Genomic DNA, 57,671 nt, shown 5'->3' with positions numbered 1-57,671 from the left:
AATTAAGCAATTATTATGCCAATTTGCAAATAACCAGTTATTTCTTCTTAAAAACTATTTCTAGGTGGGATATTCTGGTACTTTCTATATTTGTTTTAGATTCTTATTTATCCAAAAGTTGATCGCTCAATAAAAAAAATGCAAATAAAATCCAAATAAAATGCAAATTTGTGCCAAATCTGCGCCATATTGTGCCAAGATGTATACATCAACAAGCAATCATCCATTATTCTTTAAATTTCGTGTCATATATGTGCCATTCTTATAATCTAAAATATGTTTGGTAAACTCTGGGATAACTTCGGTTAAATCACCCACCACTCCGAAATCTGCTACATCGAAAATGGGCGCCTCAGGATCTTTATTTATTGCAATAATAATATCCGAAGATGACATTCCTGCTAAATGTTGAATAGCACCTGAAATACCACAGGCTATATAAACCTTTGGACCAACTGTTTTTCCAGTTTGACCAACTTGATGTAGCGGTGAAATCCATTCTGCATCAACAACAGCTCTTGAGGCACCAACAGTTCCGCTTAGAGCTTCTGCTAAAGATTCAATCATTTCAAAATTTTCTTTTTTTCCTAAACCTCTGCCTCCCGAGACGATAAACTGCGCTTCTTCCAAATTTACGTGATTGGCATCAAAATTTTTAATAAAATTAATCGAACGTGTTCTTATCTTTGCATCATCAATAATTACAGTTTCACTTATCAAATTCCCAGTGCGCATGTCATCCTTTATAGGTTTCTTGAAGACATTCGGTCTAACGGTCCCAATTTGAGGGCGATGCTCCGGACACACGATAGTAGCCATAATATTCCCACCAAAAGCTGGTCGTGTCCATTCAACATTACCTGTTTCTTTGTCAATTCCTAAATCAGTACAATCTGCTGTTAATCCCGTTTTTACCCGGCATGCAACTCTAGGTCCTAAATCTCGACCATTATTAGTTGCACCAATCAAGATAGTCGCCGGCTTATATTTTTCGATTAATGTTGCCATTACATGCGTGTAAACTTCCGTATTATACACCCCATATTGAGGACCTTCAACAATAATAACTTCATCCGCACCATAATTGAATATGCTGTTTGCTACTTTTTGGCTGCCTTCTCCAATAATGACTCCAACGAGCTTCTCCTTATTTTCGTCCGCAAGAAGTCTACCTTGCCCTAATAACTCTAATCCTACATTCCTTGGTACTCCATTATGGAGTTCAATGAACACCCAAACGTGATGATAGTCCGACTTTTCCATCGACGTTACGGTTTTTATCGTTTCTCTTGTGATTGCTTCAACAGGGCAAACATCAAGACAAGCTCCACACAAAGTGCATTTTTCTGTAATGGTCATGTTTTCACCCACCATTTCAATTGCACCAAAGGGACATTGAATTTCACAAACTCCACACTTCACACAACTTTTATCATCAATTTTTATTGACATCAATTTCCTCCTGTTAGAGATAAACTACATACTAAAAACACTATTTTCTAAAATTCTTTCAAACAGTTCAAGTGCCGCTTCTTTATCGTTATCAAGTTGAATCATGGTTCCTGAACTTCTTTTTTTAGGTGAAAAGATCTTTTTAACCTGGGTGGCGGATCCACCAAGTCCAAGGCGACCATTATCGATGTCGAGATCCTCAGCAGTAATGGTTTCAATCTCAACTTTTCTTGCCGCCATTTTACTCTTAATACTGGGATAGCGAGGGATATTAATAGATTTAACCACTGCTAGCAATGCCGGAAGTTCAACTTCAATCACTTCATATCCGTCATCTTGCTCTTTTTCAACCTGAATATTATCTTGTTTCACTAAAATTTTAGAAACAAAAGTAACCTGTGGGACATCTAAAAATTCAGCGATTTCCGGTCCTACTTGAGCTGTGTCACCATCAATTGCCTGTTTGCCACAAAAAATCAAATCAAATTTCCCTATTCTTCTAATTGCCGCTGCTAATGTATAACTGGTAGCCAATGTATCCGCTCCGCTAAAAGCCCGATCACTAACCAGATAAGCTTTATCAGCTCCCAAAGACAAACATTCCCTTAAAGCCTCCACTGCTTGAGGGGGACCCATGGTTAATACAGTTACCGTTCCACCATGAATTTCTTTTAACTGAACTGCTGCTTCAAGAGCATTTTTATCAAATGGATTAATTATGCTTGGTACTCCATGACGAATAAGTGTATTTGTCACTGGATCTATTTTTACTTCACTAGTGTCCGGAACTTGTTTTATACATACTATACTTTCCATTTTTAACCTCCCTAACGTAGCATCTGTCCAGCAATAACAAGCCGTTGAATTTGATTAGTTCCCTCAAATATTTGAAATATCTTAGCATCTCTCATAAGCTTTTCAACCGGATATTCGCGGCTATATCCATATCCAGCTAGAATTTGCACTGCATCGGTTGACACTTTCATTGCAGCATCGCCTGCAAAACATTTTGCAATAGCAGCTGCCTTTGAGACAGGTTTCTTAGCGTCAACCAAAGAAGCTGCATAGCGGGTATACTGACGTGCTGTTTCGGTAGATATCTCCATATCAGCTAACATAAATTGAATCGCTTGAAGCGTTGCAATGGGTTTACCAAATGTCGTTCGCTCTTTTGCGTATTTTACGCAATGATCAATGGCTGCCTGACAAATACCGACTGAACATGCTGCAACATTTGGTCTTGAATAATCAAGTGTTACCATTGCGATTTTGAAACCATCACCTTCATTACCTAATAAATGTGTTTCAGGAATTCTCACATCTTCGAAAATAACATCTGTAGTATTTGATAGACGTATTCCCATTTTATCTTCTTCTTTACCAACTGATACACCCTCTCTATCTCGTTCAACAAGAAATGCCGATAACCCTTTAACCCCTTTACTTGAATCCGTCGTCGCGATAACTGTATAAACATTCGAAACGCCACCATTAGTAATAAAACATTTTCTTCCATTTAAAATGTATTCATTTCCAACTTTTTTTGCTGTTGTTTTTACTGAACCAGCGTCTGAACCTGCATTTGGCTCAGTAAGACAAAATGCTGCAAATGCGCCATGTATGGTTAAATCAGCAAAAAGTTTTTTTTGATTATCGGTTCCTGCAATCAGAACTGGTTTTGCCGCTAAACCTACTGCAGAAACACTTGTTGCAAAACCAGCATCATGTTTTCCCAACTCTTCATTAACTACAGTTGCTGTGACCGCATTGACACCTGAACCTCCAAATTTTTCCGGATATTCTAATGTGTGTAATCCCATTTCAAAAGCTTTTTTGTAAATCTTTATTGGAAATTCACCTTTATGATCATACTCTAAAGCAATCGGATCAATTTCTTTTTCACCGAAATCTTTTACCATTTCCATCAATTCCATTTGTACTTCTGTTAACAAAAAATCCATAGTTTTACTCCTTTTAATATTTAGTGGTGTTCATTCTTTCTACAACCTTAGTTTAGTATTCATTCATTTATTCATTTAAAAAATATTCTTTTCATACTTAAATTTGGATCTCTTTGTAATATTGTGCCATTTTTGCGCCTGAATAATTATATTGTGCCTAAATTGTGCCGTATTTAATTTTTCCAGCTACAAATCCGTTGTTTTTTTAGTTTCAATAAAAAAAAAGAATAGATTGCTTTAAAAAGCTCTCTATTCTTTATAAACACATGTGCCACATTGTGCCATTTATCACAAATGTACTTCAGTAAAAATTATTACAACAAATCATATTCTTCAAGGCGACGGTATAATGTCCGTCTTGAAATCTCTAGATATTCTGCTGTTTTAACCTTATTATTTCGATTGATTTTTAGTGCTTCAATAATTCTTTCTTTCTCACTTAATTCACCCTGAAAATCATTCATTTCCCAAAAATCGAGAGATAAGTAATTTGTAATAATGTCTGCATTTATATTTTTTTCCACTGTTGTACTTAATATTCCCTCCATTAGATTTTGAAGTTCCCGAACATTTCCCGGCCATTGATATTTTAATAACCGTGCTTCTGCATCTGGAGTCAGCTTAGCTTGTTGTCTGTTAATTCTTTTACAAATCCGCTCAATAAAGTAGTATGCAAGAAGAAGAATATCTTCAGTTCTTTTTCTCAATGGTGGTATATTAATACGTATAACGCCTAAACGATAGAATAAGTCTTCACGAAATAAATTGTTCTTAATTTTTTCAGCTAAATTATTATTCGTTGCGGCAATGATTCGAACATCTACTTTGGTTAAAGTATTGCTGCCAATTCGCATAAAGCTCTTTTGTTCAATTACACGAAGCAAGGTCGCTTGTATATCCAAAGGCATATCACCGATTTCATCTAAAAAAAGGGTTCCATTTTTAGCTAATTCAAATTTTCCGATATTGCCACCTTTTCTAGCACCAGTAAATGCACCTTCTTCATAACCAAAAAGCTCACTCCCGATGAGTTCTCTTGAAAAAGATGCACAATTGATAGCAATAAAGGGGCCATTGACACGATCACTACTATTGTGGATGGCTTGAGCAATAACGTCTTTTCCAACTCCACTTTCCCCTAACAGTAACACATTCCCATTAGAAGCTGCTGCAATTCTAGAACGCTCCAAAATTTTCTGATAAATATCACTTTTCCCGATAATGTTGTCAAAGGTATACTGGGCGTTGTTTCCGGTATATTGGTTTATCAATTTATTTATTCGTTGTATAGAATTGATAGCAATGGCGATTCCATTCATATGAAATTTTTCTTCTTTGAATTTTGTAGTACTGATATTAATGCTGAGTTCCTTTTTCCTAACAACAATACTAATCCGTTTATCATTGACTATTATTTTATTATTAATAATTTTCCAAAATTCCTTATTTTTAGGTTCAATTCCGATCAATTCTTCTAATCGTAGATAATAATAATCTTCATTTTTGACATCAAACATTTTAAATATACTGCGACTGATTGTTAAAATTCTATTTTCACCATTAGACTGATCTAAACTAATGACGCCATATCCATCCACCATCTCTCCATATTGATTAATTAGTTTAAACCAAAGGACTTGCAAGTCAATGCTACGGGCAATGCTAACTACTGCTTCTCTTAGATAACTACTCTTAGCTTCGACAGGAACAACCAACATTAATCCACCATATATAAGATCATTTTCAAGCTTAAGCGGATAAAAATAACAAGCTGTTTTAATCAATAATTTGGAAAAGTTCTCTTCACCAGTGAGTTCTATCACTGACTTGCTTTTAATTCCCAATGAAAATGCATTCGTTCCAATAGTGCTTTCATTCCAGATTGTTCGTGGTTCAATACCAATTTCATTTGCCCATTCCTTAAATTCCGAATTACCATATAATTTTAATATGCATCCATCTGCATCAAAAAGAACACATCCGATTTGTTCTCTTGTACTTTCTCTTTCCAATTCACTTAGAATACTGTTTGAATAAATATAGGTTCGTTTAGATTGTCGTTTAATTTGGATGAATTCATTTTCTGTAACTTTTTGAGGTTTGGCAACTAATGGATTTATTCCTTTGTTTATGCTTTTTTCCCAAGAATCATATTTCAGCTGATCCATTTCTTCGCGTTTTTCATGGTATTTATGATTCGCTATCCATTTATTTAGAATTTTGTCTTCCATATACAGTTCTCCTTATCTTTGAAAAGAACATTTATTATTTTCAAGAATCTATTTTTCATTATAATTTATATTTCATTAACTAACCAATATTTTCTATTATTTTTTTATTTTTCTTAATTGCAATTTATAACTATATTTGAAATGTTGAATTAAAATTTATTATTAAACACAATTAAACCTTGATAGACTTAATGAATGAACAATATTTAAAATAGTTCAACTGAAATCATCAGTTAGAGCCAAAACACATTATCCTGGTAGTTTTTACAATGGGAAGTAGGAACAAAAATATTGATGAAATAAATCCTGCAACCAATATTCTTCTCCACAACATACCATCTCGGTTTTTCATATTAAACATAACATCTTTGTTCTTAATTCGACAAAGGTAACGTATCCCCTGTCCACCTACCATCAAAGATGATCTAATTCTGATATCAAAGATAAAGGCAACTTCTAACTCTCGGCCATCATCTCATAATATTTTCATTGAAATGATCTTTCCAGCTCCTTCAAATTTTGCAATCATCGACACAAACTTCTTCAAAGCCCCAAATGAAAAAAAGCCTCCAGCCGATTTGATCGAACAAAGACTTCATAAAACAAAACTTGTTCAAGTTTTAAATTTTCATATTAATAAGAATCTGATACCCTTATCTGTTGGTTAGACCCGACTGATCAAAGCAATGTTATTGTCAAAATTCGACGCCATTCTTAAAAATTCTCCGGTGTCTAAATCGGTGTTAAAATACCCATAAGGGAAGTTTTAAAACGGTATTGACATAATCAGCTTTTTCAAATGAACCTCCCCTTTGTGGTATTGTTTTCATTGTAAGATTAACGAACTGTTTTGTCAAATTATGAAATATATTCTGCAACTAATGCTCCTTCCCTTCAAAAAACCATTTTGGCTTTTCATAATAGACATAAACGTCCTTGTTTTTAATTCGACAAAGATACCGGGTTACCTGTCCGCCTACATTCAAAGACGATCTAGCCGGATATCAAAGATAAAGTCAATGTTAAACTCTCGACCATCTTCCCACAATAGCTTCATCGGAATGATCTTTCCATCTTTTTCAAATTTTGCAATCACCGGCACAAACTTCTTCACCGCCATAAAAGCATCTCCTTCTAAAAATATGAAATGGGATAGATGACATGATCTTTTTTAGCATCCAAACAACCCATCGGATCGTCAATCGTTACAGCTCGCCGCACCACCAGATTGCCAAATCGTTTTTCAAGCCATCAACGGTATCAAGCAGTCTTGCCGAGTAAGTATGTAACAATAACACATGTCCCGTTTTAACAGTTGCTGAAATATTGGATGAATTTCTCAATACAAACAAACGAATGTCTCAGCGTTGTTCCATCTCACACCTTAATTTCAAATATAAAAAAACCACCTATAAAATATAGATGGCAATAAAATCAATAAAATGGCGTGCCCTGAGGGATTCGAACCCCCGACCTTCCGGTTCGTAGCCGAACGCTCTATCCAGCTGAGCCAAGGGCACGCATATCGTGACCTAGGATACTTCCGTTGGCCACGAAAGTTATTATAGCACATTCAAATCGAGAATAAAAGTCTTTTTTTGATAATTTTAGATATTTTTTCACAAATCGTGGTGGTGCTTGTTTTCGTAGTGTTCCCGTTCTTCTAAAATCTCCGCTGCGGTTTTTCGACGGGGCATAAACCGCTTGGCAAATTTCCCTTTACTGCGGTTTTTAATATAAAAATAACCAAGGATTGAAAAAGTCACCGCCCCAATAAAATTGACAAAAAGGTCATTCATGGTGTCGTACAAACCAATATCGATGTAGCCCCCGTAATGCCAGGATACCCCATTGACTACCATGCTATCGATGGGCATCACTACTGCCACATTTTTGCCCTCGGGATTGAAAATTACTGAGCTGATCACCGTCTGAATGGAATCCTTCTGCATATCGGTTTGAAAAAACATATCCATTCCAAACTCAAAAAACTCCCATACCACTCCCACTGTCATCGAAAAACAAAAGGCTACCAGGGCTACAAAAATCGGTGACAGCGAAAAGGTCACTTTTTCATTACGGTTAAGGATGTCAATCATTGAGAAACCGATGGCCGCACAGAGAAACCCGTTGATAGTATGGAGCATGTCATCCCAGCGATCAAAAATCAGATAATACTCATTAATTTCCCCGAGGATTTCAGCACCAAAGATAAACAAGAGTATGATGATTTCCAAAGTTCCAGGGAGGACAATATTCATCCGTTTGTTGAGAAAGTTTGGAATCATAAAGAGAATCAGGGTCAGCACACAAAGAAACACGTTATTATAATTCCGGTTGAAAATCTCGGCAACTAATACCATCACCACTAAAATCCGTAGCGAAACATAAACAAAAGCCTTGATTCTATTTTCCCTGGCCTCTTCCCAAAAATCCCTGAGATGCTCAAGCAGCCACATTTTTCTATCTATTTTTGTTTTTGTCATCGGCATTCTCTTTCATTTTTGTAGTGATCTTATCATTATAACATCATTCCTCAGCAGTTTACAATTATTATAACTTCACTTATAATGACTATATTCAGTAAATTAAACCAAGGAGCTTTCAGATATGAAATTTTACCTTTGCATTGATGACACCGACAACCTCGATTCCATCGGTACCGGAACCATCGCCGAGCAGATCCGGGAAAAAATCATCCGCCAGGGTTACGGACCTTGTTCACTCGTGACCCGACACCAGCTTTATATTCATGAGGATATCCCCTATACCTCACATAACAGCTCGATGTGTTTTCACGGCGAAGCCCCGGATGAGGCCCTGACCACCATCATCGATCTGGCCGCCGAGCACCTTGATACCGTTGCCGCAGTAGGCTCGGACCCCGGTCTATGCGTGCTGGCCTATGATGAAAGCTGTCATTACGATGAGCTGATGGAATTTGGCATCCAGGCCAAACAGACAGTTTTGACCAAAGCGGACGCCCTGACCTGCGCCCACAATCACCAGCTCCACCTGTCTGAACATGGCGGTACCGGGCAGGGTATAATCGGCGCCCTGGCCGGCGTCGGCCTGCGATTATTCGGCTGTGATGGCGAAATCAAAGGGGCCCTGAAAAATGCCGCAATCAACCAGACCTACGCAGTTGCCGAACTGAAAAAGCTGCCCGAAGTCGAGCAGGTGCTGGACCTCACCAGCAAGGAGACGCTGGCTGACACGACCCTGATCAGCCTGGCCAATCGCTCCAAAACGGTGCTGTACCGCAATCAGTATGTGCTTTTCGTCCGCAAAGACGACAACAATCAGTATGCCACCCTACCCAAAGCTGAAATTCGCCGACTGGGCGAACATTTCTATGTCTGATCAGCACCAGCTTCCGATGGAAGCCTGGAATCAAGGTCAGTCCATCGCCTTGAGCTGCCCTGAATTTAAGCCCGACGTGGAAGAAGAATGGCTGGCCGAAGAAACCGTCTCCTGCTATAATTGCCGCTACCGGCGCTTTGTCGGAGCGGGAATTTGTTGTATGAAATCTTTATTCCCTGATTTATGATTCAATTCCCCGGGCGTTGACAAGTCGCTTCATTTATCATATCGTTACTCATGGATTTATCGATCATCAACTAAATCAAAATATTAATTCCGAGCCTTTGTTCCTAACGACACTCTATGGATCAAGGCCGATAGGGTTTAAATGGAAACGTTTAGGCCTCCACGTTGGGAAGGAGTTAATTAACCACCAGTTGCGACAGCCATTGCTGTCCAAATGCGGATTAATTAATAAAGACCAGCCGGTCTTTATTTTTTATGGATAATATTCTAAAATTACGGAGGAAAACATGAAACCCAAAAACTTTTCAAAAACAATCCTGTCTTTATTGTTAATCAGTCTGCTGGCCTTTGGCTGCTGCGGCAGTGTGATAGCAGCCGGCGGTGACGGTTCCGGCGGCGGCAGTGGCGATGGTTCCGGTGGTGGTGGCGGGTCTGCTACTGAAACCACGACTGATACCAGCACAGTACCAGGCAGCGGTGATAACACCGGCGGCGGCAGTACTGAACCGCTGACCATTGTGACCGCCAGCCCGGCTGATAAGGCCACTGATATCGCCGTTGATACGCAAATCAAACTGGAATTCAGCAAAAATGTGGCCTATGCCACAGTCCGGGACGCCAACCTCAAAGCCGTTAGCCTCTGGGCCGGGGATCAGCCAATCGCAGCCGAAATCACCATGGCCGATGATCAATTGAACCCGGAGCTGCGTAATTTCATCAACATCATACCCGGCGCACCCCTCCAGGAAGGTACGGTTTACACCATCAAGGTTGATAGCACCCTCAGCTCCAAAAGCGGAGATGTCCTGACCGCACCGCTCGCCCTAACCTTTACCACCGTCGGTGCCGCTGAAGTTGCCAGTACTACTGCTAGCGGTAACTCTTATGGGAGTACCATCGGACTCATCATCGTTCTGATGGTCATTGCGATTGTCGTTGGGGCGGTCGTCATCAGACGCAAAAAAGCTTAAATGTCACCATCTAAAAAGACGATTGTCACCCTCATTCTGATCGCGCTTCCGATCCTCTTTTTCTTTGGAACCATCTGTATCGGACGTTATTACGTTTCTTTAACGGACATCTTTCTGACGCTCTGGCAGGGGCTCACCGGCAACAACAGCGGTGTCAGTGCCGAAACCACCACCGTGATTCTGCAGATCCGTCTGCCCCGAGCCTTTCAGGGGGCGATGGTGGGGGCGGCCCTGGGAGCTAGCGGCGCCGCCTTTCAGAGTCTCTTTCGCAATCCCCTGGTTTCCAGCGGCATTCTGGGGGTTTCAGCCGGAGCCGGCTTCGGTGCCGCCCTGGCCATTGTGTTATTCAACACGGTTTTTCTGACCCCCTTGTTCGCCTTTGGCTTTGGGATCCTGGCGGTAATTCTCAGCTATTTTGCCGGAAAAATCGACAACACCTCTACCACCATCACCCTAGTGTTGGGTGGTACTATTATTCAGTCGATTTTTTCAGCCCTGATCTCACTACTTAAATATCTGGCCGATACTGCCACCCAGCTACCGGTGATCACCTTCTGGCTAATGGGCAGTCTGGCATCAACCAAAACCGCTGATGTCTATCTGGCCTTGATCCCGATGGCGTTGGGCATGAGCGGGATGCTGATCCTGCGTTACCGGCTCAACGTCCTATCCATGGGTGATCGTGAGGCCCGGACCTTGGGGATCAATGTCATTGCCAATAAAGCCGCCGTCATTGCCTTTGCCACCCTGGCTACTGCCGGGGCCGTCTGCGTCAGTGGCATCGTCGGCTGGATCGGATTGATCATCCCCCATGTGGGCCGGATGCTGGTGGGCAATGACAACAAGTGGCTGGTGCCAGCCAGTATGTCCCTAGGGGCCTGTTTTGTGATTTTCTGCGACACCCTGTGCCGTAGCCTGACCGGCGGCGAAATCCCGCTGGGGATTGTGACCGCTTTGATTGGCGGCCCATTTTTTATTTACCTGCTTAAAAAAACCAAAGGAAGGAGCTGGTGATGACCGTGTTACGTTTAAACAACCTGAGTTTTGGTTACAACCCCCGACAGCTGATTTTTGAGGACATCAGTTTTGCCGTCCATCCCGGCGAGGTCTTTTGCATCATCGGCCCCAACGGCTGCGGCAAAACCACCCTGATCGACAGTATCCTGGGCATCAACCAGCCCCAACAGGGAACGATTGAAGTCGGCGGCACCGATCTGGCTCAGTTGAAACCGCGGGAATTCGCTCAACAGATTGCCTATGTGCCCCAGAGTCATACCAAAACCTTTCCTTATACGGTGCTGGATATTGTCGTGATGGGCCGGACTACTGCCACCCGGGGCTTTGGTTCGCCGGACGCCAGCCAGCGGCAACGAGCCCGGGAAAGCCTTGAACAGGTGGGTTTGCAGGGTTTTGAGGAACGGCTTTACACTGAACTCAGCGGCGGCGAACTGCAACTGGTGCTGATTGCCCGGGCTTTAACCCAGGACGCCCACATCATGGTACTAGATGAACCCACCGCCCATCTGGATTTTCGCCATGAGCTGATGGTGATGGAAATTATCACCTGGCTGGTCAAAGAAAAGGAACTCACCATTGTCATGGCCACCCATTTTCTCAACCAGGCCTTTTATCTTGAAAATGCGGCGGTACCTACCCGGGTCGCTTTAATGGACCAGGGCAAAATTGCCGCCATCGGCACCCCCTCCGAGGTGATTACCAAAAGTAATCTCAAAGACGTCTTTAAAATCAGCTCCACCACCGGCACCACCGACGAAGAAGGGATTCAGCGGAAATTTATCGTACCATTAAAAAACATTCGCTGATTGGCTTATCTATTTATCAAGAAAGGATCTCTTTATGCGCAAAAAAACAAGTTTTCTCACCAGCTGTTTGCTGATGATCGGACTAATACTGATCATCAGCAGCGGCTGCCAGACTCAAAGCCAAACTGCGGCGGTACCAACCAAAATAATCGTGGATTGTCTAGACCGGGAGGTGGTAATCCCAGCTGATCCCCAACGGGTGGCCTGTCTTTACGCCTCCACCGCTCATATCATGGCGATGCTGGGCCAGGAAGACAAGATCGTCGGAATCCCCAACGGCATTAAGCGGGATGTGCTGATGGCCTACAAGCGACCGGATATCGCCTCAGTATCGGTGCCGTTTAATGACGGTGCCATCAATATTGAAGAATTGCTGGCCACCAACACCGATCTGGTGCTGCTGCGCCAAAGCACCGCCGATAATACTGGAGAAATCGAAAAACTCGATAAGGCCGGGATTCCCTGGGTGGTCATCGACTATGCCAGCCTGGCTGGTCTCCAAAAAGCGATCACCGTCACTGGCCAGGTTTTTAACCAGGAACAACGGGCCGCCGACTATAATGCGGCGGCGGAACAAACCCTGGCACTGATTTCCCAGCGGGTCACCAGCCTACCGGATTCTGCCCGGCCCCGGGTTTACCATGCTGTCAATGAGGCGGCCCGGACTGACCTGGCTGGTGATCTCTGCAGCCAGATCACCGATGCTGCCGGGATCATCAATGTCTCCACCCAGGGCGGTAGTTTGATCACCGATGCTGAGAAAACCATGACCACCCTGGAACAGATCTACAGCTGGAATCCCGATGCCATTATTGCCAATGACATCAATGCCAGCAAATATATGCTCACCGATCCCAAATGGTCGGGATTAAAAGCTGTCACCGAACAACAGGTCATCACCCTGCCAGTGGGCGTCACTCGCTGGGGCCACCCCGGTTCGATGGAATCCCATATGGCGGCCTTATTTATCGCCACCACCTTTTATCCCAAGCTATTTGCCGATGTGGATCTGACCCAGACCGTCAAAGACTATTATCAGCAATGGTTTGATCTCACGCTTAGCGATGCTGATGTGGCAGCAATCCTATCCGGCGAAGGGATGCGGCTGGCTAAATAGCTCTACCTATTGCCTATAAAAAAGGATTCCCTGCTGGATAATGCAGGGAATCCTTTTTTAATCACGGCAGGCAGCCACAAAAGCCTGTAGAATTTTTAAAGTACTGTCATCCTGTTGCCATAAAAACTCGGGATGCCATTGCACCGCCAGGCCGAAACTAAGCCCCCGGATTTCCACTGCTTCCACCAGGCCGTCCGCGCTTGCGGCAGCGGCAATCAGTTGGGGCGCTAATCGGGCAATGGCCTGATGATGCATACTGTTAACCCGGATCGTTTCCGTCCCGATGATTTCATATAACCGGGAATTCGTTGCGATGCTGACCTCATGAACGGGAAATTCATAGTTATTTTGTTGAAAATGTTGAATCGGCAGTTCCCGTTTTACCTGCTTATTAATATCCTGATAAAGTGTTCCGCCCAAGGCAACGTTAATTAACTGGAGTCCCCGACAGACCCCGAAAATTGGTTTATCCCGGTCCATCACAGCCCGTAGCAGCCGCAATTCCAGCTGATCTCTTGGCGGGTAAATCTCGTTGCTGTATTTTAGCAAGGCTTCGCCATAATACTGGGGATCGACATCCTGACCACCGCTGAAGACAAACCCATCCAGTCGCTCAGCAATGGCTTCAATATCCTCATTACGATTTAAAATTGAAAGAATCACCGGGATTCCACCCGCCTCAGTAATCCCCTCGGGATAGCCTGGGTACATCCAGATACTCTTCTTGATACTGTCATATAATGGTAAAATCCCAATTAAGGGCTTTTTTTCAGAATTCATCGGTTTCCTCGTTTCCATGGATCATTTCAAAAATGGCATCTCGTCCGCTTTCGCTTTGAAATACCATTGATACTATTTTAAACGAAAAGCATCATAATCACAAGGAAAGTTTGATTCTTGGACATAATTGTGACTAAAGTGTGATTGCTATTGTGCCTAAAGTGTTATAAAATATACTCATACATGAAATAGGAGCGACGGCATGCCAAAAAAAAGATTCTTAACTATCATAATTATTTCCCTGATTGTTTTACTATTCGCCGGTTGCGACAAAGATGATGGCACCACTGCCTATCTTACCTTGATGACGGTCCCCACATCAGCGACCATTCCCAGCGGACTCCATCTCGATTCAATATTAAGCATCACCAATCCCATTCCGGATGATCCCAACGGTGCCACCACTACCGTCCAGTTTGGCGTCTTTGGTTTTACGAATACCGCCGGGGAACCGGTTTACTATGTTTATGGAAAAAAAGAATCCATCGATGGTGACCAATCTCACCTGATTGGTGAAGGTTTTTATCAGGTCGATTATCGAGTCGATGAACAGAGCGTTTATTTAGCCTTAAAAAACAGCAGTTCTCCTCTGACCAAGGTGGATAAGGGCAATGGAATTCCTACTGTTTATGACGGCGAACTCCCCTTTGGATTTTATACCCCGGTGGAAGGCCTGGATGGTTTTTACACCTTTGTTGATGCCGATGGGGCGACTCAATACCGGGTTTATGCGACCTTCCTAAATAAGAACGGAAATTTCTTTCCGGCCTCAGAAGACGGAAAAATGATCGCTGGTGCCCTTCCTATCAATAAATCGGTGGAAGAAACCCTGCAAACCCAAGGCCAAAGCGGTGTTTCCAAAATGATCACCACTCCCATTACCTGTACCAACATACCAACCTCTTACGTTGTATAATATAAACCACAAAAACCGGCAGATCGCCGGTTTTTGTGGTTTTTGTTCTTTTTAATCATAAACCGGATGGTATTCCGGGTTTTGGTGGGCTTTAAAGAAGAGGGCCAGCTGGGCTTCGGTGGTTCGGCCCAGGGATAATGGCGGTAACTGATCCATAGCAAAGAAGCCGCTCTCGGTGGTTTCGGCATTGCCTTTAAAATCCCCTTCCAGCAGTTCGCAAAGCATCAGAATCTTATAAATGGTATAGGGACAGGTGTCCTGGACCCATTTGCTGCGGTCCAGCAGCCCTACCAGTCGGGTTGGTTTAACCAGCACTCCGGCTTCTTCAAAGGCTTCTTTAATAACATTTTCCTGGGGTGTCCGATTGACATCGGCCCAGCCGCCCGGTAGAGACCAGCGCCCATCAACTTTTTCTCGAACCAGGAGAATCTTGTTTTCGACGATGACACCACCCCGGACGTCGACCTTAGGGGTCAGATACCCTTCTTCCCGGACATAATAGTCTTTGATCACCTCATGGGAAACCTCGGTATGTTTTTCGATAATTTCGCGGGACAACTTTTCTATTTCACGATAGCGGACCAGATCATAATCATTTTTGCAGTAGGTCAATCCTGACTGAGAGATTGATTGTAATTCTCTTGCCCATACAAGCCATTGTTTTTCCATTTTTCTTCTCGAAGCCGCGCTTCTCTCCTTTCAAAATTAACAATTCAAAACTGCCGTGAGCTTTGCAGCCAATTGCAGAATCCGACATCAGAGCAACTTCTGTTCGATGCCTATAAATCACTTAATTGTCGAAAATTAACAATTTGTGTCTTCACTTTTGTAAATCTTATGTTATAATATAAACAAGAATTAATCTAATCTGTTTATTTCTTTATTTTTGGGGAATATAACAAAAGAGATTAACATTGACTTAGGAGGTCTATTATGTGTAAAGAACCAAAATTTTTCGTCTGTAAACATTGTGGGAATTTTGTGGGTATGATTCACGAATCTGGTGTACAAATGATCTGCTGCGGCGATCCAATGACTGAAGTTGTTCCTAATACGACTGATGCCGCCCAGGAAAAACACGTTCCCGTCATCACCGTTAGCGGTAATAGCGTCACCGTCGATATTGGAAGCGTTCCTCATCCAATGACACCAGAACACCATATCGCCTGGGTCTATCTGGAAACAACCGAAGGCGGCCAACGTAAATGTCTGGCAGAAACAGGTGCCCCCAAAGCCGAATTTGAATTAACCCCTGGGGATAAGGTCATTGCTGCCTATGAATATTGTAACCTTCATGGTTTATGGAAAGCAAGTCTATAATTAATCACGCTCTTAAAAATTAATCCAATAACACGAAAAGCTGCCATAATGGCAGCTTTTTTTATTAAAAAAACTCATCAATAAATTCAGCGTAGGTGCCATTGTAAAGGTTCATGTCAATGAAGGTTTCATCGCCGTCATAACCGTCCATCATGCCCCGGTGACTGTATTGCCAGAAGGTAAAGGTTTCACCGTTCGGCAGGGTTTCTGGCCAGGCGTTATCCAAATCGACAATCCAGATTTGATAGTCTTTGTAGTCGGTTCCGATATACATTTTAAAAATCCGTTGGGTCGTATAGATAATCGGCTTGACTCCATAGTGGTTTTCCAGTTCTTTTAAGAATTCATCGAGGATAACCTTGACTTGTTCCTTGGGTAAGGCGTTGTCTTCATATATCCCATACAATTCCAGATCAACCACCGGCGGCAGATTCTGATCTGAAACCGGCACGTTGTCAATAAAGTTCTTGGCCTGCTCTTTACCAGTGGTATCATAATTTAAAAAATGATAAGCCCCAACCTTAAGGGCAGTTTTCTGACTTTCTTCCCAGTTAGTCTTAAATTTTGTATCCACATAATCATTGCCTTCGGTGGCCTTGATAAAGGCAAAGTCAATGTTCTGATCAGCCAGCAACTCCCAATCAATCTCGCCCTGGTAAGCCGATAGATCAACCCCTTTGACCAGATGATCCTCACCTTTGGTTTGATTAAATGTATGGGTGACCCCATATATGATTAACACAATAATAAACAAAACGCCAATTCCCACCCCCAGTGAGATGGCTTTTTTTATGGACATTCGATATTCCCCCCTATTCTTTAATGTAAACATTATAACAAAATATTTACTGGCGGGGAACCCTCTTAAGGAGTTATAATATAGCCACTATCAGAATTAAAAACTCAAACAGATACACGCAAGGAGATACCATGAAGATAAATACCACCTTATCACCGGTTCTTTCCGAAAAACTGGTTGCTTTGAAAGAAAATATCAAACGTTTTCCCAAGGTCAGCATTGCCTTCTCTGGCGGTGTCGACAGTACCCTGCTGCTGCAGGTAGCGATTGACGTGCTGGGGCCCAATGTTTTGCCCATCACCGTCAACGGGGCGATGCTGCCCGGCTCCGAATTTGCTGAGGCCCAGGCGCTGGCCAAAGCGATGGGGGCGGTGCCGCTGGTGATTGATGCTGATGTTTTTTCGTTGGAGAATTTTGTCAAGAACCCGGCCGATCGCTGTTATCACTGCAAGAAATTTATTTTTACCCAGATCAAAGATACGGCCCGGGCCAATGGCTACGAGGTAATTCTGGACGGTTCCAACCTTGATGATATGAAAGACTACCGGCCGGGCATTAAAGCCCTGGGTGAGCTGGGTGTTTTCAGTCCGTTAAAAGAGTCCGGCCTGACCAAGCAGGATATCCGCGAACTCTCGGCTTATTACGGTTTACCCACCGCCACCAAGCCAGCCATGGCCTGCCTGGCCACCCGGATTCCCACCAACACCCCGATCACCCCGGCAGCCCTAACGGCCATTGAAGCCGGAGAGGATTTTCTCAAATCCCTGGGATTAAGCCAATACCGACTACGACTGCTGGGGGATACCGCTAAAATCGAATGCGACCCCGGCGATTTTACCACCATCATCGAAAACCGCCTGATCCTGATTGACACCCTGAAAAACCTCGGCATCAAAACCATCACCCTGGACCTGGCCGGCTACAACTGCGGCAATATGAACGGTTGAATCATTTCAGGTTAAAACAACCGTAGTACCGACAATTGTTACATCATGTTGTACGCATCGGGGCGAACACGGCGATAGCCTGTCCGATCCTTCGCGAAGGCAACGAGCCAATCATAAGCTTGCTTATAGTTGGCGACTGCCCGCGACCAATGCGAAAGAAGCGGAGCGAAATTCGCATGGCGCAGCGAACAACAGATTAACAATTGGTCGGTACGGTAGCAGGTTGCTAACCCTAAGTTGACAACCCAATCCGGCTAGCACCTAAAACTCTTCGTTTAATTCATCCAGCTCCCGGTACATCTGGTAGAGGTCGTAGTAGACCCCCTCTTCCCGGAGCAATTCCTCGTGGGAGCCTTTTTCGACAATCCCATCTTCGGTGAGGACTAAGATCGAGTCGGCATTTTTGATGGTGGTCAGGCGATGGGCGATGGTAAAAGTGGTTCGGCCTCGGGTCAGCTCTTTCAAGGATTCCTGAACAATCCGTTCGCTTTCATTATCCAGGGCCGAGGTGGCCTCGTCGAGAATCAGGATCGGCGGGTTTTTTNAAAACACCCGGGCAATGCTGATCCGCTGTTTCTGACCGCCGGAAAGTTTGATTCCCCGTTCGCCAATATAGGTATCGTAACCCAGAGGGAGCTTCTCAATAAACGCATGGGCTCCAGCGTGTTTCGCTGCCTGCACCACACTGGCCCGGTCAGCATCTGACCGGCCGTAGCTGATATTCTCATAAACCGTGCCCGAAAAAAGATAAACATCCTGCTGAACCACCCCCACCTGGGTTCGCAACGTGTGCAGGGTCAGACCCTGAATATCCTGACCGTCAATCAGAATTCGGCCGGAGGTGACATTGTAGAACCGCGGAATCAGATGACACATGGTTGTTTTACCACTGCCGGAAGGCCCGACGATAGCAATGTTCTGGCCAGCTTTGACCTCGACGTCAATATGAGAAAGCACCGCGTCACCGCCATCGTTATATTGAAAGCTGACATCCTCAAAGCGGATATCACCGACCACGTTGGTCAGTTCGACCTCATTGGCCTGATTTTCGTATTCGGTGGGTTCATCGAGAATTTCAATAAAGCGCTCAAACCCGGTCATGCCCCGCTGAAACTGTTCGGCAAATTCGACAATCCGGCGGATTGAAGCCAGTAAGGTGGTGACATACATCAGGTAGGCAATATAATCCCCGGGGTTAATGGCACCGTTGATCATAAAGATCCCCCCACAGACCACCACCAGCAGGTACATCAGTCCGTCGAAGAGCCGGGTGGTCGTCTGAAACCCGGCAAAATAACGATAGGTTTTCTTTTTGATTTCCAGAAATTGACTGTTCCCCACTTCAAACTTCATTTCTTCGATATTTTCATTGGCAAAAGATTTTACCACCCGGATCCCCAGCAGATTGTCTTCCACCTGGGCATTGATATCGCCAGTCTTGACCCGGGAGCGCTTCATTTCCCGGCGCATCCGCTTGCGAAAATAGGTAGTGGTCAACAGCATCACTGGCAGGGCGGTAAAAATAATCAGCGTCAGCCAGATATTAACCGAGCCCAGAATCGCAAATGAAATCCCGATTTTTAAGCCGGCAATGAAAAATTCCTCGGGACAATGATGGGCAAACTCGGTGACATCAAAAAGGTCTGAGGTGATCCGCGACATCAGCTGACCGATCTTGGTGTCACTGTAAAATGAAAAGGACAGCTTCTGGAGGTGTGAAAAGAGATCCCGACGCATATCGGTTTCGATCCGGGCGCCCATAACATGGCCGACATCGGCCATAAAATAGTTGGCCACGGCGTCGATCAGCCGCAGCACCAGATAAACCAGCCCCAGCTTTAAGATGGTTTCCACCGTCAGACTGGCCAGATCATTGATGGCGGTGTTGGTAATAAACCGCACGATCAGCGGCAGAACCAGATCACAGACGGTCGTCAGGGTCGCGCAAAACAGATCCAATAACAGAATCCATTTGTATTTTTGATAATAGGGTATGAAACGTTTGATGAGTTGCGTATTCGAGATTCCCAAAAATATTCCTTCTTTCTAATTTTCACTCTTAAAAACTTAGGGCAATTAGAAAACGGCTAGCCGTTTTCCAATTGCCCATTCATGGTCGTTGATAAAACATATATGAAATACTCTATTGACTGACTTTCGTCTGATCCTTCATGATTTCACTGAGGGATGTGGCCAGACCGGCCAACCCTTGAATTTCTGAGGGAATAATAATCTTAGTGGCTTTGCCGTCGGCGACCTTTTCAAAGGTGGACAAGCTCTTCAGGGCAATGACCGACTTGATCGGATCGGCTTCATTGAGCATTTTAACCCCTTGGGCGACCGCTTCCTGTACTTTGATAATCGCTTCCGCTTCCCCTTCGGCTCGTCTGATCTGAGCTTCACGATCGGCTTCGGCGCTGAGAATGGCGGCAGCTTTTAGACCTTCGGCCTGTAAAATAGCCGCTGATTTTTCCCCTTCGGCCACCAGTACGGCACTAGCTTTTTCCCCTTCGGCCTGGAGGATTTTTTCCCGACGTTCCCGCTCAGCCTTCATCTGCCGTTCCATGGCATTTTGAATCGCTTCCGGCGGCATGATATTTTTAAGCTCCACCCGGTTGATTTTAATCCCCCAGGGATCGGTGGCTTCATCGAGAATCACCCGCATTTTGGTATTGATAACGTCCCGGGAAGTCAGAGTCTGATCCAGCTCCATATCCCCAATGATATTACGCAGAGTGGTGGCGGTGAGGTTTTCAATTGCTTTCATGGGATTATCAACCCCATACATATAGAATTTAGGGTCGGTGACCTGTAAGTAAATAACCGTATCGATCTGCATCGTGACATTGTCCTTGGTAATCACCGGTTGGGGTGGAAAATCCGCCACCCGTTCTTTTAAACTAACCCGCTTGGAAATCCGATCAATAATCGGGATCGCGATGTGAAAACCGGTTTCCCAGGTAGAATGGTAAGCACCCAGTCGTTCCACCACATAGGCGTTGGCCTGGGGCACAATCTTGGCATTGACAATAATCACAACAATGAAGATGATAAATATTACGCCTAAAACAATTAGTCCATACATAATTTTTTTCTCCTTTTATTCAGCAATGGATTCTTTTTCCACCAATTTAACCATGGCCTTGACTCCTTCGATGCCCACCACAATCACTTCAGTATCAACGGGAATGACAACATCGCCATCCACATTTCGGGCCGACCAGGATTTGCCGTCTATTTTGACCGCCCCCTGACCTTTGAGGTTATTGATTTCTTCTTCAACAATACCCCGGTTTTGCAAAATGCGATCGGCATTGGTGGCCATTGTTTTGGGATCCAGGTGTTTCTTTAAAAACGGTTTTGTCCCCAATAGTAACCCAATTGAGACCACGAAAAATAGTGTCATCTGGACCCAAAATGCGGCACCTAGATATGCAGCGACTAAGGCTGCCAGGGCTCCGACGCAAAACCAGATCGAAACCAACGCACCAGCTGTCACCAATTCCGCTACCAGAAACACAATAAACAGGACCAACCAGACAAAAACAATATTCATCCTCTCACCTCCCTCATTCACTTGATTTCATTATAACATAGTTTGTTTCGTTTTTTTATGGCAACTGCACAAATCAGTTTTTTTTATTTTTTTCTTGCACATTCATTTTTAGTGTGTATAATTAAGAATAAGTGAATAAAAAAGCGAGCATAGGTGCCTTAGTAATAAGGAGAATAGGGAATCAGGTGAGAGTCCTGAACGAACCCATCACTGTAAGGGCGGAGCAAACCACAAAAACCACTGTTTTTTAATGGGAAGGTGTGGCGCAGCGCTAAAACCCCGAGTCAGGAGACCTGCCTATGAATCGATCCTGAATGAACGAAGGTAAAGTTCATGGCTGTTATTGTAACAATAACAGCTGTGGACTTTTTTATTTGCCAAAATTTGTGGAAAACAAAATAACTACAATCATTCAGGAGGAAACGATGACAATTCTGGAAAAAGCACGCGCTGGTGAAATCACCGCAGAAATGATTTATGTGGCACAAAAAGAAGGGATTGATCCCGAGCTGATTCGACAGGGGGTGGCTGCTGGTGAAATCGTCATCTTGATGAGTACCCGGCCCAACATCAACCCGGTAGCGGTGGGCAAAGGTCTGTTTACCAAGGTATCAGCCAGCGTCGGGATGTATGAAGTGGATGACACCATCGCCGGTGAAATGGCTAAAATTGACCAGGCCGTTAAGGCCAAGGCCGATACCCTGATGGACTTAAGTGTCCGGGGCCCAATCGACGCGATGCGCGAAACCGTTTTATCGACAGTGGACCGGCCGGTGGGTACCCTGCCGCTTTATCAGACTCTGGCCATGGCTCAGGAAAAATACGGCACTGCTTTAGATATGACCGCCGACGACATGTTTGCGATGATGGAAAAGCATGCCGCTGAAGGGGTCAGCTTTTTGGCACTGCACTGCGGCACCACCATGGACGTGATCAACCGCGCCAAAGAAGAAGGCCGGATTGATCCCCTGGTCAGTTATGGGGGTTCCCATCTGATCGGCTGGATGGTTCACAACCACTGTGAAAATCCTTTCTTTACCCAATATGACCGGGTCCTGGAAATCTGTAAAAAATATGATGTCGTACTGAGCTTTGCCGACGGCATGCGCCCTGGCTGCATCGCTGATTCGCTGGACGGCGCTCAGGTTCATGAATTGGTGATCCTCGGCGGCCTGGTTAAAAAGGCCCGGGCGGCCGGAGTTCAGGTGATGGTCAAAGGACCGGGTCACGTGCCCTTGGATCAGATCCAGACCACCGTTTCATTACAGAAACAATTATGCGGCGGCGCGCCCTACTTTGTCTTCGGCTGTCTACCCACCGATTCCGGGGCTGGTATGGATCATGTCACCGGCGCCATCGGCGGAGCGATTGCCTCCTATTACGGCGCTGACTTCCTCTGCTACGTAACCCCAGCAGAACATATTGGCATGCCGAGTGCCGATGATGTCTATCTGGGGGTGATGGCCAGTCGTATTGCTGCCCATGCCGGCGATGTCGGTAAAGGCCATCCGGCTGCCATTGCCTGGGATCTGGAAATGTCCCATGCCCGGCGGGAACTGAACTGGGGCCGACAGATGGAACTGGCCATCGATACCGAAACCGCCACGAAGGTCTGGAAGGATCGTAGCACCAACTTTGAATCCGAATGCAGCATGTGCGGTGACTTCTGTGCCATGAAAATTGTTGGCAAGTATTTACGAGACGAAAACCAGGAAGCGAGGAACTAGTCATGACCCAAATGTTAAAAGCCCGTCAGGGTAAAATTACCCAAGAAATGGAAATGGTGGCGATCAGCGAAGGCTTCACACCCGAATTTATCCGCGCCGGAGTAGCCGCCGGCCGGATCGTCATTCCGAAAAATAAATTGCGCAACCGGACTAAAATCTGTGGTATTGGCGGTGGCCTGGATGTCAAAGTCAATGGCCTGATGGGCACCTCTGGTGACCGGGATGATATGGAAATGGAAGTCAAAAAACTGAAAATCATCGAAGATGCCGGTGCTCACGGCTTTATGGATTTAAGCATGGGTGAAGATATTGATACGATGCGGACCCTGAGTTTAACCAATTCTAATATCGCGGCTGGCTGCGTGCCGGTTTACCAGGCGGCCAAAGAAGCCACCGAAAAACGCGGCCTGATGGTCAATATGACTTCTGATGACCTGTTTGACGTGGTCGAAAAACAATGCCAGGCCGGTATGGATTTTATGGCCGTGCACTCGGCGTTGAATATGGATGTGCTCAATATTTTAAAGAAAAGCGGCCGGGTGGCCGACGTGGTCAGTCGCGGCGGCTCGCTGCTGACCGGCTGGATGTTCCATAATGACAAAGAAAACCCGCTTTACGCTGAATTTGACCGGCTGCTGGAGATTCTTAAAGCCACCGATACGGTGTTAAGTATCGGCGATGCCATCCGCCCCGGGGCCAATGCCGATTCTCTTGATCAGGCCCACCTGCGCGGCTTAATGGTCGCTGGTGAGCTGACCAAACGAGCCCTGGCCGCTGGCGTTCAGGTGATGGTGGAAGGTCCCGGCCATGTGCCGCTAAACCATATTCCGTCAGCGATGCTGCTGCAAAAACGGCTTTGTTTTGACGTGCCCTACTATATTCTGGGCTTCCTGGCCACCGATGTGGCTCCCGGTTATGATAATATTTCCGGTGCCATCGGCGGTGCCTTTGCCGGCATGCACGGGGCTGACTTCCTTTGTTATCTGACCCCCGCCGAACATCTCGGTCTGCCCAATGAAGAAGATGTCCGCATCGGTGTCGAAACCACCCGGATCGCCGCCAATGCCGCCAATGTTTTAAAACGTGGCGGCGCGGCCTGGAACCGTGATCTGGCAATGTCCCGGGCCCGGGTTTCCCGGAACCAGGAGGAACAGGTCAAAAACGCCATCAATCAGGCCAATCTGATCGCCGCTTTGGCGACCCAAAAGCCCTCCCATGGCTGTGCCGTCTGTGCCGACAGCAAATGTCCGGCCGATGTGGCCGCGGAGTTTTTCGGACTGGCTTAAATGATAAATCATCCGGGGTGCGGGCGACTTACCCACCCGCACCCCGGATAATGATAACGGATCAATCTTCCGTTTCATTTAATATCAATAGAAGGGATAAATACCATGATCGAAACCAAATATACCTTAAAACACGTCATCGATACTACCGAACCGGCTGATCCTCAGTGGCGTCAGGCGGCCCGGGATCATATTGAAAAATTGGCGATTCCGCCTTGGAGCCTTGGTCAGCTGCTGGTTGTCGCTGAACAACTGGCCGGGATTCAGCGCACCATCCGCCCCAATGTCGATAAAAAAATGGTCATCACCATGGCCGGGGATCACGGCGTGGTGGCCGAAGGCGTTTCCGCATTCCCCCAGGAAGTGACCCCGCAGATGGTGGAAAACTTTGTCAAAGGCGGAGCTGGCATTAATATTCTGGCCAAGGCCGCCGGCGCCGAAGTGATCGTCGTCGATATGGGCGTCGCGGTGGATATGCCCGAACTGGTTTCACAAGGTGCCATCATCGACTGCAAGATCGCCCATGGCACCAAAAACTTTTACCGCGAACCGGCAATGACCCGGGAACAGGCCATTGCCGCTCTCGAAGCCGGCATCAATGTGGCTTCCAAGGTCATTGAAGAACAGGGGATCAACCTGCTGGCCACCGGCGATATGGGGATCGGCAACACCACCCCCAGCGCCGCTATTTTAGCCGTCATGGCGGAGTATCCGGTTTCATCGGTAACCGGCCGCGGCACCGGCATTGATAACGCCGCTCTGATCAACAAGATCAAAGTGATCCGCGAATCGATTAACCGCCATCAACCGGATAAAAGTGATCCCCTTGATGTGTTATCAAAAGTGGGCGGCTATGAGATTGCCGGGATTGCCGGCGTGATCCTGGGGGCCGCCTATCATCAGGTCCCGGTGCTGGTGGACGGCTTTATTTCCACTGCCGGCGCGCTGATTGCCAAGGCCCTCTGCCCCCAATCCCTGGATTACATGATTCCCTCCCATCAGAGTGAAGAACCCGGTCATCAACTGATGTGGCAGGCCCTCGGATTACGGCCGCTGCTTAACCTCAATTTCCGCTTGGGGGAAGGCACCGGCGCGGCGGTGGCAATGCACCTGGTCGAATCCTCAGCCCGGGTCATCTGTGACGTCTTAACCTTTGCCGATGCAGGAGTAACCAATGGTCATGAAGGGGTATGATCCCCGTACCAACGGCGGCCAGTATCTGGAAGACCTGGCTACTGCATACTGGGTTTCCGACGCCCTGTTCACGGCCCTGGAAATGGATCTTTTTCAGACCATCGACGATTTCGGAATCCGGGGCGCCAGTCTCGCTGAACTCGCCCCCAAACTAAACGCCAATGAAAGTGCGCTGGAACGTTACCTGGCGCTGCTTAACAGCCTGGGCTTGCTGGGACAACACCAAAATATTTACTATAACCAATTGATTACCAAAGAATATTTACTGAAAGCGAGTCCCCTTTACCAGGGCGACTCGCTGCTGTGGCGAAAAAATCTTAGCGATGACTGGAGTACCCTGAAAGCGTCGCTGACTGCCGGCGGGCGGGTCAACTTTCTGCCGGATGATATCAGCGAAACTGAGCTTGACCACCGCCGGGCCAAATATATAAGGGCCATGGACAATGTCGCCAAACTTAAAGCCCGGGACTGCATCACCTTTTTTACCGCACTCAGCGGCGCTATTCTCGATGTGGGCACCGGCTCCGGGGCTATGGCCCTGGCTTTTTTAGAAGCCTTTCCGGACACCGATGCGACCCTCTTAGATATTGAGCAGATGCTGCCCCAGACCCAAAAGCTTGTCGCTGCCACCGCTTTTGCCGATCGAGTTTGCTACCATCCCGCCAATATTCTGGAGCCGGAATGGGGACTTACTAAAAAATATCAGCTGATCATCCTTTCAAATATTGTCCACGCCTACGCCGAAGCCGAAAATGAACTAGTTTTAAAAATCGCCGCCAGCCATTTAAGCGACGACGGCATCATCCTGATCCATGATTTTTTTAATGAACATGACCCGGTCAAAGCCCATCTGAGCGATATCAATATGTTTTTAAACACCTATAACGGCAAGGTTTTTTCCGGAGCCTGGGTAATTGCCGAACTGGAAAAACATGATTTGGTCACCTCGCCGCTGATGACCCTGGCCACCGACACCGCCCTGATCTTTGCCGCCCGATCCCAGTCGGTCCTGGAGCGCCTCTGTTTAAAATAAGATACCGATTAACTGCTAATCAAATCAAGGAGAAACCATGAAAATACTTTTCATTCAAGCCCTCTCAATGGAGGGTATCGACATCGAGCGGGTTTATCCCATTGGGATCGTCGTCCTGGCATCCCAGGTCGAGCGCCAAACCAATCATCAGCTGCAGCTTTTTGACATGAACATGGCCCTCGATCCCTATGGGGATCTACGGCAGCAGCTGGATGCGCATCAACCGGACGTGGTCTGCCTGTCGTTACGAAATATCGATCCCCTGGGCAATAAAACCTCATCGCTGATTCCCGGCTTTGCCGTTACCCTGGCTTTTATCAAACGCTACGCGCCAAACACCAAAATCTTAGCCGGCGGAACCGGTTTTTCGCTATTCCCCGAACGGCTGATGAACGAATACCCGGAAATTGATTACGGCGTAACCGGCGAGGCTGAAAAAATCATTGTGCCGCTGCTGGAAAATCTGGACAACCCGCCCCATCTGCCAGGGCTCTGTTTTCGGGAGCCGGGCAAAGTCACAATCGTTCCGCCAGTCGGCGATTATGATATGCGGGGTTATGTGATGCCCAACCGCGATCTGCTCGATCCCCGCCCCTACCTGACGGTCAATAAATATGTAGAAAGTATCGGCGTGGAAACCAAACGGGGCTGCTGTTTTAGCTGCGGCTACTGTTCCTATCCGCTGCTGCAGGGGACAAAAATGCGCTGCCGCACCCCGGAAGCGGTGGTCGACGAAATTCAGTTTCTCTACGACAGCTACGGTGTCACCCGGATCCATTTTACCGATTCAGTGGTCAATATTCCCGTCGATCATCTCGATGCGATCTGTACCGAAATTATCCGGCGCGGTCTGAAAATAAACTGGAGCGGCTTTTTCCGGGAAAACCTGTTAACCGAGGAGAATGTCGCTCTCTATACCCGCTCCGGCTGCGAATGTTTTTCGCTGTCCCCCGACGGCCTCAGCCAGACCGCCCTGGATGCCATGGATAAACATATGCGGGTCCAGGATATCCTCGACACCGCCCAGGTTCTGGCCAACAGCGGCGTCGTTACCGTTTATCACTTCCTCGTCAATACCCCCGGGGATACCGCCGCAACCCAGCAAGAAGCCAAAGACCTGATCGACGCGATCTACGCGATCCATCACGCTTCCAAAACCCTGGGCACCATCGTTCTCAATAATATCCGGATTTTACCAGGCACCAAGGTCGAACAACAGGCGCTGGAACATGGCGTGATCACCCCAGAAACCGATCTGCTCTACCCGACCTATTACAACCCGGCGCCCTTTGACCGGTTCCGTTATGAGCTGGAAATCTATCATACCAAAAAAAATATCTTTATGTGGCAGGAGGTCACCTCATGAACGTCATCCTATTAGAACATCCCCGCTCCTACGGCGACGACCGCTGCAACGATATTGCCAATGCCCCCCTTTCAGCCTGTCTGAACACCGGCTATATCGGTGGCATGCTGGCGGCCAACAACATCGATGTGACGATTGTCGACGGTTATCTGGAACAGCTGGATTATCCGGCCATTGAAGAACAGATTGCAGTGCTGGAGCCGACGATTTTAGGAATTCACCTGGTTTATCACTGGGAGGACAATAAAACCCTTTATCAGTTTATCGAACACGTCAAACAAACCTACGGGATTGCCTATGTCTGCGTCTATGGTTTTTACCCCACCTTTGCCTATGAAGAAATTTTAAACCGCTGCCCGGCCATTGATGGCGCCCTATTGGGTGAGGCTGAACTGACTTTTTTAAAGCTGGCTGAAAATTTCCCCACCGTCCCCCAGGCGGGAATCGCCGCGCGCACCGATACCGGCATCGTCGCCACCCGCGGCGAGGTGGTTATCGATGTCGATAGCTTGCCCTTTCCCCTGCGCAGTGCCGGCTCCTATTCTTTTGGTGAGGTCAATATTTCCGGCAGTCGGGGTTGCTACGGCGGCTGTACCTTCTGCTATATCAATCCCTACTATGGCGACACCAAACGGAAATGGCGGGGCCGCAGTCCGGAGAACATCATCGACGAAATTGATGCGGTAATGCAGCAAACCGATATCCGCTACTTCTATTTTATGGATCCCAACTTCTACGGCCCCGGACGCGCCGGCAAAGAGCGGGTCCTGAAACTGGCCAGTCTGTTAAAAGAACGCCAGATCCACTTTGGTATCGAGGCCCGGGCCAACGATATCGAAGCCGAAACCATCAAAGCCCTGACTGACGCCGGTCTTAAACACATCCTGATCGGTCTGGAAAGCGGCCGGGATGAAGCCCTGAAACGTCTGAATAAGCTGACCACGGTTGAAGATAATGAGAACGCTCTGCGCATCCTGCGGCAATACGGGATCGAACCCAGCGTCGGCTTTATTATGTTCGAACCCGATTCGACTCTGGAAGATCTGAAAGTCAATTACGACTTTTTAATGCGCAACAAGCTGCTGGATAAACTGGAGATCAGCGTCAATGTGCTCTATCATCACATGATTATTCTTCAGGGCAGCTCTTCCTACAAAGCTTTGCAGGAGCAGGGGCGGCTGAATATTTCGGCGCACTCCACCTATGAGGCGGACACCGATTATCTCAACCCCCGGGTGGCCATGCTGGCGGGGATGATGCGGGACATGACCAATCATATCTTTTCGTATATGAAGGATACCTGGGCGCTGAGCTTTAAAAAGGACCCGGTGATTCTGGAAAAATACCGCCTGATCAACCAACTGCTGGTTCAATCCTTTGAAGATTATCTTTATTTACTGAAAAACCGGGAACTCAGTCTCGATCAGCGCGACAACTATGTGGCGGTCTTTAATCGTACTGTTGATGAAATAATGGCCTAAATAGAAAAAGCTCCTGAAGACAACGCTTCAGGAGCTTTTTATTATTTTTTGTTTTAGTCAACCATAATCATTACAGAAGTAGCTTTAATTACTGCGGTAGCATCGCCACCGACTGCTAAACCCAGGTCTTTGACGGAACCCATTGATATAGAAGATGTAATAATGTTGCCATTACCAATATCAACCTTGACGATTGCATTGACCGCACCTTCTTCAATACTGACGATCTTGCCTTTTAGCTGGTTTCTTGCACTTAATTTCATTTCTACCTCCTTAAGGTTTATTACAATTAAAGCCTACTCCTTCAACCTTTATAAATCCTTAATTTTCCGGACAAACTATTTCATTTTTAACAACATTTATCTCGATAACATGACGTTCATCCGCCTGGGTGATCGTAATGGTCAGATTCTCAAACTCAAAGGACTCGCCCACATCGGGAACCCGATCCAAAAATTCAACAATCCAGCCGCCCACGGTAATCACATCAAAATCATCGTCCATGTCGAAAAGATCAAACATTTTTCCCAGGTTTGCTTTTCCTAAGATGCGATATTTATTTTCAGAAATCTTTACAATTTCGTCAATGACCTCATCGTGTTCGTCCCAGATTTCGCCCACCAGTTCTTCAATGACATCTTCCAGGGTAACAATTCCGGCCGTTCCGCCGTATTCGTCGGAAACCACGGCAATATGGCATTTTTTCTGCTGGAGCAGGGTTAACAGCTTGGATATCTTCATGTTCGGGGTAATAAATACCACGGGATTGATGATTTCCTCCAGACTGCTATTGCCATTGTTCACATAGTGAGTAAAGTCCTTATAGCTGATAAAACCGATGATCTGATCAATGGTGCCCTGATATACCGGCAATCGGGAAAAGCCGGTATCAAAAAATATTTTAGCAATGTCTTCTTTGGGATTATCCACATCAATGGCTACCACATCGACCCGGTGAGTCAGGATATCATCGACATCCAGGTCATTGAACTCGATGGCACTCCGAATCAGTTCCCCATCCTGAAGATCGATACCACCATCATTTTCGGCTTCTTCGACAATCGTCAACAGCTCTTCTTCAGTCATACTTCTTTCACTACTGACCTTAAACAGTTTCGACAGCATTTTCTTCCATTGCTGAAAGAAAAAATTGACCGGTGTTAAAATAAAAATCAGCAGCCGGATAAACGGAGCAGCAAACATGGCAAAGCTTTCCGGTGAATCCTTGGCCAGACTCTTAGGCGAAATTTCGCCAAAAATAAGCACCAATACCGTCATCACGGCTGTGGAAATGGTCACCCCGGCATTGCCGAAATATTGAACAAAAACCACGGTGGCTATTGAAGCCGAAGCAATGTTGACAATATTATTGCCGATCAGAATCGTCGATAATAACACATCGTATCGCTCAGAAAGGGCCAATACCTGGGCCGCTCGCTTATTTCCGTCTTTAGCCAGATTTTTAATGCGAATACGATTAAGGGAGGTGAATGCCGTTTCCGTCGCCGAAAAATAAGCTGACATCAGCAACATCACGACCAGAACTGCCATAAAACCTATAATACTACTGTCCATTGACTAAGATTCCTCCCAGTAAATAGATCCATCAGTCATCCAAGTGACTGACTTGATAAGATGAGTTGTTTTTTTCGTTTTTGTCTCAGATAATGGTACGTCGTCCAATTTTATTCCTCTTTCAAATATTATTTGTCACTATAATATCATATTTTTAGTTACAATTCCATAATATCTGACAAATTTTACCTGATTGGCTGATCTTTAATTTTTTTTAATTTTTCATAATGATTGAGGATAATCATAAATAGCAGATTGTCATTACCACTGCACTTGAGCTGAAAACCCAGGCATTCCTCCATTTTCTTTTTTCTGAAAATAACCGTATTCTTGTGAACAAACAGATCACTGGCCACCTGTTCAAAGTGAAAATGATAATCGAATATTTTGCGCATGGTTATCATCGCTTCATCCGTTCCCTTGCCAAAATAAGCCTGAATTTTGCGAATATAGGGTTCTACCGCCAAAGCGTAGGTTTCCTTGTCCAGTTGATTGAAAAGCCGCCAGAAATAATGGTGATGGGAAAAATATACATATTGGTCTTTTTTGTAAACACCACTGCGGTACATGCCATAGGCATCGCCATAGGATTTTACATAGCCCTTGATACCCAGATAATAGCTGCCCACAAAGCACTGCATATTTTTGGCGTCCTCGCTACTGATCACCGCTTCCAGATAGGTATTGATGGACTTTTCGATTTCCCAGGGTTCAGTTTTCTTAAGGGTTTTAAAAACTAAAATAAAACCACCAGACATCACCGATGAAATATCATCTTTCAAATGACTATCCGATAGCTTGATCTGATTGAGAATTTTTTCAAGATTTCCTTTTTCAGGTATTTGATGATCCGTTCCAAAATTCAAAATGATCGCCACCCGATGACTTTCCATGTTATAGCCGATGCGCTCACCCCAATCGACAATTTCTTCTTCGCTGATGGTCCGCTGATCACTGATCAAACTATTCAAAAAGATCTCCTTATCGTTACGGTGAGAATAGAAACGGTTCATGGTCTCCTGCTGTTCGATGATCAGTTCAGCCGACATTTTTACCAGTTTGCCAATGTTTCGGACCTCATCCGGATCGCCGGTTATTCCCACGACCCCAATCACTGCCCCGGCTTTATCGACAATCGGCATATTAATCCCCGGCTTCACACCCCGAAGCTTTTTTGATTCCACTTCAGTTACCTCACAGGTAATGCAATTTCGGATCGCACACATCGCTGTTTCATGGAAGGTGCCGAGTCGCTCCGGTGAACCGCTTCCAATAATAATTGCGTTTTTATTCATGACATTGATGTTATAGCCGAGGGTGTTCATCACCTCATCGGCAATTTTTTGAGCAATTTTCTTATCCAGCATCTATCCACTCCTTGTTGTTCTACCTCATATTTTGGGGGATCATACATATAATTGCCAGAAAACGAAAGAGATTAGCAATTATTTTTTCCAGTAATTGGGGGGCATTTTTCATATGCCATTCCAGACCCCGATCATTGCTGAAAATGGCAAAGGCAGCGACTACGCCACAATTATAAATAGCTTCATAACCGTCGTCCAGCGCCCCTGAGATCACCACCACTGGAATGTTCTGCTTTTTCCCCCGCTTTCCAACCCCGGAAATGACCTTGCCCATCGCACTCTGGGCATCGGTTTTTCCTTCGCCGGTAATAATCATATCCGCCCTGCTGATTACCGAATCAAAATCAATTTCGTCCAGAACAATATCCAGCCCAGATTTCAGCTGGGCCTTAAATAGAGCCACTAATGGCAATGCCATCCCGCCAGCGGCACCGATTCCCTTTAATTCCACCAGATTCATGGCTGTTTTTTTCTCCAACAGCCGTCCAAAAACCTGAAGTCCCTGATCCAACGTCACTATCATTTCACTGTTGGCACCTTTTTGCGGACCATAGACCGCCGCCGCCCCCAGCTCCCCGCAGAGGATATTTTCAACGTCACAGGCAATGATTATCTCGATGCCCGCTAATAAGGGCTCTACCTGGCTGGTATCGACAGTTGTCACGCGGTTTAAGTTTTCACCGCAGGGCGCCAGTAATTCCATGTTTTGATCGTAAAAACGGACCCCCAGAGCACTGGCAACCCCCATTCCGCCATCGTTGGTGGCGCTACCGCCCAAACCCAGAATAAGCTTTCGGCAACCCCGTTTAATTGCATCAACAATCATTTCTCCGGTACCGTAGGTACTTGTTTTCAGGGGATTGCGCTCACCAACGGTAAGCAACGGCAGGCCCGAAGCCGCTGACATTTCAATGACCGCCACTTCCCCATCGAGAATACCATAGGCAGCAGTTATTTCCCTGGATAAGGGGTCTCGCGTTTTGATTTTTATTAGCTCGCCAGCTTGGTGCCTGACCAGCACCTCGACAAGACCTTCCCCGCCATCTGAAATGGGTATTTTAACGATCTCGGCGGTGGGCATAATTTTAAGAATCGCACCTTCGACGATGTCACAAACCTCAGTGGCAGATAAGGACCCTTTATAAGAGTCCGGAGCAATCACTATTTTCATTTTGTGCTCTCCTTTAAATTAGATTTCTTGGGTCTCAAAAATAATAGCATGGGTAACTGGATAACCCATGCTATTGCAGCTAATCGTTTCAGGCTTTGATAAAGTCAGCAACGACCTGATTAAATTTATCCGCTTCTTCCCAGAACAGCATGTGACCGGAATCTTCAAAAAACTCCAGTTTTGCCTCGGGAATCTGCTCAGCAACATAGGCACTACCCTGCCAGTCAAAGACAGCACTGTGCCGGGCCACGCATACTAGGGTGGGAAGTTTAATCAACGGCAGCAAGTCGCGCCAGTCCAAATTGGTGTGATCCCGCATTATTTCGATGCGCACCTTCGGTGGACATTTTGATATTTCATCGGCAATAAATTTTACTTCTGCCGCTGTTGGTTCATGATACAAACAGCCAAAGGCCAGGCCTTCGGCACTTTCTCTTGGGGCATATTCAATCGCACAGCAGGTCCGGATGAACATTTCCACATCATAGCAGCCATTCTGTCCCCAGACCCAATCCGGGCCGGTATATTGCAGCGGCGCCTGATCAACACAGACCAGTTTGCCAACCCGATGATTTCCAAATAATTCCAGATAACTCCACAGTACGGCAACCCCCATGGACCATCCCAGTACAGTGACATCCTGAACATCCAGCTGATCCAGCAGTTCTTTCACATCCATCGCATAACGGGAAATCCGATGACTGTGTAAGACCTTTTCCGACTCACCATGCCCACGAAAATCCATCAAAATAACCTGGAAATGCTCAGCCAGTGCATCGCTGTTCTTTTTGAAAAACTGAGTTGTACAGGTCCATCCGGGAATCATCAGCAAAGGTTTTCCTGCACCCTTTACCTCATAGTACAATTCGACATGATCATTGGTATAAAAAGTTGCCATCGCTTTCCTCCTACTATTGATTAATACCTTGCCTGTTTCCCACTTTGCCAACTTTTTAGACCTTAATCATTTCACCACATTTCGGGAAATTAACTGCCTAAACCGATGCCAAAGGATGCTGTCTCCGTTTTTATGCGCTTCGCAAAATACTATTGATTATAATTATACCCAATCCGCAATAGTTTTCAATGGCATTTTGGCTAATTAATTTTCTTAGTATTGGACGATTATACAACATTCATTATTCTTATGCCGTAGATTAAAAAAGCCCCTCAAAAATTTCATACCTGATCATCATTTTGCCACATTTTTAAAATAACTTGCGGTTCTGAGAAAATCCTGCATAACTGGAGATCCATTCATTTCAATATATTACTATTAAAAAAACAACCAGCATTCGCACTGATTGTTTTTTTTGCTTATCGTCTGATTTCGAGCATCTTGACTTTTAAGTCATTTTCCAGCTTTTCAAGCTCGGTTTCCACTTCTTTTCGTTTCTGTCGGCCTTCGGTCTGGATTCGTAGCACCTCATCAAAGGTACTAATCAGGGATTCGTTGGAAATTCGCAGGGTTTCAATATCAACAATGCCCCGTTCCGATTCTTTGGCGGTGGCGATCGATTCCATCTTCAGGGTTTCGGCATTTTTTCTTAACAATTCATTGGTCATATTGGTAACTTCCCGCTGGGCCTTGGCCGCCTGGCCGGAATGAACCACCCCCAGAGCCAGCACCATCTGACTTTTCCATAAGGGAATCGTGTTGACGATCGAAGACTGGATTTTTTCAGCCATCAGGGTATCATTGTGCTGAACCAGCCGGATCTGTGGTGCCATCTGAATGGAGATCATCCGGGTCAGTTCCAGATCGTGAATTTTCTTCTCAAAGCGATTGCACATCGCCGACAAATCATTAACTGCCTGAGCATCTTCCGGCAGCCCACTGAGTTGTGAGCGCTTGATCAGTTCCGGCAACTCTTTGGTTTCAACTTCCTGGAGTTTCTTTTTGCCGGCCATAATATACATCGACAGTTCTTTAAAATAGGTTTTATTGACATCGTAGAGTTTATCCAGCATGGCGACATCTTTTAACAGCTGCATCTGATGTTTCTCCAACGCTTCGGTAATCCGGTTGACATTGGTTTCGGCAGTAGCATAGCGGGTCTGCATCGAGCTAAGCTTGTTGCTGCTTTTCTTGAAAAAGCCCAAAAAGCCTTTGTCTTCTTCCTCAATGTCAAAGTTCCGCAGTTCCATGACCATATCGCCAAGCATTTTGCCAACCTCGCCCATATCTTTGGTACGGACATTATTCAACGCCGTTTCTGAAAAATCGGCAATTTTCTTTTGCGCTCCAACCCCAAACTGCATCACCAGGCTGGAATTGGTAAGATCGATTTTGCTTGCAAAATCATCCACCATCCGGCGTTCTTCCGGGGTCAATCGACTTTCGTCAAAAACTTCCCGTTCCCCCTTCAATTCCTGATGCACATTGGCGGTCACTGTTTTTTCTTCTTCAAATGGGTCAAAGGTCAGGGTCGGGGTTGCCTGGGAATAATCGTTCATATTATCTTCCATCGCTATTCTCCTCGTATCATAAATTTATCTTGATGATTACTAAAATGTCATCAGCTGATTGCTCAATCGTTGCTATTTTTTAAAATCTCGTTTGGTTAGCCCTTCCTGGGCCAACATCGTGTTAAGTACTGAAATATCCGTTGAGACATCCATGGCGGTGTCTTCGTAAAAACTGTCAAGCAGGTTTTCAAAGGCGTGGCTGATCGTGTCCAGGGTATCTTCGATTTCTTTTTTGGTGGCCAGAATATTGGCTCCCTGAATCGGTTCGGCATCTAAATCCCGGTAGACCGAGACCAGCTTTAAGGTAGTGGGCAGATAATAACCCATAAATTTACGTATTTCCGGTAATCCATCCGGGTTTTCTTCAATAAATTCGAAGATCTTGGTAATCACTTTTTCCAGTCGGTCCAGTTTCAGAGAAATAACCTCCCCTTCGATCGCTACATTGGCTTCGTTGATTTGCCGGATTGTGTCTTGGCCTTCGGCAATCACCTCATGAACTGCTTTCATTTCAGGGTTTTCGGCTTCCCGCTTCCTTTTCAGATCCGACGCCTGCTGTTCCGATCGTGCTTTTTCTTCCTGGCGTTTCTTTCCTTCGGCGAGTCTTAGATGATTCTCATAGGCTTCATTACTGATCAACAGATATTCTTCCTGCTCATCAAAACGTCCTTCCGGGAACATCCCCAAACTAATCATTTTACGGAGATCTTTGACCACATATTTCTTACTGCGGCCAATGGGCTCTGACAATTCGGAAATTTTACAAAATTGCCGTCCTTTCAAACGACTGGTGTACTGACGAAACCGCTTCACTCGCCCCCGCAGGTTCGACCCTTTGGCCGACATCAGCGCACTGATTGTAAAAATCGGCAACAGAATCCCGGCACTGATCCCCATCAGCGGCATACTGGTAAATGAAAAACCAAAAACCGATGAAAAAATAAGCAGCAACAGCAATGTCACACCAATACCAATATTTCCAAAAATCTTCAACAGCATCCCGGAGATTCGACCATGGGGTGATTTTGAAATCAGGTTACTTGGCTGCTTTTTGACGGGACTGCGGGTATTCTGAACGTTGTTTCTGGCCACCATTTCCTGTGGCTGAGGTCTGTTCATTTTTTCCTGGGTCTTCCTGATATTTGCCGCCTGCTTTCGGTTTTCCTGGTTGTTTTCACGTTGTTGTCGCTGTTGCTCCTGCCAATACTGACCGCTTCGTTTAACTTCATCCATAGCCCGGGCAACGGTCTCCGAAATGTTTTTATTCAGTTCTTTAAACTCCGCTGAATTCAAGGCATCCTGAACAATGTCCTTGATATCATTGCCGATATTCGAATAATCTTTTTTTGTCATCGTTTGACCTCCCAAACATTGCATTAATTATATCTTATAAAATTTAAAATTTCAATTAAGAAACCATTTCCCGATGCCATTCTTTAAATAAATTCAAGATTTTTTGTTTCCTCGACGTATCATTCTTCAATTTAAAAAAAGCTTGAATGGATCAAGCTTTGAGATGGTCACAAGATAACCCCGGACCAATAATAAACCATTGTCGTTCCAGCAGTTTTTGGCAAATCTATCGAACCCGGGGTTTTTGCATGCACAGCGGCAGCTCCAGATGACATTGGGATAAAAGATTTTCATCTAATAGAATGTCTTTGACCGTACCATCGGCAAACACACTGCCATGGTGTAAGATAATCACCCGGTCACAGATATCAAGGGCCATATCCAGATCATGGGTGGCAATAATTTTAGTCATCTTCAGGGAGTCCAGAGTATTAATTACATTTCGTCGGGCCTGGGGATCCAGAAATGAGGTCGGTTCGTCAAATAAAATAACCCGGGGATTCATGGCCAGTACCGAGGCTATCGCGATAACCCGTTTTTCGCCGCCCGATAAACGATGGGGCATCCGGTCCCGAAGATGGGTGATTCCCAACTGCTCCAGGGCGTTAACCACCCGCGTTTCCACTTCTTCCTCGGTTAATAGTTCATTACGCGGGCCAAAGGCGATGTCGTCATAAACCTTAGTCATAAACAACTGATCATCCGGGTTCTGAAAAACCATCCCGACTTTTCGGCGAATATCTTTCAGCGTTTTTTTACCGACTGACAGTTCCTCAACTTTTATTGATCCTTCTTTGATTTCGGAGATACCGATAATCAGTTTGAACAAGCTGGATTTTCCCGCTCCATTGGCTCCGACCAGGGCAATGCTCTCACCCTCTTCGATTTTCAGATTGATATCCCGAATCGCCTGATGCCCGTCGGGATAGGCATAGTTTAACTTTTCAATTTCTAACATTGGAACTCCTCATTATAAAAAACTGCCGATAAACAGGCTCAGATCAAAAAATCGCATCAAACATAAAATACCGGATACTAAAACCAGAAATAGCCAATCGCCCTTTTGGATCGGGCTGGGTTTGGCATACAGATAATTGCCGTCGTATCCCCGACATTTCATGGCCACATAAATACTTTCGGCCCGGTCAAAACTTTTTAATAACAACTGCCCGACAAAGATACCCATGTCCTTCATTTTGATCCCCTTGGAAGCCGGGGCTCTCAAGATATAGGCGGTATACATATTAGAGACCTGTTCCAGCAACACCGAAATGTAACGGTAGGTCAGCATAATTTGCTCCACAATTATTTTGGGTACTTTGATGGATAACAACTGATAGGAAATCTTTGGTAGCGAGGTAGTGGCAATCAGGATCAGCACCGCCATAACTGTAAAAATGGTTTTAACCATAATTGACGTAAAGGAGATAAAACCATAACTGACGGGCATCGGCCCGATCATCAGAGCCAGTTGCTGATTAAAAATGATATTTGATAAGCCGGCAAAAAAAGAAAAGGGCAAGGCCACCAAAAGCCGTTTCAGCAGAGGTTTATAGGGAATCTCAGCCAGCGCCATTAAAATCACCGGATAGAACGCAAAGACCATCAGTCCGGTTATATTGTAAGGATTAAATGAAATAACCAGCACCAGATAGAGCATCGTGGTAATCAGTTTAACCATCGGATGGAGGCGATGGATGATGGTATCGCCTTCAGCCATTTCCTCAAGGGAATTGATTGTATTCATGGAGTCGGTAATTGTTGACATTGGGACTACCTTTCACTTAAATATTAAATAACCTCTGTTACTAAACAGAGGTTATTAAGCAAACTATTGTTAATGTTACCATATAAAGATTGTCATTTCAATTAGTATTGAATCGTCTATGCTGTTTTTTCTTTTCGGCGTTTGACAGCGTAAATCAGATAACCGGTTCCACCAGCCAGGACCAGAGTAATTCCTGCACCAATAATACCAGACACACTGGTTCCGGCAGCTGAGCCTTCACCATCCGTTGATTTGAAACCGTAATCCGGCAGGAACGCAGTACTTTCCTGAATATTGGCAGCACTGTCATAGGCATTGCCTGAGGTTTCCAGCTCAGCAGTTCCCGCTACATTTTCCATTGACCATTCCAAGCCATCAGGATTGGAAGAAGCCAGCAGCGACAAACCACCACCAACAACAATGGCAAACACCAGCAGAACACCCAAGACCTTTTGAATCGACAGGTTTTTCGGTAATTTTTTGTTATCCATGGATGATTCCAGCAATTCCGGTCTCATCTTGTAGATAAAAACTAAAATCCCGCCGGTAACAATCCCTTCAACCAGACCAATCGCCAGATGAATCGGAATCATCATTCCCATAAAGGTTGCCATTGGCAATTCAGTAATGCCGGAAGCCAGGGTTTGAATCACCACCGAAATGGCTCCCAGGGTCAGGGCTAAAATAACCGACACCACCGATGCTACTGATATTCGGGTCGGGGTCAGGGCTTTTTTCACAATCGGTTTAAATACAAAGGGGTAAACCAGTAAACAGGCATAGAAACCGAGGTTCCAGATATTTGCGCCTAAGGCCAAAAGCCCGCCGTCAGCAAAGAATAAAGCCTGAATCAATAACACTGCGGTAAGGGTTAAAAATGCCGGAAATGGTCCCAATAAGGCTGCCAGCAAAATCCCCCCGCCAATATGTCCACTGGAACCAGTTCCCGGAATGGTGAAATTAATCATCTGTCCAGCGAAAATAACGGCCCCCATAACACCCATCAACGGGATCTTTTTTTCATCTAAATCGTCTTTACATTTATACGCCGAATAGGCGATTGCTCCGGCGCTAGCCGCAAGCATGATTCCTCCAACTGCCGGAGAAACTAAAGCATCTGCCATGTGCATAATAAAACCTCCTCAAAATTTAACTTTATACAAAAAAACACGAAGAACACCTCCAAGTTTCAACTCTGGAAATACCTTCATGGCATCATTTTCGTATCTTAAAATTGATTCGTATTCTGCACTTCAATGCTTTAAATACTATCTAAATTATAAACCACTTGTCTATACATGTCAAGCAATAATAATCAGAGTCTGTCGTTTTTTACCGACAGACTCCGCCTATTTTTCACTGATGCTATCGTCTTCGCTTCGGTGGCTGACTGGATGATCTGCTGCCAGAAGCATTTGGTTTTTTCTTAATTTTAATCTTTTTATATCGGATGTTATTTTTGCGCATAAACTGGACAAACATGATCCGCATAATGGCCAGTAGCATCAGAATCACAATGATCGTCACATACCAGTAAAGAATCGGATAATCAGTCCAGTTTCGGGCTTTCATATCATTGACTGCGTACACCGGTGTCGCCTCAACAAAGGTTTCGCCATTATAGACCTGCAGTTCGCCAATTTGTTCCCCTTGCTTGACATCCATTTCCAGGTTTGTCAGGGTTTCGTCCCCCTTCACCTTGGTTTCATCCCATTTCACTTTGGATGTATAGCTATCCTGGTTAGCCTGGGGCACCGCAGTAATCAGCGGATCATTGGTTTTATACTTGAGTTTATTACCGTCAAAAACATGATAATTGACCACCTGAACAACCCGGTCTTCGTCTTCCGGATCGGACCATTCCAGCAATTCATATTCTTTGACCACCGTATTGATGGTATCGCTGGATTCCTTGAAAAGCACTGTCTCGTCGGCATTAAGGATAATCCCGATGACATTTTTATCATTGCCTTCGCCTTCAAAAACCAGGCATTTATTCGCTTCTTCGGTAAATCCGGTTTTGCCGCTGGTGGCATAACCATTAAAAACCGGATTGGTTCCGGAAAGATTATTGGCAACCCGGTATTCTTCCGACAATTCATTGAAGTTGGAATACAATAAGAGGTTCGAATTATTCCACTTATGTTTGGTTTTATTGGTTTGAACCTCATGAACCTTGGCCCGGGTAATCGCTTTGATGGTGGTATCCGCAAATGCCGTTTTGGCCAGGATCAGCATATCGGCCGGGGTAGTATAGTGATTACTGCTATGTAATCCATGGGGATTGGTGAAATTGGTGCCGGTCATCCCCATTTCTTTAGCCTTTTTATTCATCGCACCGACAAAGGCTTCGTAGGCTTTATCCGCACTGATTGAACTGTCTCCGGCAATCTTTTTACCGATGTTGACGGCGATGGTTTCCGCCGCGTCATTTCCGGACGGCAACAGTAAAGCATAGAGCAGTTCATTGAGAGAAAGCACCTCTTCCGCCTCAAGACCAGCGGTGCTGCTGTCCTCTTCTAAACTTTCTATCTCATCCCCAACGGTGAAGTTCTCATTGAGATCGCCGTGCTCAATCGCTACCAGAGCCGTCATCAGTTTGGTGGTGCTGGCCGGATAAAATTTTTCATTCTGTTTCTGGGCAAAAAGAGTATCGCCACTATTTACTTCATAAATAATCACACCCTCATCGGCGCCATAAGCGGGCAAGCCCGCCGCCAAAACACCAGATGTGCAAAAGACCAGGCTGAGTATCAACAATAATCCTATTTTTCTTTTCATATCCCCTCTCCCCTCAAAACTACTATTTGATATAGCGGGTCACGTTGAACAATTCCTTTTCTTCATTAATAGCTTCTTCACTGCCTAACACGCAGATGGCATTTTTAGCCAGTACTGCCTCAATCATTTTTGCATAGCCTTTTAATTGTTCAACCGTGGTTTCTAAGATCTCATCCCGCTCTTTTTGCAGATCTTCGGCGGTTACCCCACTGAAATAGAAATTATCCGCTATTTCGCCTTTCACCGAGGCACTTAGCGGCACATCTTTGCTGCTGATGGTTCCGATGATATATTTTTCCAGCTCACGTTTGGAAAGATCCAGCTGATTGATATAATCAATGACTCCCTGATACGCTTCAAAGGTCTTTTTCAATTTAGGGTCCCGGTAGGATCCAAAATACAGGTCGCCACCCCGGCCAATGCTCATAAAGGCACCATAGGCACCGCCCTGAACCCGAACCTTGTTCCAGAGATAGTCCATCGATAAAATGCCCTTTAAAACCAGTTGAGAGCCGGCGTATTCGTAGCCTAAAGCTCTGATATTATAGCCCTGGGAAACATATTGAATCTTGGCTGCCGTTAAAAAACCTTCGTTAGCAATTTCGGTCTCAAAGGCAAAGGCATTTTTGACCGCTTTTTTCGAAGCCAGTCCCGACACGTAAGGGCTCAGGGCAACCAAGGTCCGATCCCGGATTTCTTCGGTACCGGTAATGCTGATCAGCGGTTTTTTCCGGGTGAATACCAATGCGGCAATACTGGTCAGCTTTTCGGCGAGGGCTTCAAATTTCTCATCAAAGTTGGCTTCCAGATCGGCAATAAAACGATAGAACTCAATCCCGCCAAATTCTTCAAACAGCCGGGCCGACTGCGAATAGTAAGACTGCAGCCGTTGCACCCCAACCACATGGCCGGCGGTTAAAAACTGGGTCTCTTTATGCGTCTTGATTTCCCGGATCATATCATGAATCAGGTTTTTTTCCTGATAGCGGGTCTTGGTAATCACATCCGTCATAATACTGATCAAAGTTGGGATATTTTCAGCCACTGCTTTACCCTTAACATAGCAATTAGAGGTAAAATCACCAAAATGATGAACATCATCATAAGACTCAATCCCGAAGGACAGTCCGCCGGTATGAATTTCAATTTCCTGACTCAGCCTGCGGAAATCCATGGTTTCGGTACTGAGACTGCCCAGCATTTTACACATCAGTGATAAATATTTCAAATCTTCCTGAGGCAAATCGCTGTAATCGAAATAAAGTTTTAAATAGGAAATCCCACCGGTAAAACCGGGATGAAACAGCATCGTGGTATCCAACACTTCGGTCACTTCCATCGGGTAGGTTCGGCCGGTGCGACTGATATCTGCCAGTGACAGCTTGGGAATTTTCTCCAGATCTTCCGGAGCATCCTCTTCATTTTGTTTTTCGATCAGGGTTTGGGTTTCATCAACCAGGGCCTGGAGTTCTTCCGGGGTCAGACTGGCTTTAAAAGCCGCCAATTTTTCCACTAATGCCTGATCGGCTTTTTCCTGCAGGGTATTGTCCGGCACAATGGTCACCAGAGTCTGATGGGTATTATTAATCAGCATCCGTTTTAACAATTTTTCAAAGTAGCCGTCTTTCCAGCTGTCCTTGAATTTTTTAAAGGCGGCTTTGTATTTGAGGTAGGCGATCGGATCGTCACCATAGAGCCAGTCATCCATCATTTCAATCCCGTAAATCAAACCTTTGGGATAAGAACCGTATTCTCCTTCAATATGGGAAAACTCATGGATATTGATGCCCGCTTCCACACTGAGAGGATCAAGGCCCTCAGTTGCTAGCTTATTCAGTACTGACTCCACCGTATTGACAAATAAGTCGCGATGTTTTTCCTCGGTATTTTTTAGCACAATCGAAAAATAGGGTTGTCTGAGCGAACTGCTGTAATGATAGCTGACATCTTCCGCAATTTTCAGATCCAGCAAGGCTTCTTTTAACGGCGACGAATTATTATTCAAGATAATATGGGCAAGAATATCAAAAGCCAGGGCATCCTCGTAGGATAGTTTATCCCCCAGCACCACATTCAGAGCCAGATAGGCTTTGTTTTCCAGGGATTCTTCTTTTGAGACCCCATAGGAGGTCCGCACTTCTGCCCGGGCTGTAAGTGTTGGCTGGGCCATGATCTCACTATCAACGGCCTGTTTTTCAAAGGCGCTGAGATATTCATCATTTAAATATTTCAAGTGCGCCCGGACATCCCCATCACCATAGAGATAAATATAGCTATTGGAAGGATGATAGTATTTTTTATGGAAGCCCAGAAAATCCGCATAGGTCAGTTCCGGAATCACATCCGGATCCCCGCCAGATTCAAACCGGTAGCAGGACTGGGGATAAAGGGATTCAAAAATTTTGTTTTGGAGCAATTCCTCGGGATTAGAGAAGGCACCCTTCATCTCATTATAAACCACCCCATTGTAGATAATCGGATCGTCCGCATTTTCAATGTGATAGTGCCAGCCTTCCTGTTGGAAAGTATAGGGGTTTTCATAAATATTGGGATAAAAAACCGCATCCAGATACACATCCATCAGATTCATAAAATCTTTGGCATTGGTGCTGGCAATCGGGTACATCGTTTTATCGGGATAGGTCATGGCGTTCAGGAAGGTGTTTAGCGATCCTTTGGCCAACTCCACAAAAGGTTCTTTGACCGGATATTTTTTTGATCCGCATAAAACCGAGTGCTCCAGAATATGGGGTACTCCGGTACTGTCGGTGGATGGGGTACGAAAACTGATTGAAAAAACCTTATTATCATCATCAGCCGATATATATAGTAACCGGGCCCCGGTTTTTTCATGGACAAAGGTTCGGGCAAAGCCATCTATTTCATCCACAAATTCTTCTTTATTCAAGATAAACCCGTGGATATTTTCTTCCAGTTTAAACATTTTTTCCTGTTGTTCTTGTAATTCTTTTTTCAAATGTTGCTCCTTTTCTATTTGTATTTATTCGATAATTCCATTTTTCTTGAGATATTCCTTCATTATGCGTTCATGACCCATTTCTGTCGGTTCATAAAAATGAGTGCCGACCAGATCATCCGGAAGATACTGCTGTTTAACATAGTGCCCGGGATAATTATGAGGGTACTGATACGTCATGCCACGACCCAGTTTTTTACTACCAGAATAATGGGTATCCTGTAAATGCGCCGGAACATTGCTGTTTGACACATGCTTGACCGCCTCAATGGCCGCATCCACCGCCAGATAGGAGGCGTTACTTTTAGGCGCACAGGCCAGAAAAACCACCGCCTGAGCCAGATTAATCCGGGCTTCCGGCATACCGATAAACTGAACCGCATCAGCGGCAGCCATTGCCACGGTTAAGGCCAGCGGTTCGGCATTGCCGATGTCCTCAGAAGCTGAGATGACAATTCGTCGAGCTATAAACTTAGGGTCTTCCCCGGCGGTGATCATTTTAGCCATCCAGTAAAGCGCCGCATCTGGATCGGAACCCCGGATACTCTTGATAAAGGCCGAAATCGTATCGTAATGATTATCACCGTTTTTATCATATTGGACAGCCCGTTGCTGGATACACTCCTGAGCTGTTTCCAGATCGATATGGATGATGCCGTCGGCGTTTTTATCGACTGTCAGAATCCCCAGTTCCAGAGCATTCAAAGCCCGGCGAACATCGCCGTTAGCCACCTCGGCAAAATGATCAAGCGCATCCTGATCACATTTTATTTTCATCACGCCATAGCCCCGGTCTCGATCTTCGATAGCCCGCTTGATCACTTGTCGGATGTCATCCGGGGTCAGATTGTAAAACTCAAAAATGGTAGAGCGGGACAGTAGCGGCGAATTGATTTCAAAATAGGGATTTTCGGTGGTGGCTCCAATCAGGGTCACCAGTCCTTTTTCGACACTGGGTAACAGGGCATCCTGCTGAGCCTTGTTAAAACGATGAATCTCATCAATAAAAAGGATCGATTTTTTGTTATAAACCCCCAGGTTGTTCTTGGCCTTATCCAACACCTCAGTAATTTCTTTTTTTCCCGAGGTGACCGCATTCAATTCATAAAACATCGCGTTGGTGCGGTTGGCAATAATTTTTGCCAACGAGGTCTTGCCAGTACCCGGCGGTCCATAAAAAACCACCGACGATAATTTGTCGGCCTCAATCAACCGATACAAAAGTTTTCCCCGACCAATGATATGCTGCTGGCCGACAAATTCTGCCAGGGTCTGGGGTCGCATTCTTACCGCAAGAGGAGCATTATCTGCGATTTGGCCTTCATAATTCTGATTAAAAAAACTTTCCTGCATAATGTCCTTTCACGATAGCATGCTATCCCGGTATTACGAAACTTACAAACAACGAACAAAACTTGCTATGATGTCGGTTTCCGTAATTACCGGTTCGTTTCAATCACATCTATTTCTTTCTGACTTAACTCAAAAAAATCATAGAACCACCGGTCGATTTCAGCCAGAATCTTATCTGCTTCAGCCGTGTCTCCATTTTTCTTTAATTCTACGATTCTATCATAAGAATCTTTAAAAAACTTAATAGTTTCGTCTTTTATATCTGGTATTCCCAGCCGCAGCAGCGTGTTTGGATAGTACTCATAAAGCTTGTCTCCCAGTTTTTTTCCATAAGACTTAAAGTAATAATTATAGAGCCGGCTGTTTAACAAAATCACCAGAAACTCCTCATTGACCTGATGGTAAAGCCGGGGTTTGAGAATCAGTCCGTAAACATCGGCACTGAAATAACATTTATTTTCATCGATGGCAAAACGATTTTGGGTTGCCTTATAAGGGAAAACGATCTTTCGTCCTTCAAAATGATCCGGGTCCCGGCCCCATTGAAGCTTATACCAGGCCAGTTTGCCGTTTTTGCATTCCCGGCGGTTTTTGAGCTTGGCCCGGTGATTTTCCAGATGCGCGGCTACTTGAGGGTAGTGATTAATGGCCCCGATCCTGTTGGTGTAGAGAATTTTCTTTTGCGGTTCAGTTACCTGATAGGCATTGACATCCTTATTTTTGATCCAGGGTTTTAATAAGACCGGATCAAAGACACAAAGCGCCGGATCATTCTGTTCAAAGATAAAGGCCTTGTCATTGCCGGTAATAATCCCCTGAAAACTCTGGACAACATTGTCCAGAGTGAACGGCGTTTTTTTCTCAATCTTTTCAATAATTCCCTGCGTAACCGGCGAATATAGCCGCCAAGAATCGTCATTCAGCCGAGCCTGTAGCAGTTCAAACACCTCATAAAAATCACTTGGCTGATTATTTTGCTCCAGTGATTGGATCAGTTGGGGATAGCTTTCCGGTTTATGGTTTTTAATGAAGAAACGCTTCACAAGAATAGTTTGACCCTCATCAATCCGGTTCTTTTTCACCAGCCGGATAATGGCTGGATCAACCCCAACCCCTTCAATAACCCGCAACCCGTTAAAATCCACAATTTCCTGGATCGCAAAAGCTTTTCTGATAAAGGCTCTTAAGGGTTTTCCGTAGAAGGCTTCAATAAAATAGCGGGAGGTGATATGGATTAATTGCCCCGCGGGTTTCAACAACTCCCAGCCCCGGTAGATAAAGCAATAGGAAAGATCACCCTTGTCCCGGTACACCTCAGCATAGCGGTTTTTGAGCAGTTTCATATACTCAGCCTGGATTTCTTTATGACCTACATAGGGCGGGTTCCCGATTACCACATCCACCGACTGCGCTGTTACTAATTCTTCGGTAAGAATATCGCCGCAAAAAACCCCCAGCGGTTTAACGTATTGGTTTCCTTTTAAGGTCAGGATCAGCCGGGTCACCAGACAGGCAATCGGATCCCGATCCACACCCAGCAGGCAGTTTTCCAGCAACTGGCGATGCTGTGCTGCTTTTTCGACCGGACTCAATGCGCCGCTTTGGGCAACAATCTGATCATAAACGGCGTTTAACAGGGATCCGCTTCCACAAGCTGGATCAAGGATCCGGAAATCCTGCTGTTCGTCCCCGGGCTGGTATGATCCCAGCACATCCGAAGCCATATAAGCGGCAATGTTTTGCGGGGTATAGAAAATACCGTGGTTTTTCTTATGATTGATCAGCAGACTCGCTTCGTAAAGGCTGCCAATTAACCCCGGATTCTCACCTGCCAGGGAGGGTGATGACGTGGTCAACTCACAAACCCAATCCCATATCTCATCGCCAATCGGCTGGGGATCTCCCATTGGTTGCTCCCAAAATGCCTCCTGGAGGGGCGCTCCCTGCCACAATCCCATAATATAATCCAGAGTAAAGTTCTTTTTGATGTCCTTTTGATGGACTTCAAAATCAATCCGCCGATTATCCGCCAGATATTTCAAAACAATGCACGTAAGCAAAAAAAGCACATTGGCATTACGGTCTACCGCCAGGTAATTGTATCTATTTATAAATTGTGTCAGCTTATCTGAAATCTCCTGAAACTTCATTAAGACCTCTTTCATTTAATTGATGTTCGTGTCACCTGGTTATTATAACATCATTTGCCTGAAAAAGATAAAGAAAAGGCTGAAATAAACGATTCAAATAAAAAAATCCGGAGAACCGGTTCTCCGGAAAGGTAGCCAATAAACTACCGTACCGACAATTGTTAATCTGTTATAACAATTGTCGGTACGGGGTTATCTTTTCTGACAATCTGACCAGCGTATTGATCTCCGCATTTTTAATAAATTTTCGTTGAAAAAAATCAGAACAGTCTGATTTCGGTGATGGCAGTGTCATGGTCGCCGTCAGCAGGTCCCGGAACCACCGAATCGATGACAAAAACCAATGAGTCACCGGGACTAATGGTGGTGGGGCTGATTGAGACCACCTGTTCATCCCGAATCCGTTCGAGCATCATATTGGCCACCGGGCTGGTATTGACATACATGACCAGCCCCCGGACACTGCCGTTTTCGGCAAAGGATGTGGCCGTTTTGACATATCCGTTTTTGATGGCTACCCCATGGATGGTCAAGGCCGAAGTTCCATTATAAATGAGTTGAATGTATTCGCCAACGCCATCCCCCGATACTCCTTCGACCCAGGCGGTGTTACTACTGCCATCCATCAGATTTCCGACATAGTAACTGATCCCGGTCATATCCGGCAGCGTTGAGGAGGCCACCAGACTAAAATTAGTATAGTCCCAGCCTGTGACGGTACCGCTTCCGGATTCCGTGCCTTCTGATTCTGTGCCTCCGGTTGTCGTTGGAATATCATTGATAATAAACTTACCTTCGATTATTTTACTGAAAAACCCGCTGGCATTGATTTCAACAGCTTTAATATTCTTTTCACCATTTGTTAAGGCAATCGGCTCCGAGTATTCGGTCGAACTGGCTGTGGGCTGGGACCCGTCGATGGTGTAAAAAACCCGGTCGTTTTGATCACCTTTGATGATTTCCAGTGATTGTTCACCCTGATAGGTACCCGGATTTAGATTGAAGGATGGTGATTTAACGGCATAGTCACTTTTTGAGCTTCATATTTACTATCACCAGTAACTTCAGTAGCTCGGTCAAGCAAGGAAAAAAGATCAGCTTCTGAGACCCTAGCCATAATTTCCGAAGCAATGTATCCATCAAAGATTGTTTTCAACTTTTCCATGTTCTTTTCTTTTAGGAGGGCTTCCTCAAAAAAGGGATTGGCCATTTTATAATTGCCCGCCCCTGAGTAGGCTTTGGCTTTTCCTGCCATTGCCTCCGCATTGTTGGGATCCAGTTTCAATACACCATCAAAGGCCACCAGCGCTTCGGTATAATTTTCAGCAGCCAGCAAAGCTTCGCCGTTTTTTAGACCACTGTTGATCGCATTGATTTTCTGAATATTCAAGAATCCATAAACACCGCCGGCTATCAGTAAGACTCCGACCACCGCCGCAATTGCAATGATAACCCCCTTATGCTTGCTCGGGTGTCCGGTTCTGCTTTTAGGAACCAGGCTTTCCGTTTTTTCCGGGACCACTGTTTCGGTATCCTGAGTCTCCCACTTTTCCAGACTTCGGATGGGATTTCCACAGTTTTGGCAAAACAGACTGGATGCTTCATTTTCTGTTCCGCATTTTTCACATTTCATCGTTTCCCCCTTTAAAAAACTGACTACATTCCCTCAATTCACGATTCGCTTCACATACTTATTTCATGGTTACTATTGATTATACAAATAGTTTACCCATTTTTATTTTGATTAATCCCGGAGGAAAACCAGACACTCAGCCCTAAGATAGTTACATAAGAATCAGGTCCTCGATAAAGTTTGCATAGACCTCATAAGTGGCTTGTTTCAAGCACTGCTAAGATTGTAAAATAAATCATCTGCAGGGAGGAACTCCCCCTTTATTTTTTCAGATACATACCACAAGGATTTTTTGTTTAATTACTTAGCACCCTCTAATTAGAATCGTTAAACGATAGTTTTTTATTGACAAACGATAAATTTTATGCTATTATCAACTTAATTTTAAGATGTGAGGTGGTTGATGAATAATCGAAAAACAACTTTTTTAAAAATAGCCATTTTGGTAATCGGACTCGTCGTACTTTTACTTTGTGTCTTCTATCTGCCTTGGCTAGCTGAAAACATTTCAAAGCAGAACACTGAGCAAAGCCATTTAAAATATCCAATGCTAATTGGAATTTATCTTACGACAGTCCCCTTCTACCTCGCCCTATTAGAAGGCTTTCGGCTTCTGGTCTATATTGAACGTGAACATGCTTTTTCCCAGCAGGGTATTACATCCTTGAACCATATCAAACTATGCGCCCTGGCCATCGCTGTCTTATATGGAATTGGTGCCCTGGCGCTCTTTACAATCAATGTTCTTGTGCCCATTTTAATCTTGCTGTGTGGTATCATAATCTTTGCTTCCGCATCCATTGCAATCTTTGCGGCAGTTCTTCAGGAGCTTTTACGTACTGCACTTGAAATAAAATCAGAAAATGATTTAACAGTCTGAGGTGGAAGAATGGCAATAAAAATTAGTATTGATGTGTTACTGGCCCAACGAAAAATGAGTGTCACCGAATTGTCTCAGAAGGTCGGGATCACCATGGCCAATCTCTCGATCCTTAAAAATGAAAAAGCCAGGGCCATCCGTTTTTCGACCCTGGAAAAATTGTGTGAAGTCCTTGATTGTCAGCCGGGAGATATCCTGGTTTATGAAAAAGACGACTTGAAAAATTAATATGGAGGCATTTATGAAGAAGTACTTATTTTCCTTGCTGTCACTTGTTTTAGGTATGGGTTTCTGGATAGCGTACACCATCATCGGGTCAAAAATTGCTCCCGACGGAACACTTGTAGAATCCTTCTATTTAATCCCAATGGGTTATTTATTTCTGGCTCTAGGGCTCGTTTCCTTGCTCCTGGTTTTCACCGTGTCAGTGATCCGCAAACACAAAGCTTAAATCTCTGATCCAGAACTAAGAACTGTTGAAATAATATTTTTAGCTATTCCAACAGTTCTTTATTCATTTATATGTCAAATAACCCAAACCAGCTTTTGGGCATAAAAACGTCCATTTCATGCCATTTTTGTAAATTCTAAATTGTGCGAGAGATGGGAGCCGAACTTGAATATCCTATGCAATAGAAAAGAATAGATGTTAATACTGTTGCGTAGACAGCTTTTATTCTATCTTTGGCAGCAATGAGTAACAATAGGTGTAAATAAAATTCAAGCAAAAATATGTCAAGAATATGTCAGCTATGCCTAGGCTAAACACCTGGGCTTTTCTAATTATAAATCTTTTCCAGTAATCAGAATCAAAACACTTTTTTATCTTATTAGTTTCGCTTCACTCTCTTCACAGATTTTCGCAATGTTTTTAATGTATAATGAAAATTTTTCTATTTTCCTATCTGTTCCCAATCTAGGTGAAAACGAAAATGTTTTATGTTGCTCTAACGTGAGTATACGCTTTTTTTCATCTTCATCATCTAGACAATCTAAATTTATTACTTTTTCGTCTTTTAAAAAAACTTCTAGCTTCATCTCTTCCGCAAATTCTTTTATACCTTTAAACTCCTTTAAAAAATCCGCCGTTTGTCCAACATATGAATTTGATAATCTGCATTCACTCTCATTTTTTGATAAAAATAAACCTATATCATATAAAGTGTAATCAATTCTATCACCGAACACACGATATCTTTCTTGATTTATCGTAGGGTGCTTGCGTTTGTCTGTGCTATTGGGCCAGATTAAATATCCAAGTTTTGAGCCTCTGATTTTTTCATAATCTTCTAACCACTGCTTTTCCCCTTTATGAATATCAAACAATATTTTCCACCCACATAAACCATCAAGTCCAAGTTCAAATCCATTAAATCTTGAATTATCAATAAATAAACTTCTATCGTTAACATCTGGATCTTTGTAAATCGATTCGATTACTGGTTTCAAAGCTGCGAAATTTCTTTTTCCCTTACTCAGTCTATCACATAATTCACTATCATATAATAATCTGATAAACTCGATATTTCTCTGAAAGGTGTACTTTATTGTCATTTTAAACTATTCCCTTCAATGTAAAAATATAGTAGCACATTTTCAAATTCGCCATACCATTAATCTTAACAGTGACTTTTTTATAGAGCATGTTGAACTTTTGGTTAAGAAAAACCGACGCCGCAACCAAAGCTTTCTTTATTATTATAGATTCCGTATTTTTAAGCGATCACTAAAATTCATTGCCTCTTCAATATAACCTTGTGCATTTAATTTCATACGTTTAAAATCTTGGTTGTATATCAACAACAACGTGCAAAGCATAGCATTATTTACTTTTATAAAATCTTTTTTTGCATTTAAATATTCATTGTTCTTATCTTGGTTTTGGTTGCTTTGATAATCCAAAAGATTGTTTAAATCTAGTTTCATTTTTTCCGGAGCTGCATGGATATATAAACAATTTTCGTTATAAATCTGTTTCATTTGAGAAGTAAAATTCATCAACATATTTTTATTATCGCCAATTGGAAGTAACTTGTTGGCGTTTTCAAACAAAATATCTACCTGCTTGCTTACAATATCCTTATTACAAAACCGAAAAAAGCTTTCTATAGTGTTTCTAATCAAAAAATGAATTATCTTGTTATCTTTAAAAACAATACAATGAATTAAACTGCAATAATTAAATAATATATTGTCTAAAAGTTTATTCAACGCTTCTTCATCACAATTAATATATGAAAACCAAGTTGAAAGAGCAGTATAGTATTTATTTATATTATAGATAAATTCTTCATCAAAATTATCGGCACTATATATTTTTCTGAGATAAGTTACCGTGTTGTTTGTATTTTCATTTGTAATGGCTTTATAATCTGTAACAAGATCCATTTTATATTTCTATCCCCTTAATTACATCGTATATGTCTTTTTCAAAAATGTTCTCTTCACACTTCAATTTCTTGAGAATGCCATATAAAGTATTTAAAATATCTTCCACTTCCCCCAAATCATTTAAATCAAGAATATGTCTAGTTATTTTGCCACAAATCATAGTTCTGGAATGAAGCATGGACTTACTTAATTGAATGTTGAAACTATTTTTCAAAAATTCGCCAACCAATATATTTCTTTTGAATACTTTTTTAGACAATATCAGATCGTTTAATATTCCGATGGCAATAATTTTGGGATAATTCGACGATCCCATATCTTCTAAATAATCAATGCCATCTTTATTCATTAACAACTTGACATCTTGATACAACTCAAATAGCTCAACTATTTCTTTTTCTAAAAACATCAATTGTTCACCCCTTCATATTTTTTTAGAAATTCACTAGTTAGTTTTTTAATAGATCTTACTGAACCTCTTGTTTCGTACATTAATTTTTGGTTTTCGCTTGATTTCGCAATAGCACCAACGTTATTTATCTTTGTTTCAAAAACATCGTGCTTAAATTTAAATTTATCTTTAATTTCACTTATTTTTGTTTTATGATAATCATCATTTCCCTTTTGCATAAGATTTGCAATAATCCCAAGAGATTTCAGCTTCTCTGATTTTCCTCGATGTTTATTATATTGAACTACCATCTTGTCGAAAAGTGAAATCCCAATAGAAGATAAATAGTCAGGTTTAATTACTAAAATATAATAATCAGAGGCAAAAAATGCCGACATAGTATAAATGGTCTGAGTAGGAGGGCAGTCAATGAAAATAAAATCATACTTATCTTTTAAGTCGTTTGAAGTAATATAATTTTCTAATATAGCTTGAATAGAGCCAGTCGTTTCTCTTACCCTAGTCATATTTAAATCTCCACAAATTATATCTAAGTTATTCCGAATGTTTCTTAGTATAATTTCTTCGCTTTCGCTTTCTCCTTCTTCATCTTCGGATCCATTGATTGAATTAAAATCGTAATCAACATCAGATCTGTATAAACTGAATATAGTTTTTTTCTCATTAAACTGTTTTTCTATCTCACTAGCACTCAACAAATACTGCGAAGCATTCATTTGAGGATCATTATCTATTAATAGAACTTTTCTTCCCATTTCTGCCAATTGCCCAGCAATGTTCACACAAATTGTTGTTTTACCAACGCCACCTTTCATATTCATGAAAGAGATTACATTTCTTTTCATTTCACTTACCCCCATATCTATTTTAACATTGTATTCTATATTTACACATTTTACAATTTCAAAAAACAAAAAACACCCGAAGGGTGGCAGCACAATCTACTCTTTGTCAGGTTTGATTACTTAATACAGCGTAAAATTGACATTCAATATTAGCTATGATATTTTATATACAACATAATCGAGAAGGAGTAAGAATTTGGAAATTAGTCAAGCAGCTATCAAAATTATCATCCTAATAATTCCTGGTTTGATTTTTTTTAAGTGTTACAATAAAATTACAGGATCAAAAAATAGCAATGACTGGGAAAGCATATTTATGATTATTTTCGTATCTATTGTTTGCTATTTTGCAACAAGTATTTTGTGTTCCATACGTGATAGCTTCTATTATTGGCAGCCAACTCTATACACAGCTACAAACTTAAAAGCCTTAACTGATGAATCGATAAACCCTGATTTTTTTGAAATCATACAAGCTTCTTTAATTGGATTTCTTTTAGCATTAATCATAAGTAAACTAGATGATATAAATTGGATAAATAAAATAGCGAACTATTTTAATATCAACTTCAAAATTGGTGATCAGGATGTTTGGACAGAATTTATTAAAAATAATAGCCATGACTACTTAACTATAAGAGATTATAAAACCGGGTATTATTATACAGCAACTATTGAAGTGTATTCTGAATCGGAAGCAAAAAGAGAACTAGTTATCAATGATGTAGATGTTTACGATAGTGACAATGGTGAAATGCTATATAATGTCGAAAAAATGTACTTAAGTAGATCTGAGGATGATCTTGTTTTTGAAACAAACTCTTATGATACCGGAAACAATTGTGATAATTCAGAAATGAAAGGAGGTTATTAAGGATGCCTAGAAAGAAAAAAAATCAAGGATTTGCGGTAAAAACAGTTAAATATACTGAAAACTCTAGAAAACCAGCACCGCCGAATACACCACCTCAAAAACCTGTAGCTCCACCACCTCAACCTAAAAAATAGCGGCTATGATTAACCGCTATTTTTTAGTATTATTTTTAAGCTGCGACCCAAAAATACGCCAAAATCCCATCCAGAATCCCCAACGCTTCCAATTCAGCCCCACCGTTCTGGAATAGTGCACAATCCGCCGAACAACTGGCAAATGAAGCCTCTGTGATCACTGCTGGCATATCCGTATAGGTTACATCCGAATCATCTCGCTGGATCAGTCCACGTTGTTGCAGCCCTAAGCGGTTGTAAAGTCCGTTCAGACACAGAATAGCTAACCGAATTCCGGCATCACTTTCAGGGTAACAGATCGCACATGTTCCGGATGACGACGGATCACTGGACCCGTTGTGGTGGATACTGATAAACAGATCCGCTCCGGCGTTATTGGCGATCACAGGGCGATCTGACAGATAAACATGAACGTCGCTGGTTCGGGTATAAACCACCTGGGCTCCGCGTTCTGTCAGCATCAACCCAAGGATCAGCGCCACGGTCAAATTCATATCTGATTCCCGAAGATCGCCACAAGCCCCCGGATCGGATCCGCCATGGCCCGGGTTGATGCAGATAATATTTCCGTACAAATTACCAACTGGAGCTGCAGGGGTGACAGGTGCTGCAGGTTTCGGTTCCGCTTTCATAAATTTTAGAATAGTATCTGGACTCATGACGATGCCTTTTGGAGCAATTATTATTTTAATCCCTTCCAATCTGAGGCTCATGCCCTCTGTACCAGTTCTTTCACCATTCATAGCCCAGTTCATATTACCAATGTCTTGAGCATGAACTCCATAATAAACATCATACTTTTCAGCATCTGCACCAGTCAATCGAATGCGGATTGATTCCAGGCGCTTCCCCTGTCCCTGGGTTCCACAAAGCTCACCGGCTTTTTTTGTAGCATCCCAGCCGATATCCTGAATCTGTCCTTCATACTCAATGCCCAAATCCAGATCGGTTTCTAGCCAGATCTTTACAGCTTCCAGGCGTTTACTTTTCCCAGTCGTGCCACAGAGTTCTCCATTTTTAAACGGGCCAACATCCCCGATATCCTGAACATGACCATCATAAATTACATTTATATATCCCATATTATTCTTTATCTCCATCAGTTTTATTTTTCAAGATATCAATTGCTTTAACCAACACCGGGGGAAGATCCACCCCCATGAGACCAACATTTTCTAATATACTGATTGACTGTAAGAAACGGTGATAAAATACTCATATAAAACGGTTGAAAATTCCTCAAAATAAGCGTACTCTCCTTTTAAAAGGGGGTATGATAAATGATTGAGAGAGAGGAATTTTTTATGATCAAAGATCTGAAAAGCAAAGGATTGTCAACGACACAGATAGCAGAAATCTGTGATCTGGACAGAAAAACAGTCAGTAAGTGGGTAAAAGCACAGGATATTCCCACTTACAAACCGAGACCATTGGTAAAAAGTAAGTTGGATGATTATAAAGATTATATCCGTTCACGAATAAATGAAGGCTGCCTGAATGCGACTGTAATATTTGATGAAATTGTATTTATGGGATACCCCGGAAAAATGACCATTCTTAGGGTGTTTATGAAAAACTATCGGGCACCTAGCCAAACCCGAGCAACCAGGCGTTTTGAAACGCCACCCGGCAAGCAGGCCCAGGTGGATTGGGGCGAGTTTGTCGCTCTGGATGCTGAAGGCAAAAAGATCAAATATCACGCATTTGTTATGATTATGGGTCACTCCAGAAAAACTTATCTGGAATTCACCGAGAATGAGAAAATGGAGACACTGATCGGCTGTCATGAACGTGCCTTTCAGTATTTTGGGGGTCTTCCCGAAACGATTTTATATGACAATATGAAGACGGTTGTAAAGCACAGCCATGAAACGGGCGAAAACAAATGGAACCAGCAATTCCTTAGTTTCTGCCGACACCATGATTTTACGCCGGTGAGATGCCGACCCTACAATCCCCGCTGTAAAGGCAAGGTTGAGAATGGTGTTAAATATATCAGACGGAATTTCTGGCCACGGATTCGTGCCAT

General features: G+C 44.1%; 55 protein-coding genes, 1 tRNA gene, 1 pseudogene and 2 riboswitches. Of the genes and pseudogenes, 21 read left to right on the top strand and 36 right to left on the bottom strand.

Translation table 11 applies throughout. The features are described 5' to 3' along the window. Positions 1 to 219 precede the first annotated feature (219 nt). The 7 genes from A3KS_RS20160 to A3KS_RS0105260 form a co-directional block, all read right to left on the bottom strand. Positions 220 to 1,452: an electron transfer flavoprotein subunit alpha gene (locus A3KS_RS20160; RefSeq protein WP_051355675.1), complete on the bottom strand. Its 1,233-nt coding sequence runs from the start codon at positions 1,450 to 1,452 to the stop codon at positions 220 to 222. A 24-nt stretch (positions 1,453 to 1,476) separates the two neighbouring features. Then, complete coding sequence (locus A3KS_RS0105290) at positions 1,477 to 2,268, bottom strand: electron transfer flavoprotein subunit beta/FixA family protein (RefSeq protein ID WP_026394032.1); 792 nt, start codon at positions 2,266 to 2,268, stop codon at positions 1,477 to 1,479. A gap of 11 nt (positions 2,269 to 2,279) precedes the next feature. Continuing rightward, entirely contained in the window at positions 2,280 to 3,413 is a 1,134-nt protein-coding gene (locus tag A3KS_RS0105285) for an acyl-CoA dehydrogenase family protein (RefSeq protein WP_026394031.1), read from the bottom strand. Positions 3,414 to 3,727: 314 nt separating this feature from the next. Then, a complete protein-coding gene (locus tag A3KS_RS0105280; RefSeq protein ID WP_026394030.1) occupies positions 3,728 to 5,644 on the bottom strand; it encodes a sigma-54 interaction domain-containing protein in 1,917 nt (638 codons plus the stop codon). A gap of 982 nt (positions 5,645 to 6,626) precedes the next feature. Next, on the bottom strand, positions 6,627 to 6,764 hold the full coding sequence (locus tag A3KS_RS24005) for a hypothetical protein (protein ID WP_242834740.1): 138 nt from the start codon (positions 6,762 to 6,764) through the stop codon (positions 6,627 to 6,629). A 323-nt stretch (positions 6,765 to 7,087) separates the two neighbouring features. Beyond that, positions 7,088 to 7,164 (bottom strand) — tRNA-Arg (locus A3KS_RS0105265). A gap of 99 nt (positions 7,165 to 7,263) precedes the next feature. After that, complete coding sequence (locus A3KS_RS0105260) at positions 7,264 to 8,130, bottom strand: DUF2238 domain-containing protein (RefSeq protein WP_035355351.1); 867 nt, start codon at positions 8,128 to 8,130, stop codon at positions 7,264 to 7,266. A gap of 124 nt (positions 8,131 to 8,254) precedes the next feature. On the opposite strand from A3KS_RS0105260, the gene A3KS_RS0105255 reads away from it, so the two are divergent. The 6 genes from A3KS_RS0105255 (at position 8,255) to A3KS_RS20145 (ending at position 13,104) form a co-directional block, all read left to right on the top strand. Continuing rightward, positions 8,255 to 9,007: a hypothetical protein gene (locus A3KS_RS0105255; RefSeq protein WP_026394028.1), complete on the top strand. Its 753-nt coding sequence runs from the start codon at positions 8,255 to 8,257 to the stop codon at positions 9,005 to 9,007. Further along, positions 9,000 to 9,194, top strand: a complete 195-nt coding sequence (locus tag A3KS_RS20150) for a hypothetical protein (protein ID WP_035355348.1) — start codon at positions 9,000 to 9,002, stop codon at positions 9,192 to 9,194. Before A3KS_RS0105255 ends, A3KS_RS20150 begins: the two co-directional genes overlap by 8 nt. Before the next feature lie 75 nt (positions 9,195 to 9,269). Further along, positions 9,270 to 9,385, top strand: a riboswitch (molybdenum cofactor riboswitch). A 95-nt stretch (positions 9,386 to 9,480) separates the two neighbouring features. Next, on the top strand, positions 9,481 to 10,164 hold the full coding sequence (locus A3KS_RS0105245; RefSeq protein WP_026394027.1) for an Ig-like domain-containing domain: 684 nt from the start codon (positions 9,481 to 9,483) through the stop codon (positions 10,162 to 10,164). Continuing rightward, a complete protein-coding gene (locus tag A3KS_RS0105240; RefSeq protein ID WP_026394026.1) occupies positions 10,165 to 11,178 on the top strand; it encodes a FecCD family ABC transporter permease in 1,014 nt (337 codons plus the stop codon). After that, positions 11,178 to 11,987 carry an ABC transporter ATP-binding protein gene (locus A3KS_RS0105235; RefSeq protein ID WP_026394025.1) on the top strand — a complete coding sequence of 270 codons (810 nt, stop codon included), beginning with the start codon at positions 11,178 to 11,180 and terminating at the stop codon, positions 11,985 to 11,987. The genes A3KS_RS0105240 and A3KS_RS0105235 overlap by 1 nt, the downstream gene beginning before the upstream one ends. Positions 11,988 to 12,021: 34 nt before the next feature. Next, positions 12,022 to 13,104 carry an ABC transporter substrate-binding protein gene (locus A3KS_RS20145; RefSeq protein ID WP_051355674.1) on the top strand — a complete coding sequence of 361 codons (1,083 nt, stop codon included), beginning with the start codon at positions 12,022 to 12,024 and terminating at the stop codon, positions 13,102 to 13,104. A 57-nt stretch (positions 13,105 to 13,161) separates the two neighbouring features. Here the strand turns inward: A3KS_RS20145 and A3KS_RS0105225 are convergent, their stop codons facing one another. Continuing rightward, positions 13,162 to 13,884, bottom strand: a complete 723-nt coding sequence (locus A3KS_RS0105225; RefSeq protein WP_026394024.1) for a gamma-glutamyl-gamma-aminobutyrate hydrolase family protein — start codon at positions 13,882 to 13,884, stop codon at positions 13,162 to 13,164. A 202-nt stretch (positions 13,885 to 14,086) separates the two neighbouring features. On the opposite strand from A3KS_RS0105225, the gene A3KS_RS0105220 reads away from it, so the two are divergent. Further along, a complete protein-coding gene (locus A3KS_RS0105220; RefSeq protein WP_026394023.1) occupies positions 14,087 to 14,800 on the top strand; it encodes a hypothetical protein in 714 nt (237 codons plus the stop codon). 51 nt (positions 14,801 to 14,851) lie between these two features. Here A3KS_RS0105220 and A3KS_RS0105215 read toward each other — a convergent pair whose 3' ends face one another. Further along, positions 14,852 to 15,469 (bottom strand): NUDIX hydrolase, encoded by a 618-nt coding sequence (locus A3KS_RS0105215; RefSeq protein WP_026394022.1) that lies wholly within the window; start codon positions 15,467 to 15,469, stop codon positions 14,852 to 14,854. Between the two features lie 264 nt (positions 15,470 to 15,733). Here A3KS_RS0105215 and A3KS_RS0105210 point away from each other — a divergent pair, with 264 nt between their 5' ends. Beyond that, entirely contained in the window at positions 15,734 to 16,120 is a 387-nt protein-coding gene (locus tag A3KS_RS0105210; RefSeq protein WP_026394021.1) for a desulfoferrodoxin family protein, read from the top strand. 64 nt (positions 16,121 to 16,184) lie between these two features. On the opposite strand, the gene A3KS_RS0105205 is transcribed toward A3KS_RS0105210, so the two are convergent. Beyond that, entirely contained in the window at positions 16,185 to 16,919 is a 735-nt protein-coding gene (locus A3KS_RS0105205; protein ID WP_051355673.1) for a glycoside hydrolase family 25 protein, read from the bottom strand. A 131-nt stretch (positions 16,920 to 17,050) separates the two neighbouring features. On the opposite strand from A3KS_RS0105205, the gene larE reads away from it, so the two are divergent. Further along, positions 17,051 to 17,866, top strand: coding sequence for an ATP-dependent sacrificial sulfur transferase LarE (larE, locus tag A3KS_RS0105200; RefSeq protein WP_026394019.1), 816 nt, complete (start codon positions 17,051 to 17,053; stop codon positions 17,864 to 17,866). A gap of 261 nt (positions 17,867 to 18,127) precedes the next feature. Here larE and A3KS_RS0105195 read toward each other — a convergent pair whose 3' ends face one another. The 3 genes from A3KS_RS0105195 to A3KS_RS0105185 all read right to left on the bottom strand — a co-directional run bounded on the left by A3KS_RS0105195 (position 18,128) and on the right by A3KS_RS0105185 (position 21,422). Further along, entirely contained in the window at positions 18,128 to 19,891 is a 1,764-nt protein-coding gene (locus A3KS_RS0105195) for an ABC transporter ATP-binding protein (RefSeq protein WP_026394018.1), read from the bottom strand. A 118-nt stretch (positions 19,892 to 20,009) separates the two neighbouring features. Continuing rightward, a complete protein-coding gene (locus tag A3KS_RS0105190; protein ID WP_026394017.1) occupies positions 20,010 to 20,951 on the bottom strand; it encodes an SPFH domain-containing protein in 942 nt (313 codons plus the stop codon). A 15-nt stretch (positions 20,952 to 20,966) separates the two neighbouring features. Beyond that, positions 20,967 to 21,422: an NfeD family protein gene (locus A3KS_RS0105185; protein ID WP_026394016.1), complete on the bottom strand. Its 456-nt coding sequence runs from the start codon at positions 21,420 to 21,422 to the stop codon at positions 20,967 to 20,969. A gap of 135 nt (positions 21,423 to 21,557) precedes the next feature. Continuing rightward, a riboswitch (cobalamin riboswitch) is annotated at positions 21,558 to 21,737 on the top strand. 110 nt (positions 21,738 to 21,847) lie between these two features. On the opposite strand from A3KS_RS0105185, the gene thiC reads away from it, so the two are divergent. The 6 genes from thiC to A3KS_RS0105155 all read left to right on the top strand — a co-directional run bounded on the left by thiC (position 21,848) and on the right by A3KS_RS0105155 (position 29,509). Further along, positions 21,848 to 23,149, top strand: coding sequence for a phosphomethylpyrimidine synthase ThiC (gene thiC, locus A3KS_RS0105180; RefSeq protein WP_026394015.1), 1,302 nt, complete (start codon positions 21,848 to 21,850; stop codon positions 23,147 to 23,149). A 2-nt stretch (positions 23,150 to 23,151) separates the two neighbouring features. After that, on the top strand, positions 23,152 to 24,435 hold the full coding sequence (gene bzaB / locus A3KS_RS0105175; protein ID WP_026394014.1) for a B12 lower ligand biosynthesis ThiC-like protein BzaB: 1,284 nt from the start codon (positions 23,152 to 23,154) through the stop codon (positions 24,433 to 24,435). A gap of 105 nt (positions 24,436 to 24,540) precedes the next feature. Continuing rightward, positions 24,541 to 25,629: a nicotinate-nucleotide--dimethylbenzimidazole phosphoribosyltransferase gene (cobT, locus tag A3KS_RS0105170; protein WP_026394013.1), complete on the top strand. Its 1,089-nt coding sequence runs from the start codon at positions 24,541 to 24,543 to the stop codon at positions 25,627 to 25,629. Then, the gene (locus A3KS_RS20140; protein WP_084504898.1) at positions 25,610 to 26,662 is read left to right on the top strand and encodes a class I SAM-dependent methyltransferase; all 1,053 of its coding nucleotides are present in this window, start codon (positions 25,610 to 25,612) and stop codon (positions 26,660 to 26,662) included. The genes cobT and A3KS_RS20140 overlap by 20 nt, the downstream gene beginning before the upstream one ends. Before the next feature lie 37 nt (positions 26,663 to 26,699). Then, a complete protein-coding gene (bzaD, locus tag A3KS_RS0105160; protein ID WP_026394012.1) occupies positions 26,700 to 28,028 on the top strand; it encodes a B12 lower ligand biosynthesis radical SAM protein BzaD in 1,329 nt (442 codons plus the stop codon). Further along, entirely contained in the window at positions 28,025 to 29,509 is a 1,485-nt protein-coding gene (locus A3KS_RS0105155) for a B12-binding domain-containing radical SAM protein (protein ID WP_026394011.1), read from the top strand. Before bzaD ends, A3KS_RS0105155 begins: the two co-directional genes overlap by 4 nt. Positions 29,510 to 29,562: 53 nt before the next feature. On the opposite strand, the gene A3KS_RS0105150 is transcribed toward A3KS_RS0105155, so the two are convergent. The 17 genes and pseudogenes from A3KS_RS0105150 to A3KS_RS0105070 all read right to left on the bottom strand — a co-directional run bounded on the left by A3KS_RS0105150 (position 29,563) and on the right by A3KS_RS0105070 (position 50,106). Further along, positions 29,563 to 29,772, bottom strand: a complete 210-nt coding sequence (locus A3KS_RS0105150) for a TOBE domain-containing protein (RefSeq protein WP_026394010.1) — start codon at positions 29,770 to 29,772, stop codon at positions 29,563 to 29,565. A 58-nt stretch (positions 29,773 to 29,830) separates the two neighbouring features. After that, positions 29,831 to 31,084 carry an HlyC/CorC family transporter gene (locus tag A3KS_RS0105145; RefSeq protein ID WP_026394009.1) on the bottom strand — a complete coding sequence of 418 codons (1,254 nt, stop codon included), beginning with the start codon at positions 31,082 to 31,084 and terminating at the stop codon, positions 29,831 to 29,833. A gap of 185 nt (positions 31,085 to 31,269) precedes the next feature. Continuing rightward, complete coding sequence (locus A3KS_RS0105140) at positions 31,270 to 32,451, bottom strand: CdaR family transcriptional regulator (RefSeq protein WP_026394008.1); 1,182 nt, start codon at positions 32,449 to 32,451, stop codon at positions 31,270 to 31,272. Positions 32,452 to 32,470: 19 nt separating this feature from the next. After that, the gene (locus A3KS_RS0105135; RefSeq protein ID WP_026394007.1) at positions 32,471 to 33,622 is read right to left on the bottom strand and encodes a glycerate kinase; all 1,152 of its coding nucleotides are present in this window, start codon (positions 33,620 to 33,622) and stop codon (positions 32,471 to 32,473) included. 88 nt (positions 33,623 to 33,710) lie between these two features. Further along, positions 33,711 to 34,520 (bottom strand): alpha/beta fold hydrolase, encoded by an 810-nt coding sequence (locus A3KS_RS0105130; RefSeq protein WP_026394006.1) that lies wholly within the window; start codon positions 34,518 to 34,520, stop codon positions 33,711 to 33,713. A gap of 419 nt (positions 34,521 to 34,939) precedes the next feature. Continuing rightward, on the bottom strand, positions 34,940 to 36,091 hold the full coding sequence (locus tag A3KS_RS0105125; protein WP_026394005.1) for a toxic anion resistance protein: 1,152 nt from the start codon (positions 36,089 to 36,091) through the stop codon (positions 34,940 to 34,942). A gap of 72 nt (positions 36,092 to 36,163) precedes the next feature. Continuing rightward, positions 36,164 to 37,444 carry a 5-bromo-4-chloroindolyl phosphate hydrolysis family protein gene (locus A3KS_RS20135; protein WP_026394004.1) on the bottom strand — a complete coding sequence of 427 codons (1,281 nt, stop codon included), beginning with the start codon at positions 37,442 to 37,444 and terminating at the stop codon, positions 36,164 to 36,166. 226 nt (positions 37,445 to 37,670) lie between these two features. Further along, entirely contained in the window at positions 37,671 to 38,402 is a 732-nt protein-coding gene (locus A3KS_RS0105115; RefSeq protein WP_026394003.1) for an energy-coupling factor ABC transporter ATP-binding protein, read from the bottom strand. 12 nt (positions 38,403 to 38,414) lie between these two features. Further along, positions 38,415 to 39,212: a cobalt ECF transporter T component CbiQ gene (gene cbiQ, locus A3KS_RS0105110; RefSeq protein ID WP_026394002.1), complete on the bottom strand. Its 798-nt coding sequence runs from the start codon at positions 39,210 to 39,212 to the stop codon at positions 38,415 to 38,417. A gap of 116 nt (positions 39,213 to 39,328) precedes the next feature. Next, positions 39,329 to 40,342 (bottom strand): energy-coupling factor ABC transporter permease, encoded by a 1,014-nt coding sequence (locus tag A3KS_RS0105105; RefSeq protein WP_026394001.1) that lies wholly within the window; start codon positions 40,340 to 40,342, stop codon positions 39,329 to 39,331. A gap of 235 nt (positions 40,343 to 40,577) precedes the next feature. Continuing rightward, positions 40,578 to 41,993, bottom strand: coding sequence for a D-alanyl-D-alanine carboxypeptidase family protein (locus tag A3KS_RS0105100; RefSeq protein WP_026394000.1), 1,416 nt, complete (start codon positions 41,991 to 41,993; stop codon positions 40,578 to 40,580). A 22-nt stretch (positions 41,994 to 42,015) separates the two neighbouring features. Next, positions 42,016 to 44,970: an insulinase family protein gene (locus A3KS_RS0105095; protein ID WP_242834739.1), complete on the bottom strand. Its 2,955-nt coding sequence runs from the start codon at positions 44,968 to 44,970 to the stop codon at positions 42,016 to 42,018. A 24-nt stretch (positions 44,971 to 44,994) separates the two neighbouring features. Continuing rightward, positions 44,995 to 46,323, bottom strand: a complete 1,329-nt coding sequence (locus A3KS_RS0105090; protein WP_026393998.1) for a replication-associated recombination protein A — start codon at positions 46,321 to 46,323, stop codon at positions 44,995 to 44,997. A gap of 86 nt (positions 46,324 to 46,409) precedes the next feature. Beyond that, positions 46,410 to 48,473 (bottom strand): Eco57I restriction-modification methylase domain-containing protein, encoded by a 2,064-nt coding sequence (locus tag A3KS_RS0105085; RefSeq protein WP_026393997.1) that lies wholly within the window; start codon positions 48,471 to 48,473, stop codon positions 46,410 to 46,412. A gap of 260 nt (positions 48,474 to 48,733) precedes the next feature. Continuing rightward, positions 48,734 to 49,246 carry an NADase-type glycan-binding domain-containing protein gene (locus A3KS_RS24000; RefSeq protein WP_423219235.1) on the bottom strand — a complete coding sequence of 171 codons (513 nt, stop codon included), beginning with the start codon at positions 49,244 to 49,246 and terminating at the stop codon, positions 48,734 to 48,736. 33 nt (positions 49,247 to 49,279) lie between these two features. Beyond that, positions 49,280 to 49,456, bottom strand: a pseudogene (locus tag A3KS_RS24250) (chitobiase/beta-hexosaminidase C-terminal domain-containing protein); the annotation flags it as partial. A gap of 11 nt (positions 49,457 to 49,467) precedes the next feature. Then, on the bottom strand, positions 49,468 to 50,106 hold the full coding sequence (locus A3KS_RS0105070) for a tetratricopeptide repeat protein (RefSeq protein WP_026393994.1): 639 nt from the start codon (positions 50,104 to 50,106) through the stop codon (positions 49,468 to 49,470). A 403-nt stretch (positions 50,107 to 50,509) separates the two neighbouring features. Between A3KS_RS0105070 and A3KS_RS0105065 the strand changes: the two genes are divergently transcribed. From A3KS_RS0105065 to A3KS_RS0105055, 3 genes are read left to right on the top strand one after another with little or no spacing between them, the layout of a single operon-like run. Then, on the top strand, positions 50,510 to 50,986 hold the full coding sequence (locus A3KS_RS0105065; RefSeq protein WP_026393993.1) for a DUF2975 domain-containing protein: 477 nt from the start codon (positions 50,510 to 50,512) through the stop codon (positions 50,984 to 50,986). Between the two features lie 9 nt (positions 50,987 to 50,995). Beyond that, positions 50,996 to 51,214, top strand: coding sequence for a helix-turn-helix domain-containing protein (locus A3KS_RS0105060; protein ID WP_026393992.1), 219 nt, complete (start codon positions 50,996 to 50,998; stop codon positions 51,212 to 51,214). Positions 51,215 to 51,227: 13 nt separating this feature from the next. After that, entirely contained in the window at positions 51,228 to 51,437 is a 210-nt protein-coding gene (locus A3KS_RS0105055; RefSeq protein WP_026393991.1) for a DUF3955 domain-containing protein, read from the top strand. Positions 51,438 to 51,808: 371 nt separating this feature from the next. Here A3KS_RS0105055 and A3KS_RS0105050 read toward each other — a convergent pair whose 3' ends face one another. From A3KS_RS0105050 to A3KS_RS22365, 4 genes are all read right to left on the bottom strand, one after another. Next, complete coding sequence (locus tag A3KS_RS0105050; protein WP_026393990.1) at positions 51,809 to 52,540, bottom strand: DUF6994 family protein; 732 nt, start codon at positions 52,538 to 52,540, stop codon at positions 51,809 to 51,811. A 144-nt stretch (positions 52,541 to 52,684) separates the two neighbouring features. Continuing rightward, positions 52,685 to 53,374, bottom strand: coding sequence for a hypothetical protein (locus A3KS_RS0105045; RefSeq protein WP_026393989.1), 690 nt, complete (start codon positions 53,372 to 53,374; stop codon positions 52,685 to 52,687). Between the two features lies 1 nt (position 53,375). Continuing rightward, positions 53,376 to 53,786, bottom strand: coding sequence for a hypothetical protein (locus tag A3KS_RS22370; protein ID WP_051355672.1), 411 nt, complete (start codon positions 53,784 to 53,786; stop codon positions 53,376 to 53,378). After that, complete coding sequence (locus tag A3KS_RS22365; RefSeq protein WP_169727695.1) at positions 53,786 to 54,634, bottom strand: ParA family protein; 849 nt, start codon at positions 54,632 to 54,634, stop codon at positions 53,786 to 53,788. Before A3KS_RS22365 ends, A3KS_RS22370 begins: the two co-directional genes overlap by 1 nt. A gap of 196 nt (positions 54,635 to 54,830) precedes the next feature. Here A3KS_RS22365 and A3KS_RS0105030 point away from each other — a divergent pair, with 196 nt between their 5' ends. After that, positions 54,831 to 55,508, top strand: coding sequence for a hypothetical protein (locus A3KS_RS0105030; RefSeq protein ID WP_026393988.1), 678 nt, complete (start codon positions 54,831 to 54,833; stop codon positions 55,506 to 55,508). Between the two features lie 2 nt (positions 55,509 to 55,510). Continuing rightward, a complete protein-coding gene (locus A3KS_RS24120; protein WP_278247297.1) occupies positions 55,511 to 55,642 on the top strand; it encodes a hypothetical protein in 132 nt (43 codons plus the stop codon). Between the two features lie 35 nt (positions 55,643 to 55,677). On the opposite strand, the gene A3KS_RS22360 is transcribed toward A3KS_RS24120, so the two are convergent. Both A3KS_RS22360 and A3KS_RS23080 read right to left on the bottom strand, forming a co-directional pair. Continuing rightward, a complete protein-coding gene (locus A3KS_RS22360; protein ID WP_051355670.1) occupies positions 55,678 to 56,724 on the bottom strand; it encodes an N-acetylmuramoyl-L-alanine amidase in 1,047 nt (348 codons plus the stop codon). A 1-nt stretch (position 56,725) separates the two neighbouring features. Then, a complete protein-coding gene (locus tag A3KS_RS23080; protein ID WP_278247298.1) occupies positions 56,726 to 56,824 on the bottom strand; it encodes a phage holin family protein in 99 nt (32 codons plus the stop codon). Between the two features lie 98 nt (positions 56,825 to 56,922). Here A3KS_RS23080 and istA point away from each other — a divergent pair. Beyond that, on the top strand, positions 56,923 to 57,671 hold a 749-nt coding region (istA, locus tag A3KS_RS0105010), incomplete at its 3' end, for an IS21 family transposase (RefSeq protein ID WP_026393987.1).

Origin of the sequence: Acetobacterium malicum subsp. dehalogenans DSM 11527 (assembly GCF_000472665.1) — a bacterium.
Taxonomy (GTDB): Bacteria; Bacillota; Clostridia; order Eubacteriales; family Eubacteriaceae; genus Acetobacterium; species Acetobacterium malicum.
Note: the sequence above shows the minus strand (reverse complement) of the source record. Positions and strands in the feature narration are given on the sequence as shown.

Coding starts and splice junctions, on each gene's coding strand:
- A3KS_RS20160 (WP_051355675.1), bottom strand. CDS start 1,452: ATGTCAATAAAAATTGATGATAAAAGTTGTGTGAAGTGTGGAGTTTGT.
- A3KS_RS0105290 (WP_026394032.1), bottom strand. CDS start 2,268: ATGGAAAGTATAGTATGTATAAAACAAGTTCCGGACACTAGTGAAGTA.
- A3KS_RS0105285 (WP_026394031.1), bottom strand. CDS start 3,413: ATGGATTTTTTGTTAACAGAAGTACAAATGGAATTGATGGAAATGGTA.
- A3KS_RS0105280 (WP_026394030.1), bottom strand. CDS start 5,644: ATGGAAGACAAAATTCTAAATAAATGGATAGCGAATCATAAATACCAT.
- A3KS_RS24005 (WP_242834740.1), bottom strand. CDS start 6,764: ATGGCGGTGAAGAAGTTTGTGCCGGTGATTGCAAAATTTGAAAAAGAT.
- A3KS_RS0105260 (WP_035355351.1), bottom strand. CDS start 8,130: ATGACAAAAACAAAAATAGATAGAAAAATGTGGCTGCTTGAGCATCTC.
- A3KS_RS0105255 (WP_026394028.1), top strand. CDS start 8,255: ATGAAATTTTACCTTTGCATTGATGACACCGACAACCTCGATTCCATC.
- A3KS_RS20150 (WP_035355348.1), top strand. CDS start 9,000: ATGTCTGATCAGCACCAGCTTCCGATGGAAGCCTGGAATCAAGGTCAG.
- A3KS_RS0105245 (WP_026394027.1), top strand. CDS start 9,481: ATGAAACCCAAAAACTTTTCAAAAACAATCCTGTCTTTATTGTTAATC.
- A3KS_RS0105240 (WP_026394026.1), top strand. CDS start 10,165: ATGTCACCATCTAAAAAGACGATTGTCACCCTCATTCTGATCGCGCTT.
- A3KS_RS0105235 (WP_026394025.1), top strand. CDS start 11,178: ATGACCGTGTTACGTTTAAACAACCTGAGTTTTGGTTACAACCCCCGA.
- A3KS_RS20145 (WP_051355674.1), top strand. CDS start 12,022: ATGCGCAAAAAAACAAGTTTTCTCACCAGCTGTTTGCTGATGATCGGA.
- A3KS_RS0105225 (WP_026394024.1), bottom strand. CDS start 13,884: ATGAATTCTGAAAAAAAGCCCTTAATTGGGATTTTACCATTATATGAC.
- A3KS_RS0105220 (WP_026394023.1), top strand. CDS start 14,087: ATGCCAAAAAAAAGATTCTTAACTATCATAATTATTTCCCTGATTGTT.
- A3KS_RS0105215 (WP_026394022.1), bottom strand. CDS start 15,469: ATGGAAAAACAATGGCTTGTATGGGCAAGAGAATTACAATCAATCTCT.
- A3KS_RS0105210 (WP_026394021.1), top strand. CDS start 15,734: ATGTGTAAAGAACCAAAATTTTTCGTCTGTAAACATTGTGGGAATTTT.
- A3KS_RS0105205 (WP_051355673.1), bottom strand. CDS start 16,919: ATGTCCATAAAAAAAGCCATCTCACTGGGGGTGGGAATTGGCGTTTTG.
- larE (WP_026394019.1), top strand. CDS start 17,051: ATGAAGATAAATACCACCTTATCACCGGTTCTTTCCGAAAAACTGGTT.
- A3KS_RS0105190 (WP_026394017.1), bottom strand. CDS start 20,951: ATGTATGGACTAATTGTTTTAGGCGTAATATTTATCATCTTCATTGTT.
- A3KS_RS0105185 (WP_026394016.1), bottom strand. CDS start 21,422: ATGAATATTGTTTTTGTCTGGTTGGTCCTGTTTATTGTGTTTCTGGTA.
- thiC (WP_026394015.1), top strand. CDS start 21,848: ATGACAATTCTGGAAAAAGCACGCGCTGGTGAAATCACCGCAGAAATG.
- bzaB (WP_026394014.1), top strand. CDS start 23,152: ATGACCCAAATGTTAAAAGCCCGTCAGGGTAAAATTACCCAAGAAATG.
- cobT (WP_026394013.1), top strand. CDS start 24,541: ATGATCGAAACCAAATATACCTTAAAACACGTCATCGATACTACCGAA.
- A3KS_RS20140 (WP_084504898.1), top strand. CDS start 25,610: ATGGTCATGAAGGGGTATGATCCCCGTACCAACGGCGGCCAGTATCTG.
- bzaD (WP_026394012.1), top strand. CDS start 26,700: ATGAAAATACTTTTCATTCAAGCCCTCTCAATGGAGGGTATCGACATC.
- A3KS_RS0105155 (WP_026394011.1), top strand. CDS start 28,025: ATGAACGTCATCCTATTAGAACATCCCCGCTCCTACGGCGACGACCGC.
- A3KS_RS0105150 (WP_026394010.1), bottom strand. CDS start 29,772: ATGAAATTAAGTGCAAGAAACCAGCTAAAAGGCAAGATCGTCAGTATT.
- A3KS_RS0105145 (WP_026394009.1), bottom strand. CDS start 31,084: ATGGACAGTAGTATTATAGGTTTTATGGCAGTTCTGGTCGTGATGTTG.
- A3KS_RS0105140 (WP_026394008.1), bottom strand. CDS start 32,451: ATGCTGGATAAGAAAATTGCTCAAAAAATTGCCGATGAGGTGATGAAC.
- A3KS_RS0105135 (WP_026394007.1), bottom strand. CDS start 33,622: ATGAAAATAGTGATTGCTCCGGACTCTTATAAAGGGTCCTTATCTGCC.
- A3KS_RS0105130 (WP_026394006.1), bottom strand. CDS start 34,520: ATGGCAACTTTTTATACCAATGATCATGTCGAATTGTACTATGAGGTA.
- A3KS_RS0105125 (WP_026394005.1), bottom strand. CDS start 36,091: ATGGAAGATAATATGAACGATTATTCCCAGGCAACCCCGACCCTGACC.
- A3KS_RS20135 (WP_026394004.1), bottom strand. CDS start 37,444: ATGACAAAAAAAGATTATTCGAATATCGGCAATGATATCAAGGACATT.
- A3KS_RS0105115 (WP_026394003.1), bottom strand. CDS start 38,402: ATGTTAGAAATTGAAAAGTTAAACTATGCCTATCCCGACGGGCATCAG.
- cbiQ (WP_026394002.1), bottom strand. CDS start 39,212: ATGTCAACAATTACCGACTCCATGAATACAATCAATTCCCTTGAGGAA.
- A3KS_RS0105105 (WP_026394001.1), bottom strand. CDS start 40,342: ATGCACATGGCAGATGCTTTAGTTTCTCCGGCAGTTGGAGGAATCATG.
- A3KS_RS0105100 (WP_026394000.1), bottom strand. CDS start 41,993: ATGAAAAGAAAAATAGGATTATTGTTGATACTCAGCCTGGTCTTTTGC.
- A3KS_RS0105090 (WP_026393998.1), bottom strand. CDS start 46,323: ATGCAGGAAAGTTTTTTTAATCAGAATTATGAAGGCCAAATCGCAGAT.
- A3KS_RS0105085 (WP_026393997.1), bottom strand. CDS start 48,473: ATGAAGTTTCAGGAGATTTCAGATAAGCTGACACAATTTATAAATAGA.
- A3KS_RS0105070 (WP_026393994.1), bottom strand. CDS start 50,106: ATGAAATGTGAAAAATGCGGAACAGAAAATGAAGCATCCAGTCTGTTT.
- A3KS_RS0105065 (WP_026393993.1), top strand. CDS start 50,510: ATGAATAATCGAAAAACAACTTTTTTAAAAATAGCCATTTTGGTAATC.
- A3KS_RS0105060 (WP_026393992.1), top strand. CDS start 50,996: ATGGCAATAAAAATTAGTATTGATGTGTTACTGGCCCAACGAAAAATG.
- A3KS_RS0105055 (WP_026393991.1), top strand. CDS start 51,228: ATGAAGAAGTACTTATTTTCCTTGCTGTCACTTGTTTTAGGTATGGGT.
- A3KS_RS0105050 (WP_026393990.1), bottom strand. CDS start 52,540: ATGACAATAAAGTACACCTTTCAGAGAAATATCGAGTTTATCAGATTA.
- A3KS_RS0105045 (WP_026393989.1), bottom strand. CDS start 53,374: ATGGATCTTGTTACAGATTATAAAGCCATTACAAATGAAAATACAAAC.
- A3KS_RS22370 (WP_051355672.1), bottom strand. CDS start 53,786: ATGTTTTTAGAAAAAGAAATAGTTGAGCTATTTGAGTTGTATCAAGAT.
- A3KS_RS22365 (WP_169727695.1), bottom strand. CDS start 54,634: ATGAAAAGAAATGTAATCTCTTTCATGAATATGAAAGGTGGCGTTGGT.
- A3KS_RS24120 (WP_278247297.1), top strand. CDS start 55,511: ATGCCTAGAAAGAAAAAAAATCAAGGATTTGCGGTAAAAACAGTTAAA.
- A3KS_RS22360 (WP_051355670.1), bottom strand. CDS start 56,724: ATGGGATATATAAATGTAATTTATGATGGTCATGTTCAGGATATCGGG.